The organism is Shewanella sp. YLB-07 (genome assembly GCF_009377275.1).
Genome location: NZ_VOQB01000007.1, coordinates 230686 through 288356, shown reverse-complemented (window position 1 = coordinate 288356; position 57671 = coordinate 230686). Strand labels below are relative to the sequence as shown.

Sequence of the window (57671 nt, the reverse complement as noted above, 5' to 3'; positions counted from 1 at the left end):
GACGCAGCTTAGTGAAGATCAGTTCATGTTCCTTAAGTTGTTCTCGTAAGATGTCTGTGATCAGTTGGGGCATCAACTTATGGTTCTGAGCCCCGATATGTTGCAGTTGTAGCGATTGTTGCTGGTGTTTTTCTATGCTGATGCTCGACAGCTCAACCCGGCGTAGCGTCATCTTGAGCTGCTGCACCTGCATCTCCCGGTGAACTAAGTCTTGATTGAGTTGTTCAACCTGGCCGGTCAACTCCTGGTTAACTGCCTTTATATGACTGATATCGAACGCCATGGCGCCCAAAGCAAAAATATTTCCTTCATTATCCTGAATGGGATATTTAGTGATCAGGTAAGTGATCTCACCTTGATTGGTTGGTATGGGTTGCTCAAAACTTTGTGGGGTTTCTGTGCTGGCGATGATCTTGTCATGTCTGGCAATGATCTCGGCGATGTGGGCAGGAAAAAGATCCCTGTCTTTAGCCCCGATCACCTTGTCACGTTCAAGGCCTAACACTTCACAGAACCTATCATTCACTAAGGTATAAAAGCCTTCTGTGTTCTTGATGCAGATGAGGTTTTGTGATGAATTGAGCAGGTCATTGAGTTGATTTTTATGTTTGCTCAATTGAATTTGTGCGTGTTTTTGCATCGCGAGTTGCTGTTCCAGCGCTAGGTTACCGGCATCTAAACTGGCATAGGCTATTTCAAGTTGTTGATTTCTTTTTGTAAATGCCTTGGCTAGCTTGCCTATTTCATCTTTACGTTGATTGGCGGTTAGCTCTAATTTCGCTATGTTGCCCTCTTGCAGAGACTCGACCATCTTGGAGATGGGCTTGATAAATAATCTATGCTGGAATATAAACAGCACTACAAGGGCAATCAATTGAGTTAAGAGCAAAAAAATACCAATTTTTGCCGCAATGGCATGCTCTTTATTACCCACTTCACTCAAGGGCGTTACTAAGATTATTTTCCAGTAGGTTCTTGGCATGTGAAACACTGAAACCAATACAGGCTCCTTGAGCAGAGGGTCTTGGTCTAAGACGAAGCTAGTGGTTCGTTCAGAGTTTGGCGATATTCCCCTGGCATTGGCATTGATAAGCGCCGAGAGCCTGTCTCGTTTAGATGCATCCAGGGTATTTAACAGAGTATCGAGTTGGGTTTTATCATAGGTACTGCTCGTCCCCGCTTGCTTTAGGAATTGCGCATCAATTTTCTCTACCTCAGTCAGAATCGAGGCGTATGCAGGATGATCTTGGGTGAATTTCTCGAACGGATAACTCAAGTAAGGGGATGGTTTACTTGAGTCTTGCTCTTCAGAATCATAGGGATGAGCCAAGAGGTTGTTGTTACTATCGAGTGCGAACAAGTAACCTTGGTGCAGCTCTAGTTTATTAAAAAAGGATTTTAGTGATGAAAGCGCCAGATCGACAGTAGATACCCCGATAAATTGATGTTCTAACCACATGGGGACCGAAGCGGTGATCATGGTTTCATCAGTATAAGGATCGATATAGGCATCGGACCAGTAAGTGGTGCCGACAGGATAAAAACGCGTCGGTTTGTACCAGATTTCTGAATGGTAACCCGATCCATTGGCATTATTATATCCGTAGACTAGCTCAAATTTATTTTGCTCATTACGGGCCCAGAAGTAACTGTTACGCAATTTAGATGAATCGAAAGCACCGGGCTCGGGCCATATTCCCCCCCCCGCGATCAGGGATTTTTGCCCATCGGTATCGAGGAGGGCTGGGACTATCTGCTGTAGTTGAGATGGAGAATGTGCGTAAGTGACGCCTATAGAGGCCATAGAGGCGGCGAGGGCTTCAATTTTTGATGTGGTTTGCTGCAGTTGAGCGACTATGGCCAAGCCTAAATTCTGGCTCAAGGACAGTTGGGTCTCCTGATGGTGCTTCTTCTCTATGGATAGAATAAGCCAGATACTCGACGCGATGATCAGGCCTACGATACAAAACTGAATAATAGAAAACTTAAAGGGCAAGCTGTTCAGCCAATGTGTATTGAAAGAGCGCTGGTCATCGGGTCCATTATTTCCCATTTAGGCATACTTCCTTTTTACTCTCATCATCATTGATGATTGAATTCTACCATAAATTAAAAACCACCAAGTTTAAATCAGGTCGAGGGCTAGCTTGACTGATTAGAAGCATTAAAAGGCCCTGTGCGTTAAGCATAGGGCCTTTTATTCTATTATTTAAATTACCTACCCGAGCATAACTCTTGAGTCATTAAATTTTGAGTCCTACCAGCAATTGATCTAACTGCTCCGCAGTAGCATGCAATTCATCACAACCCGATACCGAGTCATTAGCCGATTGTTCAACGTTATGGGATTGGTTGCGGATCTCCATCAAGTTTGTCGCGATCTCATTTGCCACTGCCGATTGCTCATCGGCGGATGTGGCGATGAGTACACTCATCTCATATACGCGGCCACTGTGTTCGGCAATGGCTTTTAAGTCATCACCCGTATCGAGAACGTGTTTCTTACCTTCGTTTGCCTTGTCTACGGTGCGCTTCATCACTTGAGTCAAGTCTTGTGATCCCGTCTGCAGTGCCTCGATCATCGATTTTATCTCGACAGTCGCATCTTGAGTTCGACCCGCTAAGGTTCGGACTTCATCGGCGACAACTGCAAATCCACGACCTTGCTCACCAGCACGAGCGGCTTCGATAGCAGCGTTGAGTGCGAGCAGGTTAGTTTGTTCAGAAATAGAATTAATCGTGGTAACCACGGCGTCAATTTTTGCCGCATTTTCATTTAGGGTATTCACTGCCGTGGAGGCTTCACCTATCTCATCTGATAGCATCTCGATGGCGTTAACGGTAGTGGCAATATCCTTTGAGCCTGCATCAACCTGAGCATTAGCCTCTTGGGTCTCAATAGATGACTGCTCGGCATTACGCGCCACCTCTTTAACTGCTGCCGTCATCTCTTCCATGGCCGTTGCCAGTGAGTCGAGATGCTGTCTCTGATTAGAGGCCAGAGATTGACCTTCCTGAGCATTTTGACGAAATGATTGCACCACTTGACGGATTTGCATGCTGGCCTGACTAAGCTCAGTCACTAAATTATGTTGGCGCTCGACCAAGGTATCTATACTGATCGCTAATATACTGAACTCATCTTTGACCTCGAAGAAGTTGAGTCTGGCGGTAAGATCACCATCTGCCGCTCTCTTAAGCGCCATCACATTCGTGTAGAGGGCACCACCGACGAAAGAGGCAATGTAATAGTTGGAGATAATGATGATTAAGATGAGTGTCAATAAGCTGGTTATGACATAGCCCCAAGATCCATCCATAACACGCTTGAGATCACTCACTGTCACGACAGCGACAACACCGTCTCGACCCATGGAACCTATGGCTTGAGTCTGATAATTATCGCTGACGATGCCACCACCTTGATTGGCCGCCTTAGCTTGATCCCGAGATAAATTCTGCTTATTGATAACCAGCTGTAGTCGTGTCAGTTGGCCTAGATATTCGGCTTGTTGCTCCTGAGGGATATATTGAGCACTGAGTGTCACTATTTCGTCGATGGCTCTTGTTTGTTGCTGGGCGGCATCATGCTGGCTCTGTGTTATCTGCAGCATAAATTGGCTATAAAGGATAAAAGAAAGACCTACTAAGGTGAGAATCGGAATAATAGCTAGAATGGCGAATTTAGTTTTCAGTGTCATTTTTATAAGAAACTGGTCTACCCAACGAAATTTTACTTCTTTCATAGCACTTCTCTGTTGCTGAATGTCATCACACAGGTATATCGGATGTTTCTCCAATTTCTTAACGTGTATTTAGTATTCATGGATTTGATCGTTTAATGTTTGTTCGAATTGTTGGTTAAATGCGTGTTTAGCCTCAACTCTTTTACATTTGTGAAGCGAGAAGTTCGAGTCTTATTCAGGCATTGGGTATTTAATTGTTGATGCAGAGGGATATATATTGGGGATATGAAGGATATATCTAGGTTTTATGGGTAAAAAGCGTAAATTAGCCCTAGTCAAAATCGATGAGCTCACGTAAAATTTGTCTCTTTTTCTATTTTCGTAAGATAAATAGACAGTAACACAAAGTAATGGCCTTAATGAAAAGGTCAAATGCACTGGAAGAAATGATGTCACAGTTAACAGAGATCGTAGAACAGGCCTTGTTGGCCGTCGATGGGGCGAGTGATCTTAAAGCCCTCGATGAACTTCGTGTCGAATACCTGGGTAAGAAAGGTAAAATAACCGACATGATGAAGATGATGGGTAAACTGAGCCCGGCTGAGAAACCCGCTTTCGGTCAAGCTGTGAACCAAGCCAAACAGGCCGTTCAGCAGAAATTATCTGAGCGTATCGAAGGCTTAAAAGCGTCAGAGCTAGCCACTAAACTCGCGACTGAGAGTATAGATGTGACTCTGCCCGGTCGTTCAATCGATAACGGTGGACTACACCCGGTAACGCGTACTATCGAACGTATCGAAACCTTCTTTGGTGAACTTGGCTTTAGCGTTAAGCAGGGGCCTGAAATTGAAGATGATTTCCATAACTTCGACGCACTGAACATCTCGGAGCATCATCCTGCTCGTGCCGATCACGATACTTTTTACTTTAATCCTAAAGTCATGTTGCGTACTCAAACATCTGGTGTGCAGATCCGCACCATGGAGAATGAGAAGCCGCCTCTACGCATCATCTCTCCGGGCCGCGTCTACCGTAATGATTACGATCAGACTCACACGCCTATGTTCCATCAGGTGGAAGGTTTGTTGGTTGCTGAAAACGTGAACTTTGCCGAGTTAAAAGGCATATTGCACGACTTTTTGCGTAACTTCTTCGAGGAAGACTTAGAAGTGCGTTTCCGTCCTTCATACTTCCCATTCACTGAGCCATCGGCCGAAGTGGATGTGATGGGTAAAAACGGTAAATGGTTAGAAGTGCTAGGTTGCGGCATGGTACATCCCAATGTCCTGCGCAGTGTCGGCATCGATCCTGAAAAATACTCTGGCTTTGCTTTCGGCATGGGGGTTGAGCGTCTGTCTATGTTGCGTTACGGCGTTAACGATCTACGTTCATTCTTCGAAAATGACCTACGTTTCCTCAAGCAATTTAAATAACGGAGCTGTACAGCATGAAATTTAGTGAATCCTGGCTCCGTGAGTGGGTTAACCCAAACATAAGCCGTGACGAATTGTCACATCAAATCACCATGGCCGGTCTCGAAGTCGATGGTATCGAAGGCGTGGCTGGTGAGTTTTCTGGCGTTATCGTCGGTGAAGTTGTCGAATGTGGTCAACACCCGGATGCAGACAAGCTACGTGTAACCAAAATTAATGTCGGTCAAGATGAGCTTATCGATATCGTTTGTGGTGCACCTAACTGTCGTCTAGGCCTGAAAGTCGCCGTTGCCATGGTCGGCGCTGTGCTGCCGGGTAATTTTAAAATCAAAAAGGCTAAGCTTCGCGGTGAACCCTCATTTGGTATGTTGTGCTCCTACGGTGAGCTTGGCATAGATATCGACAGCGACGGCATCCTTGAGCTCCCAACTGACGCGCCAATAGGCGTAGATATCCGTGAGTTTTTGAGTCTGGAAGATGCGATTATCGATGTCGATCTTACAGCAAACCGCGCCGATTGCCTCGGTATGTCGGGTCTGGCACGTGAGGTTGGCGTATTAAACCGTCAAGCCGTGACTGAGCCTACATGGGAAAAAGTCGTTCCTTCGATCGATGATTCGATTCAGATTGACCTTCAAGCTCCCGAGTCTTGTGCTCGTTATCTTGGCCGCGTGGTTAAGAATGTGAACGTTCTGGCTCAATCGCCATTATGGATGCAAGAGAAACTGCGTCGCAGTGGCATTCGCTCCATCGATCCCATTGTCGATATTACTAACTATGTCTTGATCGAATTTGGCCAGCCTATGCATGCCTTCGACCTGGCCAAGCTAAGCGGTGACATTCAGGTTCGCATGGCAACAGGCGATGAGAAGCTCACATTGCTTGATGGTAACGAGATCACCGTTCCAGCGGATATGTTAGTCATCAGTGACCAAGAGAAGCCTCTGGCGCTTGCAGGTGTCTTTGGTGGCGAATTTTCAGGTGTGAGCAGTGAGACTCAAGATATCTTGCTTGAATGTGCCTTCTTCGCGCCTCTGGCTATCTTAGGTAAGACACGTCGCCTCGGACTGCACACTGATTCATCTCATCGTTTCGAGCGAGGTGTGGACCCTGAGTTGCAGCATAAGGTGATGGATAGAGCGACACGTCTGGTTCTCGATATCTGTGGCGGCGAAGCCGGACCGGTTATCGAAGCTAAATCTGATGAGCTTCTGCCTAAGCCTGTATCGATCACCTTGCGTCGCAGCAAGTTAGATCGCATCTTAGGTCATCATATCTCAGACGCTGAAGTCACCGAAATCCTTGAGCGTTTGGGGTTTGCGGTCGAATTTACTGCTGAGCAATGGAATGTGGTTACCGCTACATACCGTTTCGATATGGCTATCGAAGAAGACTTGATCGAAGAAGTCGCCCGTATCTATGGCTACAACAACATACCTAACATAGCGCCTGTCGGCTCTTTGAGCATGCCTGACCATAAAGAGTCTGATATCAGCTTAAAGCGTGTGCGTAGCATGCTGGTGGCTCGTGGATTCCAGGAAGCCATTACCTACAGTTTCGTCGATCCTAAGCTTCAAGATAAGGTGCATCCGGGCTGTGAAGCTATGGTCTTGCCTAATCCTATCTCTATCGAGATGTCGGCAATGCGTCTGTCGTTATTTACTGGCCTGCTAGGTGCCGTCGGCCATAACCAGAGCCGACAGCAAAACCGCGTTCGTCTGTTCGAAACTGGCCTGCGTTTCGTGCCAGATACATCTGCCGATTCAAATGTGCGTCAAGAGCCCATGATTGGAGCTGTAATTTCTGGTAATCAGAATGACGAACATTGGTCAATGGAATCTAAAACTGCAGACTTTTTTGACCTCAAGGGCGATCTTGAAGCAATTATAGGCTTGACAGTTTCCGATGAAGAATTTACTTTTAGATCAGCAACTCATCCTGCACTTCATCCAGGGCAATGTGCTGAAATATTAAGAAATGATCGCGTAATAGGTATCATAGGTACAGTTCACCCGAGCTTAGAAAAGCCGTTTGGCCTCAATGGCAAAACAATTGTTTTCGAGCTTGAATTGAACGCTTTATTACATGCTAGTTTACCGCAAGCTCAGGCTGTATCTAAGTTCCCGGCTAATCGTCGTGATATAGCTATCGTAGTCGATGACAATATTTCCGCTGGTGATGTTGTAAAAATGATAAGAAAAGTTGGCCAAAATCAGTTGGTTGGCATAAACTTATTCGATGTATACCAAGGTAAAGGCGTTGAGTCAGGCAAAAAGAGCCTAGCGATCGCACTTACATTACAAGACAACACTCGTACACTTGAAGAAAAAGAGATAGCTGAGATGGTTGATTCAGTGGTTTCTGCACTCAAGTCCGAGTTCAACGCATTGTTGAGGGATTAAAAGTATGGCACTTACCAAAGCCGAAATGGCAGAGCATCTTTTTGAAACGCTTGGAATTAATAAGCGTGTAGCTAAGGAGATGGTTGAGACGTTTTTCGAAGAAATTCGCCAAGCGCTCGAAAGTGGTGAGCAGGTCAAGTTATCTGGCTTCGGCAACTTTGACCTTAGAGATAAGAATCAAAGACCGGGAAGAAACCCGAAGACAGGTGAAGATATCCCTATCTCAGCTCGTCGCGTCGTCACCTTCCGTCCTGGACAGAAGCTGAAAAGCCGCGTAGAAGAAGCTAACTCTAAGAGATAATCTTGAGTTAGTTTAAGGTCAAGGCCACTCAAAGGAGTGGCTTTTTCTGTTTCTTTTTCTTAGTATTCTCATCATCTCTTAGGTGTTTATTTGAACAATGGGTGCTTACTCTTTGTTTAACTAGCTATTTTCATCTTGAAGATGAAGTCATGTGTCTTTTTTATTTCTAGCTCGAGGCCAGTATCTTGTCGAGAAAGCCAAAGTATTTCGATCGCCGTTTTAAACTCGAATTATTGCACCCTAAGTATTTTTTTACCTGGGTTGGTATAGCCATCTTAGTCCTGTTTGGACTTATGCCTGCCTGGTTACGTGATCCTATTGCACGGCAACTGGCAAAATTGGTGACTAAAATAGCTAAAAAGCCTATCTCGGTGGCGAGAACGAATCTGACTATCTGTTTTCCCGAGAAGTCTTCACCAGAGATTGAGTCTCTGCTCAAGGAGAATATCGAGAACTTCGTGATGATATTGCTGGCGCAATCAGAACTTATGGTGCGCTCCACAGCCAACCTGAGACGCAGAGTCAATCTCATGGGCTTTGAGCATGTAGAGCAGGCGAGGGCAGCGGGTCAACCTGTGATCTTTGTCATGCCCCATGTATGGGGGATTGAATATGCGGGATTGAGGCTCAACCTGGACCTGCCCATGGTCAGCATGGCCAAGCCTCATAGAAATGGCCTATTTAATTGGTTCAACAATCGCATGCGCAGCTCACTCGGAGGCAACATCTACATGCGAGAGGCGGGTATACGCGCCTTGTTATCTGAGCTTAAGAATAACAACAGCTTTTTTTATCTGCCGGATGAAGACTTAGGCCCGGATAAAAGTGTGTTTGCCCCTTTCCTTGGTACGGTAAAAGCCACCTTACCCGTAGTGGGCCGCCTGGCTCAAGCCGGAAATGCTCAGGTGATGCCGGTTAAGATAGGTTACGATCAAAAAGCTCGCCGTTATGATTTGACCGTGATGCCGGCCATCGACCCCGAAGAGATGAAGGGTAAAGAGAATGAAGCCTTAGCGCTGAACAAGGTGGTTGAGCAAGTGATCTTGGCTTACCCAGAGCAGTACATGTGGTTTCTCAAGGTGCTCAAGACTCGTCCCGAAGGTGAAGCTCCTCTGTATTGATGTTCCTATCTGATAAGAAGTAGTGTAATAAAAACAGAGCGAAATATGTGTCACTTCGCTCTGTTTTCGTTCAACGGCTGTTTTTCTGTGACAATCATAATTAATATTTTATCAGCGTACGTCCAGCGTTTTCCCCTGCAAACTATCATTTACACAGTCCATAGACATAGTCATCCACGTATCTGTTGTTGATGATGGAATTTTGTTGCAAACAGCCTTCACGAATAAAACCCAGTTTTTCGAGTAGTTTAAATGAGCCGGTATTGTGGGCTGAACATGTCGCCGTCAGCTTGTTTAATTGCAGAACGTCAAAGCCGTAGTCTTTAACCAGATCCAATGCCTCAGCTGCAAATCCCTTCCCTTGAGCGCTTTGCTTGATCATATAACCGATCTCAGCAATTTTCGCTTCATGGTTAGTTATTTTGAGGCCTAAGTGCCCCAGCTTCTCCCCTGAATCGAGTGCTGATATGCTAAAAGATAGCCAACAATTACTTTTAATCGTCCAAGGCTGAGACTTAATTTCAAATGCGGCAACTGCTTCTTCGTAAGTGAAAGGCGCATAAATATGCTTCATGGTCTTGGGGCACATGAAAAACTCGATAAACAGAACTTTATCCGTTTCATCAAATGGTGAAAGCGTTATTCTTTTACTCGATAACTGCACAGATTTTCCTTGGTTCTTAAATATCTATTGGCTAAGATTCTCATAATCCTTTTGAATATACTAGTGAGTATTATCAGAGAGTTAATCGCATGTGAATATCGAGCTTGTCTGGATTTTTATTAGCTGAATTTGCCCTAAGAAGATGATCATGAACAGAACCAAACTGATTGTGTGTGATATTCGCCAGTTTGCGCCCGAGCTAAGTTGTTTCCTGAGTTGCATAACCCCTATCAAGTTGCTAACAACTAATGTGGTTTGTAATGTCAATGAAATTAGCCAGATGAATGTAAATTGGTAAGTTTCGGCAATCGATGAACTAATTAGGAAGCAGGGCTGTACTGGTAGCAAACAGCGTATTGCCGGAGATTATGTAGTTAGTTGCTTTATAAAATTTGTTGAATTGTTGAATTGTTGAATTGATGACATAAGGACATAAGCTCACCGTGCGTTATGTTAGTGTGAGCTTGCATACGATGAAATCGAGAAAAGTGTCTACAGGTGTTTTATCTACAAACTAATGAGCGTAGAATACAGTTTCGTTTCATGCAGAGGATATTGATCACCGTGTTAATTACGCCGCCTTAACGTTTCGCCCCCCTATAGCTTTCATTGCTAACCTAAGCGCCATGCTTATTCTTTGCGTTTGTTAATTCGTAATCAAATTTTTACGATCTTTTCCGCGCCAAAATTTTATCAAAAAAGCACGTATAACACGTCAGCCTAATCTCTGGTGCGAACTGCCGTGCGTAAACTGAGAGTTCAATGTTAAAAAACTTTAAAACAGATTGGTTATCTAATATTCGTGGCGATCTGCTTGCGGGTATGGTTGTGGCGTTAGCCTTAATACCTGAAGCTATCGCATTTTCAATTATTGCAGGAGTCGATCCCAAAGTTGGCTTGTATGCTTCATTCAGTATATCGGTGGTGATAGCGTTTACTGGGGGTCGAAGTGGAATGATCTCCGCAGCAACTGGAGCCATGGCATTGTTGATGATTACTCTAGTTAAAGATCACGGTTTAGAATACCTGTTAGCCACGACAGTATTAACGGGTGTATTACAGGTGTTAGCCGGGTATTTAAAATTAGGTAATTTGATGCGATTTGTCTCGCGATCGGTGGTCACAGGCTTTGTTAATGCGTTAGCCATACTCATTTTTATGGCCCAGTTACCCGAACTGACCAATGTGACCTGGCATGTGTATGCCATGACAGTGGCAGGCCTTGGTATTATCTATCTCTTTCCTTATCTGCCTATTATCGGCAAGTTAATTCCCTCTCCCTTGATTTGTATTGTTGGATTAACTATTTTCGCTATCATGTTTAATATCGATGTGCGTACAGTCGGCGATATGGGAGACTTGCCCGATACCTTACCGATATTTTTATGGCCTGATGTGCCTTTGAATTTAGCAACCTTATGGATAGTTTTACCCTACGCCACAGCTCTCGCCCTCGTTGGCTTATTAGAGTCAATGATGACAGCGACGATAGTCGATGACCTTACCGATACCAGTAGTGATAAGAATCGAGAATGTAAGGGGCAGGGCATTGCCAATGTATTCACCGGCTTTCTCGGTGGCATGGCGGGATGCGCCATGATTGGTCAATCTATGATTAATATAAAGTCTGGCGGGCGTGGACGGTTATCGAGTTTAGCTGCGGGTATGTACTTATTATTAATGGTGGTGTTTCTTGGGCCATGGCTGAAGCAAATCCCGATGGCCGCATTAGTAGCTGTGATGATTATGGTCGCAATAGGAACGTTCTCTTGGCACTCTATTACTGACATGAGAAAACACCCTCTGTCGACCAATATCGTGATGCTATCCACTGTGGTTATGGTCGTTGTCACTCATAACTTAGCCCTAGGAGTATTTGTTGGGGTATTGCTTGCATCACTATTTTTTGCTAATAAAATTAGCCGCATGATGGTGGTAAGGCATGACGATGCCCTGAGTAACCACTGCGAGTATCGCGTCATTGGCCAAGTCTTTTTTGCATCAGCGGATAAATTTATTGATTCATTTGATTTTAAAACCGTACAGGAGTCGGTAACGATTGACTTATCGACGGCTCATTTTTGGGATGTCACAGCGGTATCTGCATTAGATAAAGTGGTGATTAAGTTTCGCCGGGAAGGTAGCGACGTGACACTGATTGGTATGAACGAAGCGACACGTACGATCGTTGATAAATTTGGTGTACATGATAAACCCGAAGAAGTTGAAAGACTAATGGCAGGACACTAATAGGATGAGGCAAATGAAAAATATAGTCGCGTGTATTGATGGCTCAACATTGACGCTAGCAACCTGTGAAGCCAGTGCTTGGGTTGCACAGAAGGTTGAGGCGCCTCTTATCTTATTACATGTACTCGATAAAACAACGAGACCTGTGGTAAGTGAATTGTCAGGACAGATAGGCTTGGGGAGCCAAGAGGAACTCCTCAATGAGCTAGTGGAGCTCGATGAAATGCGCAGTAAAGTTGCCCTCGAGCATGGTAAGCAACTCCTTACCGATGCTAAGGCATTAGCGGTGTCGAGAGGCGTCGATGAGATCGGCACATTGCAACGTCACGGAAGTTTACTAGAAACGCTCATCGACCTAGAATGTGAGTTAAGGGTATTAGTGATCGGTAAATCGGGTGAAGATCATAGCACCAGTAAAACCATAGGTTCGCAACTTGAAAGCGTTGTCCGCTCCATAAAAGCACATACCTTGGTGGTCAGCGAAACATTTGTGACACCTAGATCTTACATGATTGCCTTTGACGGCAGCACAACCAGTGAGAAACTGATTGAAAAGGCAATGAACACACCGTTACTTAAAGGGCTTGAGTGTCATTTGGTGATGGTGAATGAATCAGGCAGTAAGAGTACGGCTTTTGATCAGGCGGCAATGCGGCTGCGAGGAGCTGGGGTTAAGGTCAGTGAAAAAATGCTCTCAGGGCGTGTCGATGAAGCGCTGCTTAATTATCAGCAACAGCAACAGCTGGACATGATTGTTATGGGGGCTTTTGGTCACTCAAAATTAAGGCAATTTTTTGTTGGCAGTAATACTACAGAGGTGTTAGTGAAAAGTGCGGTTCCGCTGCTTTTGATCCGCTAAGGCGTGTAGAAATGAGTGGGTAAAGGGCTGATGCTTGTCATCCTAGACTTCAAATAAGCTAACTCAAAAGTTAAAAACCGCAGTTTCATTTGCATGAAGCTGCGGCTTATCATTATTTCACTTTAGCACCTTTCAACTCTACTTACTTCACTTAACTGCACCAGAGCCAAGCACTGCGTAAGCCAAGCTTAGTCTGCAATTAGCTGATAATCATTGCGAAGAATATTGATGATCTCTTGCTTAGGATTCTCGCTGATATGAAGCTTCTCACCGATCACTTTCTCTGCGATGCCGATGTAAGTGTTGGAGATATCCATCATCACTTGGGTGGGTAGCTTGTTTTCTTGTGCCAGTGAGAAACGCTCAGGCATACGCTCCTTGTTGAGCAGTATGTCCGGGTCCGGGAAGTGGTTAAGCAGCCACTGTCTGAATCCTTCTTTCGACTTCTCTATAATATGACCTTCACGGTGCGCTGGACCATCCCAGATGCGTGAGCTGTCAGGTGTGCCCACTTCGTCCATATAGATAAGCTTCTCCTTGCCATCGGCACCTTTGACATAGCCAAATTCGAACTTGGTATCGATGAAGATCTGATCTTGCGCTGCAAGGGCATCACTGATAACGGCAAAGCCTTCTTTCAATAGCTTCTCGTACAGGTCGATATCCGATTTAGCGTGGAAGTTAAAGCCTTCTAGATGACGCTCGAGATCGGCACGTGAAATGTTAACATCATCGGCTTCTGGTACGCCTTCAAGGCCGGTAAGCACACCTTTGGTAGAGGGAGTGATTAACAGCTCAGGAAGTTTCTGGTCTTTCTCGAGGCCTTCTGGCAGTGTTATGCCACAAAACTCACGCTCACCTTTGGTATAGGCGCGCCACATCGAGCCAGTAATAAACTGTCTGGCGATCGCTTCAACCATCACGGGCTGAGCTTTTTGCACGATCCAAACAAATGGGTGAGGGACGTCCAGAATATGGCTATCGGCTAAACCTTTTTCTTTGAATAACTTAAACCAATGGTTAGAGATGGCATTGAGTGCAGCGCCTTTACCGGGCACGCCATTGAGGCCATTTTCACCTTGCCAGATACAATCGAATGCTGAGATTCGATCGCTGATCACCATGATAGCCAGTGGCGTATCTTTAGGTACATCATAACCTTTCTGTTCGATTAGACGGGCACTATCCTCAGCCGTAAGCCAATAGACACTGCGAACCTTACCTGAATGAACTGGCTTATCTGTGCGGATAGGCAGATCATCATTAACTGCTAGAACTTTGTTTGAATGATTCATAGGATATTTATTATGGTCTATGTTATTGGTTGTAGTAGGTGTACATAATCGGGTGGATTGTAACAGAACTTACATTTGCCAACACTATGGTAAAAGAAGAACAGACTGTTTTTGGCTGATTTTTTCTGGAATTATTGGCTAACCTTTACTCTGGTTATATCGATAGTTCAGAAGGTGTTAGTCAAACTTAATTTAAACTTAACATGATAGATTTAGTCCTGTTCCGCTTCTGACAACAACTTGAAAGTCAGCGTAAAAAAGCAGAGTACTGTTTCGCTTATAAAGCCTGATACTAAAATTAATCACTACCTTCATCTTTTATGTTCACCCTGCTATTACTATAGATAGATGGCGTATATGCAAATTAACCCATCAACTATCAGGAGCTGGCTAAACCCTTGAAAAGTAAATCAAGCATGTTCTACCTACAGAGCGATAAACTCAGCGTTGCTTTTTATAAAGCAGGCTCTTGGTATAGGCGTGGGCAGATTCTATCATTGGCGCTACTTTGGTCGCTAGGGGCGGCATTTTCATTCGCTACTGCTGGGACCGTAACTGAGGCGTCCAATACCAGTACGGCTAAGCCTATTATATTCGTGACCAGCGCTTATGCGCCCTATGTGATCAACACCTATGGTTTAGCCAGTGGACTATTTCCGGAAATCGTGTCTGCGGCTTTTTTCGAGATGAATCACAAAGTTGAGTTTCAATTCCAACCTTGGGTCAGGGGCGAGAAAACGGTGGGGGCCGGTAGAGCGTTTGCGACCTTTCCCTATTTAAAGAACCCCGCCAGAGAGTCGGAATTTGATTTCTCTGAACCTGTGTTGTTTTTTTTTCCAAAATTTTTCTACAACACAGAAAAGTTTCCCTATGGATTCGAGTGGGAAGCATTAACCGACTTTAAGGCCTACAGAGTCGGTGGTGTCAGAGGCTATTGGTATGAAAGCAGCTTTAAACAGGCTGGCATAGCAGCACATTATGTGACATCGGATAAACAGAACATAGAGATGCTGCTGATGCAGAGAATCGACTTCACTCTTATTGATGAGCTGGTTGGTTGGAATTTAATTCGCGAAACAGCGCCAGATAAGATAGACAAGTATGCGGTGGCCAGTAAACCTCAAAGCAGTGACGCGTTCCACCTGATGATCTCCAGAAGCTATCCGAATTCCAAGCTACTCAGGCTGACTTTTGATTTGGGCCTACTCAGAATAAAGCGAAATGGTATTTATCAGCAAATACTCGACCAGTATCAGGTGACTTCCGAATACGCAACACCTTAAGTATGTCGGGCTGCACATGCCATTGAGCTTTCGAGCTGAGGATTTTATATTCCCTGATAGAATTTGATTATTTGATCCACTTTTCCTGAGCCTTTTAATTCAGCAATCGCTTTGTCAATACTCAGTTTGGTCTTCTCAGTCACTGTGGAACTATAGGACAGGTGAATTGGGTAGGGAGGGATTATGCTCGAAAAATCGATAAGTTTAAATTTTTCGCGATCTAATCCTGCTTCGCTAATGGTATATAAAGCCCGAGTTTTCATTGCGATAAAGGCGATTCCTCTACTATTGTCAATGGCTCTTAAGGCGCTTTCATGACTTCTCACGGCTAGCGTATCTATTTCACTGGTAGCGACATACTCATCAAGGCCTGGATAGCTGAAACCATTTAGGGTTATCACCGTTTTACCAAAAAGTGCTTCGATGGAATAAAAATTAAAGTCTCTGTCGGCTTTCACGACTAAAACATGGGTGACATCAAACAGCTTCTCCTTGGAGAGATGTCGGCTTTGAATACTTATCTCAGAGTCACCTTGCCAGGCTGGAGAGCCATAACTTATCCATAAGGGATAATGATCTGTATGCATCATTCGCACGTAACGCATAAAAGGGTAAGCTTGCTCGGTGAAGGTGATATCTAAGTTTTGTACTGCCTGAGCCAGAATATCAGTCACTATACCTTTGTTAGGCTGAGCTATGATTTGAAAAGGTTCGGCTTGGGAAGAGATGGCAAGGTAAGTGAGTGATTGTGCTTGGGCACAAAAAGAGTATAAAAAAACAAATAAAATGACAAAGACGCGAAACATGACTAATTCAGTTAATCCGTTATCTGTGTTGGTATTCTATTCTCCTAAAAGGAAAATAAACAGTATAGCGTTGAAAAATGACAATTTTGTAAATTACATTTTTGCTATTAGCTTGTTATTTTAGCTCATAAAAGAGCGCACAATGCGCTCTTTCTATGACTTAATTTAAGATTTTGTCGCTGCTGTGTGTCTTTGCATCAAGTTGTTGGTGATATCATTCATGCTCAAGTCTTGATCTTCGAGCAAGACCAGCAGGTGATACATGAGGTCTGACGCTTCGTCGACCAATTCTGGCTTGTCGTGAGTGGCCGCGGCGAGGGCGGTTTCCAGACCCTCTTCGCCGACCTTTTGGGCGATACGCTTAGTGCCACGTTCGAACAGATGAGCCGTGTAACTGGACTTAGGATCGTCTCCCTTACGTGAGGCGATAAGCTTGGTCAGATTATCGATAAAAGGGTGGGCATGACCATCGGGCCAGCAGCTCTCACGTTCGAGGTGGCAGGTGGGTCCATTAGGAATAACCTGTACCAGCAAGCTGTCGTTATCACAATCTTTGTCGATAGCCACTAAATCCAGGGTGTTGCCTGACTCTTCCCCTTTAGTCCAGAGACGCTGCTTGGAGCGACTATAAAATGTCACTTGTCTGCTGGCCAGAGTCTTCTCCAGTGCCGCACGGTCCATATAACCCAGCATCAACACCTTGCCAGAGAGATGGTTTTGCACTACCGCCGGGATCAAGCCTGCTTGTTTGTCCCAATCCAGTTGATTTGCCAATGTTTCATTCATGTTTATTTGTGTCATTATTTTTCCTACTACAGACGACTGTTTAACCCTATCTAGCTATATCAATAACAGCCTAAAACAAGATATGTGAGCCGATTGATAACGAGTTAGTATCTGATGGCGATATGTTGAGCGCTTAGATAGTGCTTGAGTGCTTGAATATCTATGATGCCTTTATGAAATACGCTGGCCGCCAGCGCTGCATCGACTTTGGCTATCTCAAATACGTCCTTAAAATGCGCCATGGTACCAGCGCCGCCTGAAGCGATAAGCGGTACATCACAGAGCTCACGAACGATAGAGAGCTGTTTTAAGTCATAACCTTGACGTACACCATCTTGGTTCATCACATTGAGGACTATTTCGCCACAACCGCGTTTTTGTACTTCCTGCACCCAATCTTGGGTGAACCACTGAGTGTCCTTGGTGGCGGCTTCATCTCCGGTAAACTGTTTCACCTTATAGCTGTCGCTGGCGGCATCGTAATAGGAATCTATGCCGATGACGATACATTGCCTGCCGAACTCATCTTGCAAACGTTCAATCAAACTCGGATCGGTCAAGGCGGGTGAATTGATTGAGATCTTATCCGCGCCAAAGGCCAGTTTCTCGCGAGCCTGCTCTATGCTTCTTATTCCGCCTGCGACGCAGAAGGGGATATCTATCTGCTCCGCGACGCGGCTGACCCAAGACTTGTCGATAACCCTGCTATGGGCACTGGCGGTGATATCATAAAAGACCAGTTCATCGGCACCTTCCTCGGCATACCGAGCGGCCAATGGCACGATATCACCGACAATTTCATGATTCCTGAATTGAACGCCTTTGACCACCTTGCCATCTTTAACATCCAGACAGGGGACAATCCGTTTAGCTAACATCGCTGCCTCCAAGGGAAATTAGCACAAGGCTAAAATTAATAGAAAGCAAAGTAAAAGCCGGCGAGGTCATATTGCTTTTAGCTAACATCGCAGCCTCCAGCAGGGTTAGGCCAACATTCAATGGCTTGCTTAACGTTAAAGTTTTCGATCAAGAGGGCCTTGCCTATAATGATGCCGTCGGCGCCGCTATCTCGTACGGCGGCCACATCATCTAAGGTGGCGATACCACCAGAAGCTTGCCAGTTGATTTCTGGATAACGAGCCGCTATCTCTCGATATAATTCGTTATTAGCGCCTTTTAAGGTGCCGTCGCGGCTAATATCTGTCACCAGGGCATGTTTGAGTCCGTAGGGTTTAAACGCTTCGACTAAAGATTCCAGTGATTTGCCCCCGCCGCTCTGCCAGCCTGATACCGCCACTATCTTCTCACCGCTATCATTAATGTTGACGTCCAGTGCCAGACAGATGGCTTCTGGTCCATACTTTTCAAACCAGCTCTGTACTAACTCGGTTTCTTTTACCGCTAAGGAGCCGATAACCACCCGCTTAACGCCAATCTCTAACAGCTCTGCTACTTGCGCCTCAGAGCGAATGCCACCGCCCACTTGGATGTTGGCATCGAGTCCGGCGACAAGCTCTGAGATGAGCTCAGTCTGGCGTGTATTGGGATCTTTCGCACCAGTGAGGTCGACGATATGCAGCCATTTGGCCCCTTGCTCTTGATAAGACTTGAGCTGAGAAAGCGCAGACAGATCGAAGGTGGTCTTCTGGTTATAATCGCCCTGATAGAGGCGGACTACTTTACCTTCAATAAGATCGATTGCCGGAATGATCATGCTCTGCTCTCCTTATCGAGTTGCCAACTTGTTTGGTTAGGTGTCTGGTAAAGTGTCTGGGTATTCATAGCTAAAAAATTACTTAAGATCCGCGAGCCTACTTCGGCGCTCTTCTCCGGGTGGAACTGCACCCCCATAAAGTTATCTTTGGCGATAGCGGCGCTGAAGCGCTCGCCATATTCACATGTTGCGATAGTAAATTCGCTCAGTGGCGCCTTATAATTATGAACAAAATAGAGGTAACTTCCCTCGGGTATATCCTTAAATAAAGGATGCGATGAAGGACTTATTTGATTCCAGCCCATATGGGGCAGGGGCAAGCCCTGGCTATCTAAATCTGTGATTGAAGTCGGGATGAGTCTTAAACATTCACAAGCTGTTTTTTCATCAACTGCCTTGTCACTAGCGTCGCGCCCGCCTTGCTCTGTTGATTTCTCCGTCATCATCTGCATGCCTAAGCAAACGCCGAGCACAGGTTGATCTAGGCTCTGGATTAGCTCGACCAGTTGCTTATTGTTAAGGGACGCCATGGCGGCCCCGGCCGTGCCAACGCCGGGGAGGACTACACGGGTGGCGGCCTTGATCACTTGATGATCCTCACTCACGACCACATCCTTGGTGAGGCGCTCGAAGGCATAACGAACCGAGCTTAAGTTAGCGCAGCCCGTGTCTATGATCACGGTTGAATTCGTGTGTTGGCTCATAGCACACCTTTACTGGAGGGTAACAGGTCGCCCTCGACTTTAACGGCTTGTCGAAGGGTGCGGCCCAAGACTTTAAACAGGCTTTCTACCTTGTGGTGATCGTTGTTTCCCTGAGTCTTGAGGTGCAAGGTGCAACGCAATCCGTCTGCAAATGAACGGAAGAAGTGTGGCACCATTTCGGTGGCCATCTCGCCAACCATCTCGCGCTCAAACTCACCGCTGAATTTAATGAAAGGACGACCGGAAAGATCCAGCAGACATTCGGCGCTGGCCTCGTCCATGGGAATACTGAAGCCAAAACGGGCGATGCCACGCTTATCGCCAAGGGCTTGCCTTAAGGCATCGCCGATAGCCAGCGCCGTGTCTTCGACGCTGTGGTGATCGTCTATCTCGAGATCACCATCGACCTTGACGTCCATCTTGAAGTTACCGTGGGTAGAAATCTGTTCCAGCATGTGATCGAGAAAACCTATGCCTGTGTCTATTTTGCCTTTAGTTTGTGAGTCGAGGTCGATGCTCACATGAATATCAGTCTCCTTGGTGGTGCGCACCACAGTCGCTATTCGTTCCGTGCTCAATAGTTGCTCTGCGATATCATCCCAGTTGAGGTTTTCACGGTCGTACAAGAGGCCCTTAATCCCCATGGCCTCGGCCAGACCCATATCTGTATGACGATCGCCGATGACGGCAGATTGAGTAAAGTCGACTTTACCTAAGGTGAGATAGTCTTTGACCAAGCCAAGTTTAGGCTTACGACAGCTGCAGTTCTCATCATCAAAATGAGGGCAGATAAGCACTTCATCAAACTTGACGCCCTGACTCTGTAAAATCTGCATCATCATATCTTGGGGGGCATCGAAGTCATCTTTAGGAAAGGAGGGGGTTCCTAGGCCGTCTTGATTACTCACCATGACTAAGCGGAAGCCAGCACCTTGGAGTTTAAGAAGAGCAGGGATGACCTTGGGCTCAAATTCCAGCTTTGCCAGGCTATCGACCTGCTTGTCTGTCACCGGCTCTTCGATGATGGTGCCGTCACGGTCGATAAATAATATTTTCTGTTTCATGCTCTTTCCACCTTAAATTAAAATCTGGTCTATCTAATTTGTTTAATACTTATTTTTATTTAGCTTACCAAGATACCTAGGTTCACTAGGGACTAAGGTCATGCTGTCACGGGTGCTAACAGCTTGATTAGAAAATCGGTCTCATCTGTGTTGCTAAAGCTAAAACGGATACAAGTCGCTAAGCGTGGGTCGCCATAGGCTCTGGCGACTATGCCATTGCTAAGCAGTATCTCTTGTATCGCCGAGATATCATCAAATTGGGCTAACACGAAGTTGCCGTTTGCCGGGAGGACTTTGGCACCATAGCCTTGTAAGGCATTGCTGAGACGAGCGCCGCAGGCTTTAAGGCTAGTGACTTGCTCAGTCATAGTGTTAATTCCCTGCTCACTCAGCGCGCTGGTTGCCAGTAGAGACACGGGTAATGGCACTGGGTAAGGGGCAATAACGCGCATCACCATCTCGCAGATACTTGGGCTTGCCAACATGAAGCCACAGCGCGCGCCAGCCAAAGCGAAGGCTTTCGATAGGGTTCTGAGCACGACTAAGTTGTCATATTTGTCGATAAGGTCTGCTACGCTATAGTCTGGGCAAAACTCGATATAGGCTTCATCTACAACCACCAGAGTATCGGGCAACTGAGTGATCACTCGCTCAATCGATGCTTTGTCGATAACCGTGCCTGTGGGGTTGTTGGGGTTACAGATAAACACCAGCTTGGTATTGCCTATTCGAGCGGCGATATCTTGTGGCAGCTGATAATCACCCGTCAGGCTTAACGCATTTACGCCGACATTAAAGGTCTTGGCACTGATGGCGTACATGCCATAAGTCGGGCCGAAACAGGCAATGGAATCTTTGCCGGGAGTACAGAAGGTCCGAATCAGTAGCTCTATGGCCTCATCGGCGCCGCGGCCTGCGATGATGCACTCTTTAGCCACGCCGCTGTAGTCACTATAGGCTGAGATAAGCTCGGGTGGCTGACACTCAGGATAACGGTTGATGCCATTTAGTTTAACACCAGAGAGCGCGGCATTATTAAAAGGGGACTCGTTGGCATTGATCCAGATGTCTCCTTGACCTCCGATACGCCTCGCAGACTGATAGGGCTCTAGGGATAATAGCTCGGGACGTGCCAAACGCTGAGCGAGCTTACCTGTACTTCTACTCTCCCTTATATTCTCACTCATGATGTATCTCTCGCGGTTAAACTGTCTAATCTGATTTTTACCGCATTCTTGTGGGCATCGAGTTGCTCAGCCGCTGCCAAGGTCATTACAGTTTCGCCGAGTCCCATTAAGCCTTCGGCGCTGAGTTCCTGCACGGTGAAGCGGCGCGAGAAATCAGCCAGAGACAGGCTAGAGACTGCCCGGCTATAACCGTAGGTTGGTAAGACATGATTGGTACCGCTGGCATAATCACCAACCGACTCCGGAGTATAAGCACCGAGGAACACTGAGCCCGCAGCGCGAATAGAGGTTAACAGTTCACGGGGCGTCTGTGTCTGAATGATCAGGTGCTCGGGCCCATAGAGATTAGACACCTGAGTTGCTTGCTGCATGTCTGTAACTAACAGGGTGCGGCTGGATTCGAGAGCAAGCTGGGCTATCTCCATACGTGGCAGGGCTTCGAGTTGACGATTGATAGCGGCATTGACCTTATCGGCCAAGGTGGCGCTGTCGGTCACGAGCATGACCTGAGAGTCGGGTCCGTGTTCGGCCTGAGACAGTAGATCGGCGGCGATAAATTCAGGATTGGCCTCTTTGTCGGCAATCAATAATACTTCCGACGGACCTGCCGGCATATCGATACTCACCACACAACGACTGTCTTGAGATACCAGCCTCTTGGCTTCGGTGACGAAGCGATTACCCGGGCCGAATATCTTATCTACCGCTGGCACAGATTCAGTGCCAAAGGCTAATGCCGCAATGGCCTGGGCACCGCCGACTTGGTAAACCTCAGTGATGCCACACTCTTTTGCTGCATAAATTATGGCATCGTCGATCGGCGGTGGGCTGACCAGAACCCGCTGTTCACAGCCCGCTATTCTTGCCGGCAGGGCCAGCATCATGACGGTGGATATCAGCGGCGCAGTGCCGCCGGGAATATACAGACCCACTTTCTCGATGGCTTCAGATCTTAGCTCGCAACGTATGCCGACTTGAGTCTCAATGCTGATGGGCTCAAATTTTTGTGCCAGGTGAAAGGATTCGATATTGGCCATGGCTTGCGCGATGGCCAGCTTGATATCCCCACTGACACGAGAGCAGGCAGCGTCGATTTTATCTGTCGATAATCTAAGCTCAGTTAAGCTCACACCATCAAACTCCTGACTGTAAGATAAAAGCGCCGCATCTTTCGAGGTTCGGACCGTGTTGACGATCGCCGCTACTGTTTGCTCCAGGCTTCCATCTCCGACGAGGGGGGAACGGCTCAGGGCATTCTTACGCTCAGCTTCGCTTAAACTTTGCCAATTGAGGATCTGCATATCTTGGTTACCCCATCATCTTTTCGATTGGCATCACTAAGATAGAGGTTGCGCCAAGCTCGGTTAGCTCTTCCATGGTGTCCCAGAACAGATCTTCCGTGCTGACAGCGTGGACGGCGACGCGATTGGTGTCATCATTGAGGGGCAGTACCGTCGGGTTCTCGGCGCCGGGGAGTAGGGCAACGATCTGCTCCAGTGTCTCAGTCGGCGCGTGCAGCAAGATGTACTTGCTCTCTTTAGCACGAACGACCCCATTGATGCGCGATAAAATCTTGTCAATCAAGGCCTGTTTAGCAGGAGTTTGAGTCTCTGTAGATTGAATGATACAGGCACTCGAGCGGTAGATGACTTCGGTTTCATAAAGACCGTTAGCCTCTAGTGTGGCACCAGTTGAGACTAGGTCACAGATCCCATCGGCAAGCCCAGCTCGCGGCGCGACCTCTACCGAGCCTTTGAGCATACAATCGCTATAGGTGATGCCTTTCTTCTGCATATAGCGGCGCAGCAGGTTAGGGTAAGAAGTGGCGATACGCAGTCCTTCCAGAGACTGGGCGTTTTCATAGCTAAATTCATTAGGTACGGCAAGGGAGAGACGACAGGTACCAAAATCCAGTCCCCTAAGCTTGATACAAACTGAAGGCTTATCGAGTCTTTCACGCTCAATCTGTTCCTCTTCGAGCACGTTCTCACCTATGATGCCTAAGTCAACCACGCCGTCCATGACCAGACCCGGAATATCGTCATCACGGACGCGAAGCAGGTCGATGGGTAAGTTGTCTGAGTGAGCGATGAGGCGTTGCTCGTTGATGTTAAATTTAACACCACAGCTTCTAAGGAGTTTCATCGATTCTTTCGACAGGCGACCCGACTTTTGAATGGCGATACGTAATCTGTTTGACTCTGACATGATGTATTTCCTATTAAGTTGATTCTAATATCTTGTTTAATTCTGCTTTAGCTGATTTTTATCTTTATAAATCAGCTGACTAATAACAAAAACTCTAAAACGAAAAACCCCCGGAATTCCTTCCAGGGGTTCTTGATATTCTTGAATCAACCGCCGGAAGGAAATAGTCCTTCGGCAGTGAGCTTCCGAAGGCTACCGCATATGATGGTGACGATGAATAGTGTTCAGAAGCTGTATCATAATTTTGTCTCTTTCTTGATTGAGTCTGATGACTCTAAATTAGTTCACAAGCTTACTTGCCTGCGTTGATATTTAAACTAAACATTTTCGTAAATGATTGCAACCACTAATTGTGGCGTATGAATATTCTTCAAGCATAAGTTATAGGATTAAGTAAGCTCGTTAGGCTGAAGATAGCCTGTTTTGTATTTAGAACAGCCATTAAGACAGAATGCTATACGGATTGCTTGGTTTTTTAAGGGGTTACTCTTACCTGGAGAACTGGATCTTTTGCTAAGCTTTCGGTGTCGAGTTTCGTTGAGGATTCTCAGTAGAGACTAACTCTTGGCATTGGCCATTTATTGAAATTGACGTAACAGTACAGCCCTTCTCTCAATATGAATTTGTCGGGAGAAGGGCTGTATTTATCTGAATTAACATAAGAAGTGCTTGAATAAGAGTAAGGAGACGATACCACTCATCACAACCCAGATTAAATTAAAACGTAGGCTCACTAAGGTGCAGACGATGGCGGCCAGTACCTTAGGGTTATGCAAATTAAACTCCATATCAGAGCCTGAGCCCAAGATCTCTATCGCGATAATAGCCGGCAGTACAGTGACTGGCACAAATCTTAGGGTCTTCTTGAGTCTCTGAGGCATCTCAAATGACCCTGCCATGCAGATTACCGAGAAACGTATGATAAAGGTTGCCAGTACCATAACCAAGGTGATGAGTAAGAAGCTGTTCATGTCTAGTTGAGTGTGTAGGTGTTCCATAGTCTTATGTCTCACTGTGAGTTGCGGGAAGGGCGTTTATGGGGTTTGTTTCTTGTGCTTCGGCGGACATTTTCTCACTGGAAAGGTCCATTCTATAACCAGCGTACACACCTGTGATAGCTGCGACGACTAATCCTAAAGAGTAGGGAAGCCCTGAGAGCAAGATGCCTGTCACACTAGCCACGATGGCGGCGACGATGCACTCGCGACTCTTGACTTGGGGGATAACGATGGCAATAAATGCCGCTACCATGGCGAAATCAAGGCCGTAATGGGCTATTTCAGGGAAGGAGGATCCGACTAAAGCGCCGAGAAAGTTTGCAAATACCCAATTCATCCAGAACCCCATCATGGCGGCAAGATAGAACCAGTGCCTGCCAGCTTTTTCTTGTTTTACCTCACCTATAGTGGCTGCATAAACTTCGTCCGTGAGCCCATAGGCCATTAAGGCACGAATGTGCAGTGGATAATCTTTGATATGTTCTGACAAAGATGCGCTATAAAGCAAGTGCCTCAGGTTGATGATAAAGGTGGTGATCATGATGACTAGGATGCTTGCCGATGATTGAATCAAGCCAAGCGCTACCATTTGGGACGATCCCGCAAATACCGTCAGAGACCAGAATGTGCTCTGCCCCAGTGTCATGCCCGCATTAATACTGATGGCCCCGACAATAAAGGAAAAAGGAAAGGCGCCTATACATAGGGGGAATATCGCTTTCAAACCAGCTTTGATGAGTTTGTTCATGTTTGACCTTAAGTCATTTGGTTGTCTTGTTGCAAATATATTTGACTAAATTCCATTTATCAATAAATAGTTTCAAAAAAATCAAATAAATTTGATGTTGATCAGGTTATGGATCTTTACTAATAATAGTGAAGGCTAGTAGTTACAATCCCTGTATAAGTGGGTTTTAGTTATGATTTGGTTGTTTTTATGGGATGCTACATACTAATGCAATAAATAATCCGCAAAAACACTTGCGCAAATATAGTTGAGGATTTATGCTTGTTTCAAGTTAAATAATCAGGATTAATCATGAAGAAGATCATCACATCAGACAGAGCGCCCGAAGCCATCGGCCCATACTCACATGCTAATGCCTATGGCAACCTCATCTTCACCTCGGGTCAGTTACCCGTGTGTAAACAAAGCGGTGGTGTCGTCGAGGGTGGCATAACAGCTCAATCCCGTCAGTCACTGGAGAACCTTAAATCTGTGCTACAGGCCGGAGGAGGGGAGTTAGACACAGTATTGAAGACCACCTGTTACCTTGCGGATATAACAGACTTCGCCGCGTTCAATCAGGTTTACCAAGAGTTTTTTAAAACAGATTGTCCTGCTAGAAGCTGTTTCGCCGTGAAAGACTTACCTCTCGGTGTGAAGGTTGAGATCGAAGCGATCGCTTTTAGCAAATAGAACTTAGTACGTAACACTTAGCAAAAATCACATATTAAATAGTTGCATTAGAAAAATGAGTGCAAATAGCCTTGAGGAATAGGATTATCTCAAATGACTGTTTGCCATTACATACTGAGTATTAGGGGATTTTATGAAACATCAATGGCAGCAATATCAAGATATTCTTAACGCCGTCGTCAAGCCTGCACTTGGCTGCACCGAGCCTATTTGCGCCGCCTATGCATCAGCCGTGGCAGCGTCGATGTTGGCATCCAAGCCTGAGAGCATCTCTGTTAAGGTGTCCGATAATCTGTATAAAAACTCCATGGGGGTATTTGTACCTGGTACTGGCAAGATTGGACTCGCCATCGCAGCCGCAGTCGGTGCCATCGGCGGTAACGCCGAGGCTGGCCTTGAAGTGCTGGCATCTATTGAACCTGATCAGGTCGAGGACGCTCAGGCCTTAATTGATGCCGGCAATGTCTCTGTGAGTCGCACTAAAACTGATGAATTTATCTATTGCCATGTCAGCGTTACGAGTGGCGACGATGTGGCTAGCGTTGAGATATCCGGTGGCCATACTCAAATCATAGAGAAAAGCCTCAATGGAGAGATCGTGTTTGCTAAAGCTGTGAGCGCGACATGCTCGACGGCTGGGATCTGTGAGGGTGTAGATATCAGTATTGAAGGGATTTACGCCTACGCCACTCAAGTTAATTTTGAAGATATTCGTTTTATTCTCGAGTCTGCTGAGTTAAATACTAAACTCGCCGCCGAAGGTCTGAAAAATGAATATGGCCTGCAAGTCGGGCGAACCATAGAGAAGAGCATTCAGGCAGGTTTCATGTCGGCGGATTTCTCTAATAATATTCTTATGCAAACGGCGGCGGCATCCGATGCCAGGATGGGAGGCGCCAGTCTGCCGGCCATGAGCAACTATGGCAGTGGTAATCAGGGGATTGCGGCGACCTTACCGTTAGTCATCACGGCGAAGCATTATCAGGCAAATGACGAATTACTCGCCAGGGCTCTGATCCTGAGTCATCTTGGAGCCATTTATATTAAGTCCCATTATCCGCCCCTGTCGGCATTTTGCGGCAACACAGTGACCAGTGCTGCGGCCGCCATGGCTATGGTGTACCTTGCAGGCGGCAGTTATCAGCAGTCATGTTTCGCGATTCAAAATGTTTTGAGTGATTGCTCCGGCATGGTATGTGATGGGGCCAAATCAACCTGCGCCATGAAGGTGAAAACCTCAACTGGCAGCGCAGTTAATGCCTTTATGTTGGCTATCCAGAGCACAGCGGCTCAAGCTCAAGGCATAGTTGCAGAGGATGTGGAACACACAATACGCAATATTGGTCAGTTAGTTACCCAAGGTATGGGCTCCACAGATACTACAATCATTGATATAATGTCGGCATAATATGTAACAAGCAGACCATATACCGCCGATTTGAAAAGTATCGGTGGTTTATATTCAGGGAGACGGTGAGTGCAAGAGTTAAGTGAAACAGACTACGCCATATTGAGGGCCAGTGAAAACATCGTCGATGGTATTGCCGCCATGTATGGTGAGCATACCGAGGTATTAATTCACAGTTTAGATGCCAGCAACCCATCTATCACCAAGATAGCCAATGGCCATATCACAGGGCGCTCGGTGGGGGCCCCTATCACTAATCTGGCGCTGATGAAGCTCAATGCTGGTCAGGATATCTCTGATTCTTACCTGACTAAGAGTCCGGACGGTAAAACATTAAGATCCATTACTATCGTTATTCGTAATGCCCAGAATGATGCTATCGGCTTATTGTGTATTAATTCAAACCTTGATGCACCGTTTCAGTCCGTGATGGCCACCTTGTTCCCGGGCTTAGTACCACAGGCCGACACTAGCTTCTCTCCCGAGACATTTGCGCGCAGTAATGATGAGATGATGCAAACTTCTATCGAAAGTGTGCGCGCTCAAGTCATGGCTGACAATAGTCTTTCACCATCGAAGAAAAACCGTGAGATAGTGATACGTCTCAATGAACTCGGTATCTTCAATCTAAAAGACAGTGCTCAGATCGCGGCTAAGGGATTAGATATTTCTATACATACCATCTACCGTTATCTGAGGGAGTTAAAATCTGTATAATATGATCTAAGCTTCTTGGGCCCCGTTTTGGGGCTTTTTATTACTCAAAAATTTAATCTTTTCTCAATCTCTACTTCTCTATCGGGCTAATGATAAAATGCTCTTCATTCCCGCCGTTGATGACTATACTTTTTAAACTAGCTTGGCTCATGTCGTCACCTTAGTGTTCTGATATCCACCATCAGTGCCTTACAAGTTAGTCAATGTTATCAATAGCTGAATATCGAGGTTGATGAGACGATGGGAACTAAGCATAAAACGAGCTCAAACGCATTCAACGACATTCCTATCGGCGAGTTAAAGCCGGGCATGTATGTGGTCTCTATTTCCACTGATAATAAGAAGTTGAGCATCAAATCTGAAGGCTATATTCTCAATGATGAAGGAGTGAACAAGCTAGTTAAATCTGGAGTCAAGCGAGTCTGTGTCGATCCGGTCAAAGAGAAAAAGACTGAGCAGATTGATAAGGTGTTGCCCGAACTCAGTTCAGATAAGCCCAAGGATGAGCCTAAGGTTTCACTCGAACAAGAGATGAAGCAAGCCAATAAACTATACAAAAATGCCAAAGAATTGCAGCATAAAATGTTAGCTTCAATCATTGAGGGTAAAGTGATCGATGTCGAAGAGGTGCAGGAGATCACTAATGCCATGGTCGATTCGATATTTAGAAACCAGGATGCCTTATCTTGTATGTCGCGGCTGCGGATTAAAGATGAGTATCTGGTTGAGCACTCACTAAACGTCAGTATCTTGATGACCATTTTTGCCAAACATTTAGGTTTCGATAAATCAACAATTGAGGAGTTGGCCTTAGGCGCATTTCTCCACGATATCGGTAAAGTACTAGTGCCAGATGAGATCCTTAACAAGCCGGGGAAATTTACCCGGGTAGAATATGAGGTGATGCAAGAGCATGTGCTATTAGGGCTCAGAGTGTTGGAAGAGACTCCGGAGATCTCAGAAATAGCCATCAGCATGGTCAGAGAGCATCACGAGCGTATAGATGGTACCGGCTATCCACATGAATTAGAGGGAGATGAGATATCTGAATATGGGCTAATGATCGCCATTATTGATAGCTATGATGCTATGACTGCGGAGCGTGTCTATAAACAGGGTATGCATCCGATCACTGCGTTCAAAAATCTGATTATGGAGTCACCCGCTTGTTATGATGAGGCGCTGGTTGAGCAATTTATTCAATGCTTGGGCGTCTATCCTGTGGGGACGCTAGTCTGTCTTAATAGTGGTAAAATTGGCTTAATCAGTAGGCTGAATAAAAGTAAGCCATTGAATCCTTGTGTTCGTATTTTTTACAATGCTAGATTGAAACAAGCCGTTGCCATGGAGGAGATAGACTTGAGCAAGTCAAAATACAAAGACCAGATTGATCGTTGCATCAAGCCAGAGGAGTTTAGTTTGAATTTAGTGGGCTTCTTTAAGGCGGCTTTTATCGACTAATATCATTGGTATAATACCAATCGGTATAACCAAAGAATACAATGCGCTTCGATACCCATATAATGGTCTCGAAGGGCCTAGCTTTCCAACATATCACTTCAAGGTTTTCTTTCTTCATTCTCACTTAAATTTATGTTCTTAGCCTTGATGCCTTGTCATAAACAAGGATAATGCCTGATTAATGATGATTTCTAATTTTATAGCCCAATAAGTGAACGCCTTGAGCAGCAGACTGACAATCGACAGTGAGCAAGCCTTCGATGCCGATGGCGTGCTAGCCAGGCATATTAAGGGTTACAGTGCTCGAACCGTGCAAAAGCAGATGGCCTCGGCGGTCAGCTGTGCTATTAATGGAAAAAGTAATCTGGTTGTCGAAGCGGGAACCGGTGTGGGTAAAACCTATGCTTATTTAATTCCTGCTTTGTTAAGCGGTAAACAGATTATCGTCAGTACAGGCAGTAAAAATCTGCAGGAACAGCTGTTTTACAAAGATCTTCCCGCCTTGCTCGACATGTTAACCCTTGCTCCGAAACTGGCGCTCCTTAAAGGTCGCAGTAACTATTTGTGCCAACTGTTATTAGATAAGCAGCTGGAGGCATGTGAATCACATGAGCCTAAGGTATTAGACGACCTGCTACGAATCAATCAGTGGGCGGGACAGACCGGCGATGGCGATCTCGGGGGCTTGACCTCAGTTTCAGAAAATTCAGATGCTTTGCAGCTCATTGCCAGTCAACGGGATAAATGTACCGGAAACAAGTGCGCTCACTATGAAAGCTGTTTTACCCGTAAGGCTAGAGTCCGTGCCATGGACGCTAAGATTATAGTGGTGAACCATCACCTGTTCTTCGCCGATAGGATCCTCAAAGAAACTGGCTTTGCTGAGTTATTGCCCGATTCAGATGTCGTGATCTTCGATGAAGCACATCTGTTACCCGATATTGCAGTGACCTATTTTGGTCAGCAAATTTCAACTCGAAGCTTAGATAGTTTATTGGGACAGATCCTAGCAGTCTATCGAACTGAGCTGAGAGACTCGGCTCAGATTGAGCAGTTAACCTCTCGTTGTATCAGCCGGTTAAATGGCTGGCATCAACAAATGTATGATGTTTTTGAGACCGATTGGCGTCTGTTGATGGGCAATAAAAACATAGCATCGGCCTCCTGGGCAATCATTGAAGAGTTGAAGGCGTTGGAGAGCCTGTTATTCGCGCACATAGGCCGCAGTGAAGCGCTCGATGAATGCACTGAAAAATTGGTGGCTTTCTCGAGTAAGATGGGCGTGTTTTTTCAGTGTGAAAATAATCAAGCCGCTTACAGTATTGACTATGGTTTCAGGTACCTGACGCTGAGTATTGCGCCAATCAATGTCGCCAGGGAATGCGAGAAATTATTTGATGCTCAGACAAGCTGGATATTTACGTCGGCGACGCTACAGATTAACCGAGACTTGAGTCTGTTTACCAAGGGACTGGGCATAGACAAGAGTCTGCAAATAATTTTAGACAGCCCCTTCGATTATCGTTCCAATGCCTTGCTGTGTGTGCCGCGTCATCTGTCTAAGGTGAGCAATCATGAGGCGGCGGCGAGGGAGTTAGTCGATGTCTCTGTAAAGGCCATCAATGCGGCGAAAGGCCGTACCTTCATCCTGTTTACCAGCCATCGTATGATGAACGCCGTGGCCGCTCTGCTTCAAAGCCGTGTTCATTATCCCTTGTTAGTTCAGGGCCAAGGCAGTAAACAAAGTCTGATGAAGAAGTTCAGGCAACTTGGTAACGCCGTATTGTTGGGAACTGGCGCATTTTGGGAAGGTGTGGATGTGCGTGGCAGACTGCTCAGTTGTGTCATCATAGACAAACTGCCATTCGTGTCACCCAATGATACCTTGTACAGAGCCAGAGCCGAGAATGTCTCCCGGGATGGACGAGACCCTTTCACCAGTATCTCTCTGCCTCAGGCGGTTATTTCATTGAATCAAGGCGTCGGTCGTCTGATCCGAGATGAAAGAGACAAGGGAGTATTGATCTTGTGTGATAACCGTATCGTCAACCGCGAGTATGGTGAGGCATTTTTGAACTCCCTTCCTCCCATGAGTCGTACTCGAGACATGGACAAGGTGGTGGATTTTTTACAACAAATTAAATAGCTTGCCCGGGTAAAATATGAGCTGAAAGTGTCATTTTTTATCTCATTCAGTACGTTAAATTTTTACATTAATTCCTCTCTTATGCTCACTTTCTATGCTTTACATTCTCTTCGGTGATCTGAGTATCAGCCTCGAGTGTCTGGCTCCTGCCCAAAATTTAGTTTTATTTACTATGCTTTTAGTTACCGATATACATCATGGATCCTTTCATCTCTGCATTAGAAAGGATGTCATATCACTATCAGCATGCTGAAAATGCATTGTTATAGGTCTCTGGATGACTGAAATACAAACACTATCACAGATTGAATTCACTATAGTTGAACAACTTCAATTCCCTCTCGGTAACGGTGAAGAGGCCATGTTTAAAGGCTGTCGGAGCATTGGCCTGGGAGTGAGTAATGTTGACCAACCTCAAGTTTAGAACACAGTTACTAATCAGTTACGCGGTGATCCTGTCATTTATGTTGGTTATCGCTATGGTCGTTTTCTTTAGTGTTAAGTCTCTGGAAGATGATCTAAATTGGGTCAATCATACTCATGTTGTATTAAATAAAGCGGCAAAAATTGAAGCCATAGCCATAGACATGGAAACAGGGATGAGGGGCTATCTGCTGGCGGGTAAGAGCGAGTTTCTCGCCCCTTATGAGAAAGGAGACAAGATTTTCTATGAGCAGCTTGATTCACTCATGTCCGATGTCGGTGATAACCCAGAGCAGGTGAGTCAGCTTAAAGAAATATCAGCCATTATAGATGAGTGGCACAGTGAAGTGACTAAGCCTGTGATTGCTCTAAGAGCTGAGATAGGCGATGGCAAGTCGATGAATGATATGGCTGATGTTATCAAGGAGGCACGCGGCAAACAGTTTTTTGATAAATTCAGAGTTCAGATAAGTACTTTTATAGAGCGTGAAAAAGAATTATTGGAGAAGAGTCATCGCAAACTTGAGAGCAGTACCAATGCCGCAGATCTTAAGCAACTTGAGAAGTTAGAAGTCCATTCCTATCGCGCGATTACCAAGGCGCAAGTTGTTCTGGCATCAGCGGTTGATATGGAGACAGGTATGCGTGGTTTCCTGTTGTCGGGACAAGAGCACTTTCTCGATCCCTATAAAGAGGGAAGTGTTCGTTTTCATCAGCTGATTAAAGAGTTATCTGTTTTTATTGCCAGCAATCCGCAGCAAGTCTCATTGCTAGTCGAAAGCAAGAACATCATAGATAACTGGATAGGTGAGGTGGTAGAGCCACTCATTGAGTTACGTCGTGAGATTGGTGACGCAAAAACCATGGATGATATGGCGGAGCTTGTGGGGGAGGCGAAGGGTAAGGTTTATTTCGATAAGTTCCGCGTACAAATACAAAAGTTTAAAGATAAAGAGCTCACGCTGTTAGCACTGCGGAAAGAATCCCTGGCAGATACTGAATCTTTGGTCACTAACATTACGATCTACGGCACATTACTAGCCATCTTTGTAGGATTGGGCGTGGCGTTTAGATTAACAAAGCACATAGTGAACCAATTAGGCGGAGAGCCTGCATATATCGCAGAAATAGCCAGAAATGTGTCTAATGGCGATCTGAGTGCCAAACTGGAGGGAGGCGATAACGCTCAAGGTATCTTTGCCGAAATGATGCGGATGGTAGTGACACTAAAAGATAAAACTAATCTGGCACAAAAGATTGCGGTTGGGGAGTTAGATCAAGTTGCCAAGCTAGCTTCCGATAAAGATATGTTGGGTATTGCACTACAGGAGATGCTGAACAATTTAAACAGTGTTGCCGATCAGGCCGATGCGATAGCTGGCGGTGATTTTACTAAGGAGGTGGCGATCAAGAGTGATAAGGACAGATTAGGTACAGCACTGCATGAGATGAAGAGTCAGATAAAGGAGCGTAACACTTCTTTGTCTCGCAGCTTGAATCTTAACCAAGGCATAGTCAACACAGCCATCGATGGCATCATCTCCATTAAGGATGATGGCAGCATAATATCGGTTAATTCCGCCACTGAGAGGATGTTTAAGTATTCCGCCGAGTCACTGATAGGCAAGAATATCAAGATGTTGATGCCTGACCCCTTTCATTCAGAGCATGACGCTTACCTAAGTCGGTATAAATCCACGGGAGTGAAGACTATTATCGGTCAGGGGCGTGAAGTTGTTGCCCTGTGCAGCGATGGCAGTACATTTCCTATCTTTCTCTCGGTGGGCGAAGTGAAGCAAGGTGAAGAGGTGATGTACACCGGATTTATCCGTGATATTAGTGCTCAGAAAAAATTTGAGATGGAGATCTTAAAGAGTGAATCTCTTAATAAGGGACTGATCAATACTTCCCTGGACGCCATCATTTCAATCAGCCCCGAAGGCATCATACTGTCCTGCAATCAGGCAACCGAGATTATGTTCCAATATTTGAGTAAGGAACTGGTTGGCAAAAAAATTAACATCTTGATGCCGAGCCCCTATACCGAAGAGCACGATACTTACCTTAGCAATTACCTGAGCACGGGCGTGAAAAAAGTCATAGGTAAAGGCAGGGAACTTGTTGGTTTGAGAAGGGATGGCAATCAGTTTCCTATTTTTCTGTCTGTGGGGGAGGTTCAGCTTGAAACTGGTGTGGTATTTACCGGTTTCATTCGCGATATCAGTGAGCAGAAAAAATTCGAGCGAGACATGATCAAGAGTGAAACACTCAATCGAGGCATGGTAAACACTTGCTTAGATGCCATTTTGTCCATATCCAGTAAAGGGGTGATCATAGCTTGCAATAGCGCCGCTGAAACACAGTTTCAATATAGTGCGGATGAACTGATGGGGAAGAAGATCAATACTTTGATGCCCAGCCCTTTTACCGAGGAGCATGATGGCTACCTGCATAACTATCTGACCACTGGGGTCAAGAAAGTGATAGGTAAGGGCAGAGAGGTCATTGGCTTGAAGAAAGATGGCAGCACTTTTCCCATGTACTTGACAGTGGGGGAAGTGAAGCAAGGAGATGAAATAGTCTTTACCGGTTTTGTTCGCGATATCACCCAAGCGAAACAATATGAACAGGATCTAAAAAAGACCAATGAAGATCTGCTGAAGCAAAATGAGTTGAAGAATCGAGTATCCATTATTAATGAGTTGACTCAGGGGGCTTCAGAACTTAACACCATGGCCAATGATATTATCTCGGCGTTAGCCGAAATGATGCAAGCAGGGCATGGGGTGCTCTATACCTATGGGGGCGAAGATGATGGCTTGAGTCTCTCCGGGAGCTATGCATTCAAGAAGCGAAAGGTAATATTGCCAAATATTCCCATAGGTGAGGGGCTTGTAGGCCAGTGCGGTAAAGAGAAGAAAACCATCTTATTGACTCAAGTCCCCGGGGATTATATTCAAATTAATTCAGGGCTGGGTGAGAGCACTCCGATGAATGTACTTGTGGTACCCGTCTTATTCGAAGATGATCTGATGGGGGTGATTGAGCTGGCTACATTTCAAACATTCAGTGATGAACAGATCGAGGTCATCGAACTCATCTGCAGTAACCTGGGTATTGTTATCAATAACCTCAGAAGTCAGGAGCGGACACAGACATTACTGCTTGAAACCCAAATGCAAGCGGAAGAGTTACAGGCACAGCAAGAGGAACTGAAAAGTTCAAATGAGAGCCTACTGGAACAGACTCAACTGCTTAAAACCTCCGAAGAGGAGCTCAGACAGCAGAGTGAAGAGCTCAAGGTGTCCAACGAAGAGCTGGTAGAGAAGCAAGTGTTTCTCAAACGCCAAAAAGATGAGATAGAGGTGGCTAAGGTCGACCTCACCATCAAGGCCAATGAACTGGCGCTGGCCAGTAAATATAAGTCAGAATTTCTGGCCAACATGAGTCATGAACTCAGGACGCCTCTCAATAGTTTACTCCTGTTAGCCAAAGGGTTGGCCGATAACAAGAGTCAGCACTTAGATGAGGTTGAAGTCGAAGATGCTAAGATTATTTTCGATGGGGGCAACAATCTCCTCTGCCTCATTAATGACATCATGGACCTCTCTAAGGTTGAAGCGGGCAAGCTCACCATACATATCGAAGAGGTGAACTTGAGTGTGCTTAGCCGTAACCTGAAGCAGGTATTTGATCCTATTGCCAGGAGTCGCAACCTGAAGTTCATCATTAATCTGGATGAAAAATTGCCACAGAGCATTACCAGTGACGGCCAGAGGGTCGAGCAGGTGTTGAGAAATCTACTGTCGAATGCGCTGAAATTTACCGAGACAGGGACTGTTTCTCTCAATATTGGCTACGCTAAAGCCGATACCCAGTTTTCTCATAGCAGTTTGGATGCAAATAAGGCGTTGTCAATTGCCGTGGTCGATACTGGTATCGGCATACCTTCTGACAAGCTCCAGGCCATTTTTGAGGCGTTTCAGCAACAAGATGGCTCTACTAGCAGGAAATATGGCGGAACCGGTCTGGGTCTCACCATCGCCAGGGAGCTGACGCGTCTGTTAGGTGGAGAGATCCAGCTCGAGAGCTCTCCCAATCAGGGCAGCACCTTCACCCTATATTTACCCAGTAAGTTTGACTTAGGTGGCATAGACCCTAAATCTCAGGGTCACAATGAAGCCATTCTGTCTGAGGTTAAATATTCAACAGTGACAGATGAGTCCGGTTCTCAATCAAAGGTCACTTATTCCTCTGCAGGGGATCCAGCCAAGCATGATCCTGTCATGCGGCTTCATCCTGAGTTCATTCCTGATGATAGAAATAACTTACATGAGGGGGATCGCTCTTTGCTTATCATCGATGATGATAAAATCTTTGCCAAGATATTGCGGGATCATGCCCGGGAAAGTGGCTATAAATGTCTGGTTGCCGGTGACGGACGCACGGGGATCTACCTGGCTCAGGAGTATCAACCCGATGGCATCATTCTCGATATCATGTTACCCGATATCGATGGCCACAAGGTACTGGAACAACTCAAGTTCAGTCTCAAGACTCGCCATATACCGGTGGAGATCATCTCGGCGCACAGTGACGATAAAAATGCTGCCTTAGTTCAGGGAGCTATCGGCCTACAAACTAAGCCTGTTAGTCAGGAGCAACTCTTGACGGTATTCGACGAGATAAAGACATTTTCAGCCACCGAGCTGCGTCATGTGCTGGTGGTAGAAGATGATATCGCCAATCAAACCTCTATTATCAGACTGTTGGAGAACAGTGATATCGACATCAAGTGTGTCGATAACGGTAGCCAAGGTGTAGAGGAGATCATGTCGGGTAAATATGACTGCGTCATCTTAGATCTGGGCTTACCGGATTTTAGCGGTTTCGAAGTGCTAAAGCGGATCGATGCCAGTGACCTTGCCCGAGTACCGCCGGTGATTATTTATACGGGCAAAGAGATCACCGATGAGGAGCAAGATGAGCTGAACAGGTACTCATCGACCATAGTCATCAAGGGAGTGGGCTCTGCCGAGCGGTTACTCGACGATATTTCACTGTTTTTACATGATATCGAGTCTCGTTTTTGTGACAGTAGTCGAAAGACCATACATATGCTCCACGATGAAGACTCCATGCTTAAGGGCCGCAAGGTATTGCTGGTCGATGATGACATGAGAAACACCTACGCCTTGTCGAAAAAGCTGATCGAGATAGGCTTCGATGTCGAGATGGCCCATAACGGTAGGGAAGCGGTGGAACAGTTAGAGCAAAATAAAAATTTCGAATTGGTGCTGATGGATACCATGATGCCAGAGATGGATGGTTATGAGGCGACGCGAAAAATAAGGGAAATGAGCGATTACAAGCAAATCCCAATTATAGCGTTAACCGCTAAAACGATGGCCGAGGACAGGGAGAAATCTTTGCAAGCTGGCGCATCCGAGTATCTGACTAAACCTATAGATTTAGAGAAGTTGTTATCTATCATGCGTATCTGGCTATTTAAGCAATAGTGTGGGGATATCTGAACTATGCTTTTAGATATTGATTGAAGGACAGGGACTCTACTGAAGACTTAGCTGAGTTCAAGTAGATTAACGTACAGGTGTGGACTTTCATGGCTGAAATTCAAACTCGATCATTTTTCAAATTCACCATAGCGAAGAAATTGATGCTAGCGGCTGTGCTTAATTTGTCTTTGATGGCCATGGTCGGTTCCTATTCCATGGTCATGATTGGGCTTATAGGCGCAGAGATAGAGGAAGTTTCCAACATAGACCTACCACGAGTACGCAGCCTGACTCAAATTGAAACTCATCTGTTAGAGCTGGAGATCTATTTTGAGAAAGCCCTACGCTTGGCCGAAGAGATGCAGCTGGATAGCCGTGTAGGCGCCGAAGCAAGTCTGTTGATTGCAACTAAAGATTTTAATCATGTAGATATTCAATACCGCGAGTTGTCGGCCAAGATCAATGATGAAATAGATGAGATAGCGGAGGAAGTGAAACATGACATAAAGGCGGCTTCGGCGCAGACTGATGTTGATGCTTTTAAAACAATACTGAGTGGATTAATCAAAATAAAACAGGAGCACCAGCAATTTGAACAAGACTCTTTCACTATCTTGACCACCATAGAATCGGGGGAGTGGGATCACACCATCAGTCAGGCCGTCATAGAAGCCGTTGAGCAAGAGGGGGCGGATCTTGATCATGAACTCATAGCCTTGCGCGAGAAGGTGGAACACCTTATACAAGCCTTACTATCTGATGCCGAAGAAAATGGTAAAGAGGGCTTTAAGGGGATCATTATCTTTGTGCTTATCTCCTTGGTCTTGAGTGTGGTGATCTCTTTTGTCATGGCCAGGTTGATTATTAAGCCCGTTACAGAGATTAAAGCCGTGACCGATGGACTCACCACTGGCGATCTGACACAAAAAGTCTCCTGGAGCAGCGCGGATGAAATTGGTGATTTGTCGGTGTCGATCAATACCATGATAGCGACCCTGAATGATGTTGCTGATCAGGCCGATGCCATAGCCAGTGGTGACTTCTCCAAGGAGATAGTGACTAAGAGTACTAAAGACAGATTAGGCATAGCACTGCATGAGATGAAAGGGCAGATCAAGGAAAGAACCGCGTCCTTGTCAAACAGTCTCAATATTAATCAGGGCATAGTCAACACATCCGTCGATGGCATCGTCTCCCTTCAAGATGATGGCACCATCATCTCGGTCAATGCTGCGACCGAGATGATGTTTAAGTATTCAGCCGAGTCACTCATCGGTAAGAATATCAAGATAATGATGCCTGAACTTTTTCATTCTGAACATGACGATTATTTAAGCCGAGATAAAACGGTAGGACTCAAGGATGCTGTAGGTAAGGGGCGTGAGGCTGTCGCCCTGCGTAGCGATGGCAGTACATTCCCGTTATTTCTGTCGGTGGGCCTGGTTAAACAAGGCAAAGAGGTGATGTATACCATTTTTATTCGCGATATCACTCAAGAGAAACAATATGAACAGGATCTAAAAAAGACCAATGAAGATCTGTTGAAGCAAAATGAGATGAAGAACCAAGTGTCTGTTATCAATGAGTTGACTCAAGGGGCATCAAAGATTAGGGCCATGGCCGATAATATCATCTCTGCGCTAGCCGAAATGATGCAAGCCGGGCATGGAGTCCTCTACACCTGTGGGGATGAAGATGATGGTTTAAGTTTGTCGGGAAGTTATGCATTTAAGAAGCGAAAGGCAATATTGCCAAATATTCCCATAGGAGAGGGACTCGTTGGCCAGTGTGCTAAAGAGAAGAAAACCATCTTATTGACTCAAGTCCCCGGTGATTATATTCAAATTAACTCAGGGCTGGGTGAAAGCTCGCCCTTGAACGTGCTTGTGGTACCCGTATTATTCGAAGACGAGTTGATGGGGGTGATTGAACTGGCATCATTTCAAACATTCAGTGATGAACAGATCGAGGTTATCGAACTCATCTGCAGTAATCTGGGTATTGTTATCAATAACCTCAGAAGTCAGGAGCGGACACAGACATTACTGCTTGAAACCCAAATGCAAGCGGAAGAGTTGCAGGCGCAGCAAGAGGAACTGAAAAGCTCAAATGAGAGCCTACTTGAACAGACTCAACTGCTTAAAACCTCCGAAGAGGAGCTTAAACAGCAGAGTGAGGAGCTCAAGGTATCCAACGAAGAGTTGGAAGAGAAGCAAGTGTTTCTTAAACGTCAAAAAGATGAGATAGAGGCGGCTAAGGTTGACCTCACCATCAAGGCCAATGAACTGGCGCTGGCCAGTAAATATAAGTCAGAATTTCTGGCCAACATGAGTCATGAACTCAGGACGCCTCTCAATAGTTTACTCTTGTTAGCCAAAGGGTTGGCCGACAACAAGAGTCAACATCTGGATGAGGTTGAAGTCGAAGATGCTAAGGTGATTTTCGATGGGGGCAACAATCTCCTCTGCCTCATTAATGACATCATGGATCTCTCTAAGGTTGAAGCAGGCAAGCTCACCATACATATCGAAGAGGTGAACTTGAGTGTGCTTAGCCGTAACCTGAAGCAGGTATTTGACCCTATTGCCAGGAGTCGTAACCTTGAATTCATCATTAATCTGGATGACAAATTGCCACTGAGTATTACCAGTGACGGTCAGAGGGTCGAGCAGGTACTGAGAAACCTGCTGTCGAATGCGCTCAAGTTCACAGAGACCGGCTCTGTCTCTCTCAATATTGGCTTCGTTAAATCCGAAACCCTCTTTTCCCATAGCAGCTTAGATGCTAACGAGGCAGTGTCACTTGCCGTGGTCGATACTGGTATCGGCATACCTACAGACAAGCTCCAGGCCATTTTTGAAGCATTTCAGCAACAAGACGGGTCTACCAGCAGAAAGTATGGCGGAACCGGTTTAGGTCTCACCATCGCCAGGGAGCTGACGCGTCTGTTAGGCGGAGAGATCCAGCTCGAGAGCTCTCCCGATCAGGGCAGCACCTTTACCTTATACTTGCCCAGTAAGTTTGACTCGGATGGTATAGACCCTAAGTCCGAGGGACACAATGAAGCCATTCTCTCTGAGGTTAAATATACAACAGTGGCGGATGAATCTAGCTCCTCATCAAGCGTCACCCAATCCCCCACTAGGAATCCCGTAAAACATGATCCTGCGATGCAGATCCATCCCGAGTTCATCCCCGATGACAGAAATAGTTTACATGAGGGGGACCGTTCTTTACTTATCATCGACGATGATAGAATTTTTGCCAAAATATTGCGGGATCATGCCCGGGAAAATGGCTACAAATGTCTGGTTGCCGGTGATGGACGTACGGGGATCTACCTGGCACAGGAGTACCAACCCGATGGCATTATTCTTGATATCATGCTACCCGATATCGATGGCCACAAGGTACTGGAACAACTTAAGTTCAGTCTCAAGACACGCCATATACCGGTGGAGATCATCTCGGCCCACAGTGACGATAAAAACGCTGCCTTAGTTCAGGGAGCTATCGGCCTACAAACTAAGCCTGTCAGTCAGGAGCAACTTTTAACCGTATTTGACGAGATAAGGGCATTTTCAGCCACCGAGCTGCGTCATGTGTTAGTGGTAGAAGATGATATCGCCAATCAAACGTCAATCATCAGACTGTTGGAGAATAGTGATATCGACATCAAGTGTGTCGATAACGGCAGTCAGGGAGTCGACGAGATCATGTCGGGTAAATATGACTGCGTCATCTTAGATCTAGGCTTACCGGATTTTAGTGGTTTTGAAGTGCTAAAGCGGATCGATGCCAGTGAGCTTGCTCGAGTACCGCCGGTGATCATCTATACGGGTAAAGAGATCACCGATGAGGAGCAAGATGAACTGAACAAGTATTCATCCACTATCGTCATCAAGGGGGTAGGTTCTGCCGAGCGGTTACTCGACGATATTTCACTGTTTTTACATGATATCGAGTCTCGCTTTTGTGTCAGTAGCCAAAAGACCATACATATGCTCCACGATGAAGACTCCATGCTTAAGGGCCGTAAGGTTTTGCTGGCCGATGATGACATGAGAAATACCTACGCCCTGTCGAAAAAATTGATCGAGATAGGCTTCGATGTCGAGATGGCCCATAACGGTAAGGAAGCGGTGGAGCAGCTAGAGCAAGATAAAAATTTCGAATTGGTGTTGATGGATACCATGATGCCTGAGATGGATGGTTATGAGGCGACGCGAAAAATACGGGAAATGAGCGATTACAAGCATATCCCTATCATAGCGTTAACCGCTAAGGCAATGCCCGAGGATAGAGAGAAATCTCTCCAAGCTGGCGCTTCGGAATATCTGACTAAGCCGATCGATTTCGATAAATTACTGTCGATTATGCGGATTTGGCTGTTTAGAAACTAGATTTTGGGGATGTTATCTTGATTATGAAACCCGAAGATATAATTGAGTTTGAAGTCAATCAACTGCTTGAGGCGATACATTTCCGTTATGGCTATGATTTTCGTGATTATTCCAGAGCCTCTCTGGAACGAAGGATTTTAAATCGAGTTCAGCTATCGGATCTTGACTCTGTGTCCGACATGGTGCCTAAAATTTTACATGATCCGGATTTTTTCGATCTCTTTTTACGGGACATGTCGGTGACTGTGACCGAGATGTTTCGTGAACCTCTGGTGTTCAAGAAGGTACGTCAAAAAGTTTTTACTCAGCTCAAAACCTACGCAAGAGTCAACATCTGGCATGCAGGTTGCGCGACGGGAGAGGAGGTCTATTCCATGGCTATCATGCTCAAGGAGGAGGGGCTGCTGGAGCGTACCCGGATTTATGCCACCGATTACAATAATCATTCTCTGGAGATTGCCGAGAAGGGGATTTATCCCGCCGAAAAAATAAAACTATTCACGCAAAATTATCTGGCATCCGGCGGCAAGGCCTCATTTGCCGATTATTATCAGGCAAAATTTAACTCGGCTAAGATGGCAGAGTCGCTCAAAGAACATATCACCTTTGCCAACCATAATTTAATGAAAGATCAGGCCTTTGCCGAGATGCACCTGATCGTGTGTCGCAACGTGCTCATCTATTTTAACCCCAGGTTACAAGATAGGGTTCTCAGCCTGTTTAAAGAGAGTCTGATCCCCAGAGGCTTTCTCTTGCTAGGGGATAAGGAGACTCTGGAGTTCAGTCAGGTAAAGTCCTCATTCGAGGAGTTTGCTACTAAGGAGCGGATATTCAGGCGGCTCATTCATGTATGAGGCCATGGTCATAGGGGCTTCTGCCGGTGGGTTACATGCATTGACGGCTATCTTGCCGCAACTTCCCTGTGATTATCCTTTGGGGGTTCTTATCGTTCAGCACAGATGCAGGCAAGCAGATAATTTTTTGGTGGAGTATTTAAATGACAGATCAGCTGTGGTAGTCAAGGAGGCTGAGCCTGGTGAGGCTATACAGCCTGCTCATGTGTATATTGCGCCCGCCGGTTATCATCTGCTGGTGGAGCGGGATAAAACTTTGAACTTGAGCATAGATCCACCAGTGAATTATTCTATCCCTTCAATCGATGTATTGTTTCAATCGGCGGCGGCCTGCTACAAGAATCATCTGATTGGGCTTATACTTACAGGAGCTAATTCTGATGGAAGTCTGGGTTTGAAAATGATCAAAAATTATGGCGGTTTCGCCATAGTACAAGATCCTCAAACTGCCGAGGTCGATGTGATGCCAAAAGCTGCTATAGACATGGTCGTTGTCGATAGGAAAATCCCCTTAGATAAGTTGGGGCATTATCTTGCTAAGTGTGATTTTAAGCCTGAGTTTAGTGTGGCTAAGGACCATTTACATGAATGAGTCCTGTCCTAAAATTCTGATCGTCGATGACGAGCCCAATAACCTGCGTGTTTATGAGCGTATTTTAGCCCCCCTAAACTTAGACTTTACGAAAGCCATGTCCGGTCATCAGGCGTTGGCGGTGGCTCATAAACATGATTTCTTTTTGATCTTGATGGACGTGCAGATGCCCGGCATGGATGGTTTCGAAGCGGCTTCACTTATCTTAGAGCACCCGAAAACCTGCCATATCCCCGTTATCTTCATTACCGCATTTGCCCGTGATGAGGCCTTCGAGTTTAAGGGGTATATCAGCGGCGCGGTAGATTATCTGGTGAAACCGATTAATGATGAGATTTTGAAGAGTAAAGTGGGGGTGTTTCTAGAGCTCTATAAAGAACGCCTTAGATTAGATAAGGCTTATGAGACGAAGAAGAAGGCCGAAGAGGAGCTGAGAGTACACAAGGAAAACCTCGAAGAGTTAGTCAAAGACAGGACCAAGGAGCTACAGGAGTCCATGGAGCACTTGATATCGGCGCAAGATAAGCTAGTCAAAGCTGAAAAAATGGCGTCCTTAGGTCGATTGGTGGCCGGGGTGGCTCATGAGCTCAATACGCCGATTGGAATTTGTGTTACAGCATCTTCCTTTATGCAAGGGGAGACGGGGAGATTGAGTCATGAGTTTAATGAGGGACACTTGTCACATGAAGAGATGTCCGGATTTTTCGATGCCGCTGTTCAGTCATCTGAGATGATTTTATCGAATCTGAACAGAGCGTCTAAGCTGATAAAAGACTTTAAACTCGTGGCAGTCGATGTGTCATCAGAAGAGCTAACCACATTTAATCTTATGTCCCATGTCGATGACAGCATTACTGAAATATTGCCTGAGTTAGATTTAATCCATCATCAAGTGAGTATCGAAGGTGATAAAGACTTGAGGGTGACTACATACGCAGAAACCTTGAAATTAGTACTCAAAAATTTACTGCTTAATGCCATCACTCATGCCTTTGAGCATGATACGAATGGAAAGATCATGATTCACATTGCCCGAACAGAGGACAGGGTGATAGTTCGTTTTAAAGATGATGGCAAAGGCATGTCTGCGGAAACCGTGTCTATGGTCTTTGAACCTTTTTATACGACTCGTAGAGGCTCTGGGGGCAGTGGGCTTGGTTTATACATAGTGTTTAATCTGATCACTCAAGTGTTAAAAGGCGATGTGCATTGTAAGAGCCAGCTGGGCGAAGGTACTGAGTTTAAGATCACCTTTCCGATTGAGAGAGATACCGATTTATTTGGTAATTAAAGCCATTACTTTGATCGTTTTATGCCCTCATTGTCATTGAGGGCATACATTATTTGTAAAATATTATTTTAGTGTAACTTCATTCGAGGTCTGACTACCCTCATCAATTTTTCGGCTAGCCACAGAGCGATAGTTTTAAACGTCCCATGTATGGCTTTTTGATGCATGCGGTAAAGAGAGATATATACCAAGCGGGCGATCTTGCCCTCGATAAACATACTGTTCTTGGTTAAATTCCCCATCAGGCTGCCGACTGTGCTGAAACGAGACAGATTGACCAGGGAGCCATGATCCACATAAATGTATGATTCCAGTGACTCTCCCTTGAGTTCATGTAGGATGTTTTTCTCGACGCACTGTGCCATCTGGTGAGCGGATTGTGCTCTTGGTGGCACGAAGCTACCATCGGCCTGTTGGCAGGCACAGCAATCACCGATCACATAGATATCATCATTGATGGTGCTGAGTAAGTTAGCCTTAACCATGATCTGGTTGGCTCGGTTTAACTCAAATATCTCGATATTTTTGATAAAATCAGGGGCCTTCACCCCAGCGGCCCACAACATCAGGTTGGCTTCGATGAGTTCACCTTCGGCTGTGACAAACCCTGCGGTACTCGCTTCACTTATGCGGGTATTTTCCATCACATTGACCCCAAGCTTACTTAGCTCACGCCTTGCTGACGTGGCTATGCGTTCGGGGAGTGCGGGAAGGATGCGCGGACCCGCTTCAATCAGATGAATATTGAGTTTTTCTTTGGTCATCTTGCTCAGGCCATAGATTTTCAATAGTTCAGTAACATGATAGAGCTCAGCCGACAGCTCAACACCAGTCGCGCCGCCTCCGACGATAGCGATATTGAGCTCATTGATGGACTCAGATTGATGCACGCGAGTAAAGCTGTCTAACAGGGCATGATGAAACCGATTGGCCTGTTGATGAGAGTCGAGGAAGAAGCAATGTTCTCTCACTCCAGGAGTATTGAAGTCATTGCTGACACTGCCGATGGCGATGACTAATTTGTCATATTGAATTTGACGCTCAGGTAACAGCACTTTACCCCTGTCGTCTGTGATTGGGGCGACCTTAATCAACTTATTATCGGCATCGAGATCGCAAAACGTCCCAAGTTGAAACTGATAGCCATGTTTTGCCGCATGGGCAGAGTAAACCACTCCATCGAGATCAGAATCCAGAGAGCCTGTGGCCACTTCATGAAGTAAGGGTTTCCAGATATGGGTTCTGTTTTTATCGACGAGCACTATTTGGGCGCTGTTTTTCTTGCCAAGCCTGTGGCCTAATTGAGTCGCTAGCTCTAACCCTCCGGCCCCACCACCGACAATGACAATTTTTGGACATGATGACTTCATTATGCGTTCCTTAATTACAGCACTGTTAACCTTGCTATCGATAGCTTGATTTTTCACAGAATGGATTTTTCTTCGAGACACTAATTTATTAAGTACTGATCTATAGCCTAATTATGTTGTCGTATATCACACCTTAAGTCATGGTTATAAACTCTGTTGTTTTAGGTTTATCCAGTGTTATCTGCTTAATTGGTGTCGTGATATCTTCAGCAAGGTGAGAGACTGGGAGTTCAATTTACGATTTTTGAGTAATAAAGCTACTAAATAGATGAGTTTCATGGCATGTTTTTTATTCATCCCAACGGATCTTCAGGTATGAGTGCGATCATTTGACTTCGATTTAAAAGCCTTGCAGGTATTTGTTATGACTGCGCAAACAGGCAACATGACTGAAACGGCTAAGCGCCTGGGCCTGACTCAATCTTCGGTGTCACAGACCTTGTCGGTGCTTGAGAAGGGGGTGAATGCCAAGCTGCTGGATCGCAGCATACGTCCCGTAGGCCTGACTATTGCCGGGCGATATTTTTTCGACCAATCCTCTCATCTCTTATCTCAAGCGGAGCAGACTCAAAGAGTGATCGCTCAAGGCAGTTTCGAGCAGCTGCATCTGGTGCGTATTGCCTTAGTGGACTCATTGGCCACAGCTTTGGGGAAACCCTTAATAGAGGTGGTGAAACGACGCACAGAGAACTGGACATTAACCACGGGTCGCTCAAACATGCATGCCGATGCCTTGCTGTCTCGGCAACTCGATATCATCATCTCGGATGATGCCCTCGAAGATAACGACGATATCTGTCGATATCCGATTCTTTCAGAGCCATTCGTGCTGGTGGTTCCTGCAAATTTTCAAGTGTGTGGGGCGAATCAACCTTCGCTGCAACAAGTTAAACAGCTTGAGAAAGAACTCGATTTTGTCCGTTATACCCAAGACTCACTCATTGGCATCTGCATCGAACGTTATCTTAAGCGTCTCGCTATAGAGCCAAGTTTGCGGCTGCAACTGGACAATACTTTTGCTGTCTTGTCTATGGTCGCTGCTGGTATCGGTTGGACGATAACCACTCCCTTATGTCTATATCAGAGTGGCATAGGCCTGGATCAGGTTAAATGTCTGCCTCTCCCAGGGAAAGCGCCTCTACATCGTCAATTGACTCTAGTGTGCCGCCGGCATGAGTTGGGGGATCTGCCTCAGAAAATGGCCGAGGACAGCTGTGACATCATGCGGCAGAGTTTCTTGCCTGAATTAGAAGAAGATCTGCCCTGGCTGGTCGCAGGGATCAACATAGGTTAGTGAGAATAGGCTGATATTTGAGGTAAGTAGTAGATAAAATTTGAGAAGGAATTCGCCCTAGTATTAAGAATTTTAATACTAGGGCGTTAGTACAAATGATTGTTGTTGTCCAATTGGCTGGAGGCCATTAGGTTCGATGAAGCGTTAATTTACCACGAGTTAACACGCGTCTATCGGGCCATTTCGCAAACCAAGATAAAGGGAAGTGTCATGTCACAAGAATCAAAGCAAGAGACAGTAACCAGTACCCAAAGTACCGGCATCGAGAATAACGCCGTTTCCGATGAATACTTGAGTAAGAGGCAGCTGAAAAAAGGGGTCGCGGGCTGGATAGTGCTCGCTAGCCTTGGGGTCTCTTATGTTATTTCAGGAGATTTCGCTGGCTGGAATTTTGGCTTAGCCTTGGGCGGTTTTGGCGGCATGTTTATCGCGACCTTAGTGATGGGTTTGATGTACATCTGTCTGGTATTGAGTCTGGCTGAGATGTCTTCTTCTCTGCCCACGGCAGGAGGTGGCTACAGCTTTGCCCGCCGGGCCATGGGTCCCTGGGGAGGCTTCTTGACCGGCACCGCGATTTTGCTGGAATATGCCATCGCCCCAGCCGCTATCGCTGTGTTTATCGGCAGTTATGTTAATGAACTCATAGGTATCGACGGCCCCATTGTCTACGCTGCTTTCTATCTGACCTTTGTCGGGTTGCATCTGTGGGGAGCGACTCAGGCATTGCGGATCATGATGGGAATAACCTTACTTGCGGTTATCGCGATAGGGGTCTTTGCCTTTTCTATGGTGTCTCATTTCTCCGTGGACAACTTGTTTGATATCGCGGCTAACCCAGATGTTGCTGGTTCGAGCCGTTTTCTACCCGAAGGCTACATGGGGATCTGGGCGGCGTTGCCATTTGCTATGTGGTTGTTTCTCGCAGTGGAAGGTGTGCCATTAGCGGCCGAGGAGGCTACGAATCCGGCGAAAGACATGCCCAGAGGTATCATAGCTTCTATGCTGGTGTTAATCGTATTTGCTGCCGTGGTGCTATTACTGGTACCCGGCGGGGCAGGTGCTGAGGCGATGAAAGCACATGGTGCGCCTCTGGTTGGCGCTCTCCAATCTGTCTATGGATTAGATTCTTTCGCGGCAAAGTTTGTCAATGTCGTCGGTTTATTTGGCCTGATAGCCAGTTTTTTCTCTATCATCTACGCCTACTCCCGTCAGGTGTTTGCACTCTCCCGCGCCGGCTATATTCCTCGCTTCCTGTCGCTGTCGGGTCAGCGTAAAGTGCCTGTGTGGGCCTTGATTGTTCCCGGCATCTTGGGCTTCTTGCTGTCCTTATCCGGTGAGGGGGACCTGATGATCACTATGGCGGTATTTGGCGCCACTATCTCCTATGCCATGATGAGCCTGTCTCATATCATTCTTCGTAAGAAAGAGCCCAATCTCGAACGTCCCTATAGGACTCCCGGTGGCATCATTACCTCTGGAATTGCACTTGTGCTCTCTCTTGTCGCCCTGGCATCGACCTTTATTGTCAGCCTGCAAGCCGCGGCTTGGTCAGCACTCTTCTATTTGATCATGGTGACCTATTTCGTGCTCTATAGCCGACATAGACTGGTGGCCTCGGCTCCCGAGGAAGAGTTCGACATCATTTCATCTGCCGAATCCGAGCTTAACTAAATCTACAGCTAGAGTGACTGCAGCTCATTGTTCTTATACTAATATTTAGTTATCAGTTAGGCGATGAAGTCAGTCATTAAGGGGTGAGTCAGTGTGATTGGCTCATTAGCCTGTTGGCCTGCTAATAATAAAAGGAAGCATGACTATGCAAACAAGAATGCAAGCGAGAGAAGTAAAGAATGTGGCCGATGCCATGGCCATCATCGAAGAGCGAGGCTTGAGTCATGTAAAAGTCGGTGTATTTGATAATGATGGTGTGATGCGCGGCAAATATATGTCTAAGTCTAAGTTCTTCGCTTCATTAGAGAAGGGCTTCGCTTTTTGTGATGTGGTGCTTGGCTGGGACATGAAAGATCAACTCTATGACAATGCCAAATACACAGGTTGGCACACCGGCTACCCGGATGCGGCAGTGAGGATTTTGCCCCATACCTGTCGCGATGTGGTCGATGAGCAAGGTATGTTGCTGTTTATTGCCGAATTTGCCCAAGAGGCTGAAGTCGTCTGCCCCCGTGGCACCCTGAGGCGGGTGATTGAGAAAGCAGACAAAATGGGTTTTAAGGCGTTCGGAGCGCTGGAATATGAGTTTTTTCTCTTCAATGAAACGCCGCATTCAATTCGTGAGAAACACTACCGTAATTTAGAAACCGTGACACCAGATTGGTTTGGTTACTCGATGATTCGTAATTCGGTGCATTCGGACTTATATGAGGCCATTCTCTCCATGGGTGAAACCATGGACTTTCCCATCGAAGGAATACATTCCGAGACGGGTCCTGGTGTTATCGAGGCCGCCATCGCAGTGGACGGCGTCGAGGCTGCGGCCGATAAAGGCGCGCTATTTAAGACTTATATGAAGGTGTTGGCACAGAAACGCGGCTTGATGGCCACTTTTATGGCGAAATGGTCAGGTGATTATCCCGGGCAGAGTGGTCATATTCACCTCTCACTGCAGCATAAAAACGGTCAGTCGGCATTTTTCGACCCCAGTCAGCCCCACAATATGAGCAAGAACCAGCGTCATTTCCTCGCTGGACAACAGCAGCTGATGCCGGAATTTCTGTGCATGATAGCCCCAACCATCAACAGCTATTCCCGTATGGTACCCGGTTTTTGGGCACCCACCGACGCAACTTGGGGGGTGGAGAACCGTACCACGGCATTAAGAGTCATCCCGGGCAGTGCCAAGTCCCAGCGAATCGAATATCGATTGGGCGCCGCAGACGCTAATCCTTATCTCGCTCTAGCCGCTGCGCTGGCCAGCGGTTTATACGGCATAGAGCATCAACTAGAACCTCAGGCTCAGGTCAAAGGTAACGCCTATGAACAGGAACATGATGTGTCCTTGGCATTGCCTGCCACCCTGTGGGATGCCGCGCAGCGATTTAAGCAATCCAAGGCGGCGAAAGAGTGTTTCGGTGAGCAGTTTGTCGAGCACTTTGCCATCAGCCGGGAGTGGGAAGAGCGAGAGTTCAGGAAGCATGTTAGCGACTGGGAGATGGAGAGGTATTTCGAGATTATCTAGTCGTCTATGAGCATATGTATGTACATTTTTAGTGGGAGTTCAGTGCTAAATGAATATGTCGCAGCAAGTGAAAATATCAGATGAAACCAGCAAGGTCGTTATTCAGCAGACCATCTCGCCTATCGATGCCAGTGTCTATGTGACTCGACACTTGGCCGACACGGAGCAGGTGTCTGCCTGTGTGAAGCGGGCAAGCCAGGCTTTTAAAGGCGCAGATACAGGCTGGAAACAGACTTCGCTGGAGAGACGAAAAGCCCTGTGTCAGTCGGCTATCGATATCTTAGTGAGCCATAAAGAGGAGATAGCTCAAGAGCTGAGTTGGATGATGGGGCGTCCGGTCCGCTATGGCGCTGGCGAGCTCGCCGGCGTCGCCGAGCGTAGCGAGTACATGATAGGCGTATGTGAGCAAGCGTTGGCGGATATCGAATGTGAAGATAAACCTGGTTTTACTCGCTATATAAAGCGAGAAGCATTAGGTGTTGTGCTGGTGATTGCGCCCTGGAATTACCCTTATCTCACCGCCATCAACGCTATTATTCCTGCGCTGCTGGCGGGTAATTGTGTGATCCTCAAACATTCGGCTCAGACCCCATTGTGCGCGGAGCGTCTGTTTCAGGCGTTTGAACAAGCCGGGCTCCCCGAAGGCGTGTTTCAGTATCTGCATATGAGTCATGAAAATACAGCAAGCCTTATCGCCGATAACAGAATCAGTTATGTGGCCTTCACCGGCTCGGTATTTGGCGGAGAGATGGTGGAGAAGGCCGCTCTGGGGCGTTTTATCGGTGTGGGGCTCGAGCTTGGGGGGAAAGATCCCGCCTATGTGCGCCAAGACGCCGATATCGACAAGGCGGTCGAGGCCTTAGTCGATGGCGCCTTCTTCAATTCGGGTCAGTCATGCTGCGGCATCGAACGTATCTATGTGCACCACAGTGTTTATCAGGAGTTTGTCACTAAGGCCGTGGCGTTAACCAAGCAATACAAGTTAGGACGCGCCGATGATAAGCGTGTGACCTTAGGGCCTTTGGTGAGGCGAGAGGCGGCCGACTTTGTGCGCGGGCAAATCCAGGAGGCTTTGGCCCAAGGCGCCGTCGCTCATATCGATGAATCTCAGTTTGAATGGAGCCAAGCGGGGAGCGCTTATCTGGCGCCGCAAATTTTAACCCATGTGGATCATCAAATGCGGTTGATGACAGAGGAGTCCTTCGGTCCCGTAGTTGGGATCATGAGTGTCTCAGGCGATGATGAAGCTCTGGAGCTGATGAACGACAGTGACTTTGGCTTAACGGCGAGTATTTTCACCCAGGACATTGAGAAGGGGATCGAACTCGGTGAGTGTGTTGAGACCGGCACCTTCTTCTTAAATCGCTGCGATTACTTAGATCCTGCGTTGGCCTGGACTGGCGTGAAGCAGTCGGGCCGAGGCTGCACCTTATCACAGCTTGGATTTGAGTCATTTACTCGACCTAAGTCGTTTCATATCAAGCACGGTTAGTGCTGAGTTCTGCGCAGGTGTCGCGATGTTGAACTCATGTGTTTAATACATAAGAATTAAGGAAGCTGTCTATGTTATTGCAAGCCAATTGGAATTACCCCACAGATATCACGGTGGGCGAGGGCTGTATCAAACAGGTTGCTACTTGTTGCCTCGAGCTTGAGATGACCCAGGTGTTACTGGTGACAGACCCGGGATTAGCCAAGCTGCCCATGGTGCAAGAAATACTCGACATTTGTGTCGGTGCGGGTCTGGTTATCGAGGTCTTTTGCGATATTCAGGCTAACCCGACGGGGGGGAATATTCGCAGTGGCGTCGATGTGCTCAACAGTGGCAAGTTTGATGGTGTGGTGGCGCTGGGCGGCGGTTCGAGTTTAGATGCGGCCAAAGCCATCGCCTTGATGGCAAAGCAAAGCATTACCTTGTGGGAGGCTGAAGATGTAGGCGATAACTGGCGTCAAATTAATGGGAGTTTGATGTTACCTGTGGTGGCAGTGCCTACAACCGCAGGCACAGGCTCCGAAGTCGGTCGGGCCTCGGTGATCACTGATACGGATGGAGAACGGCATGTGAAACGCATTATTTTTCATCCCAATATGATGCCTGCCAAAGTATTACTGGACCCTAGGCTGACAATAGGCTTACCCGCCCATATTACCGCCGCCACTGGCATCGATGCCTTATCTCATAATCTGGAAGCCTATTGTGCCCCCTTTTACCACCCTATGGCGGAGGGCATCGCCATCGAGGCTATCAGCTTGATTAAAGACTTCTTACCCAGGGCCGTGGCCAATGGTGAAGACATAGAGGCCAGGACGCAGATGCTGGTCGCATCCTGCATGGGCGCCACCAGTTTTCAGCGTGGCCTGGGGGGAATGCATGCCTTAGCGCACTCTCTCGGCGCCTTATACAACAAGCATCATGGCTTGTTAAATGCGATCTTGATGCCCTATGTCTTATTAAGAAATAGAACCGAGATTGATACTCGTATCACCAGACTCGCCGGTTATTTAGGCTTAAAGGATCCAAGCTTCGATAGTTTCCTCTCTTGGGTACTCGAGCTTAGACAAGCATTGTCTATACCAAATAGTTTGAGTGATATAGGCATTAATCTGGATGATGTTGTGCTCGTGGGGGAGATGGCTGCAAAGGATGCTGCGGCAGGAGGAAACCCCATACCCTTAACTCCGGTGCAATACTCTATTTTATTCAGTGACGCGGTTAAAGGTCAGCTCTGCTCTTGAAAGAGGCGAAAAACACCTCTTGGAGGACACAATATGATAATTGGAATTTTGCAATGTGATGATGTGACTGAAGAGTTGCAGGTGCGCCATGGCAATTATCCTCGGATGTTTACTCAGTTGTTTGAGGCGGTAGAGGAAGATATTCAATTTAAGGTGTATCGTGTGATTGAGGGAGAATATCCTCAGTCTATCCATGAATGCGATGCCTATATCACCACCGGCAGTCGTTTCGGGGTCAATGATGTCCATGAGTGGATTAAAGCACTCGAGGACTTCGTTATCGAGTTATACCAATCTAATAAAAAATTGGTCGGGATCTGTTTCGGCCATCAGATGATAGTTAAGGCATTAGGCGGTGTGGTGGAAAAGTCAGTGAAAGGTTGGGGAGTCGGCGTCAGCACCACAAGGGTGCAGCAACAACAGCAATGGATGGGTCAAGGTCAAAATGAAATATCTCTGGTGGTGAGTCATCAAGACCAAGTGATGCAGTTGCCGACTGACTCACAGGTCTTAGCATCGAGTGAGTTTTGTCCCTTCTACATGATACAGATTAATGAGCATTTTTTAGGAATACAGGGTCATCCGGAATTCAGTAAGCGTTATTCATATGATCTTATGCAGGCTCGGCGAGGCAGAATCCCCCATGAGCGTATCGAAGCAGGCATAGAGTCACTGGACTTGAGGGTTGACGATAAATTAGTGACCCGCTGGTTGATCAACTTCTTAAAGTAATCCTTATCCATACGGTTTGCTTGATTTCTGGCCGTTAAATCTATGTTTAGCCGTTTAATTCCCCCTTAGCCGCCGACAAGTGAATATCACATAGGTTATAATGTTCAATTTGCACGTCGTCTTGCTGAGCTTATCTAGGCTCTTCGAGGCGTGATTTTAGCCTTTTTGTTTGTGGTAAGAGATGACAGATATACAGAAAACCTCCGATGAGCTCACCATACTTTCACTAGACACCTGCACCGAATCTTGTTCGGCGTCTTTGGTGAGCAACGGCAAGACATATCATGAATTGGCGATAGTGCCTCGTGAACACAGCCAGCGTATCTTGCCTATGATAGACAGTGTCTTATCTCAAGCAAATATCAAGATTGCCGATGTGGATCTTATTGCCTATGGTCGCGGTCCGGGCAGCTTCACCGGGATCCGTATCTGCACCAGCATGACTCAAGGTCTGGCCTTAGGACAAGATATTCCGGTGATTGGCTTATCTAGTCTACAGACCATGGCACAAGCCGTATATGACGATCAAGGTGGCGAGCAGATCGTCGCTGCCATCGACGCCAGAATGGGTGAAGTCTATTGGTGCCAATTCGTGATTAAAGAGGGTATCGCGGAGGCTGTTAGCTCTGAGGTGGTGATTGCCCCGGATTTAGTGACCTTAGCACCGGATACCCAAGGCGCTATCCTGGCCACTGGTACGGGATTCGATACCTATCCTCAGCTACTCGAACTATCGAATGAATTAGTGCCTGCGGATAACATCAAGTTTCCCGATGCTAAATCGATGTTAGCGCTGGCAAAACAGGGTTATACTCGAGGACTATCGACCTCTGTCGATGAACTGGCACCTGTGTATGTACGCGATACGGTTACCTGGAAAAAATTACCGGGACGTGAGTAGCTTATACCAGTATTTAAGGTAAGCTTAATCTGTTAAAAGCCATTACGGAAATATTTGTGGCCTTAGGAAAGGAGTCGATTTAATGCAGATACAAACCAACCATTTTAACGTGCTCAAGTCCGGGTCATCGAGTATTGCGCCGGCATCCTTAGATGCCATAACCCTGAACACCAGTGATCGGGTTGAGAGCTCATCTCGAGTCGAGCAGATTGATAAGGTTCGCCCCTCATTCCAGAAAGAGGAGAGTAGAGAGAGTGCAGCAGAGGGGGCATCGAATGAGCTTCTCCTTGCTACCCAAGTTCAGTCTCCTACACCCGAACAGTTGGCGTTTCGTCTAGGCGCCAAGCTTGAATATGAGCAGCAGACCCAAGCCAGTGAAGGCGCGGTTGCTCAATACCTGACCAACCAACATGCGGCCGAAAGAGAAGCCATCCAACAGATGGTTGGAATTGATACCTATGCTTAATCAGTCAGGCGCACTCGAGACTCAGATAAACCTGCCTGTCACTGGTGCTCCCAGTCGGGGACGTTTCTTAGTCGAACTCTTAATCGCTTTGCTCATCACACGTTTACCTTTTATCAGTGTCCCTTTTAAATGGCTCGAAAGTTATTTTCATGAGCTTTCACACGGCTTGGCCACCTTATTGACCGGTGGCGCTGTGAGCCATATTCAGCTTTTCCCCAATGGTGCTGGCTTGTGTTTCAGCCAAGGTGGTTGGCCTGTGGCTATCGGCTTCAGCGGTTATTTCGGTGCCGCTCTTTGGGGGTATTTAATCTTTATTCTGGCGACTTGGCCCAAGGGCATAAGAGTGAGCTTCGCCCTATTGGGCGGCGCGGTTGTATTGACGACCTTGTTGTGGGGGAGGGATCTGCTGACTATCTCCATTTTAGCCAGTCTTGCCGTGCTCTTCCTGCTGCCGCTAAAATTAAATAAAAACCGCTTCATGGGCTGTGGCTTAAGGATCATGGCACTGATGATCATGTTAAATGCCCTAGCCAGCCCTACTGTCTTGCTCGGCCTCAATGGCAAAGGTGATGCTGCCATGTTGGCGACTGCCACGTGGATCCCAGCCTGGATCTGGGTGTTTATCTGGCTGGCCTTCAGCGCCTTGATGATCTTCCTTTGCTGGCAACGTGTCGATAGGGCAGCATCTAAGACCAGTTCCATTAAGTAAGTGATCATTCGATTGAGTCCACTCATTATCTTTTTGTTACATTTCTCCTCCACTTTCAGCCAGTAAGCCTCCCTATGGTCGGCTAAACCCACTTGGTTTTTGAGTTCGCTGCTGATAGGTTAGTCGAGTCCGATTTATGATTAACTTATATACAGGGAAGCAATAATGAGAAATAACATGTTTGTGGCTGGCGTGCTCGTCAGTGCCACGCTGAGTTTCAACGCCTTAGCCCATTCTGATGGTCATGGGGTGAGCAGTTTACAGCAAGCGGTGAATAGCGATTTTAGACAAGATAAGAATGCCAGCCGAGATGACTTTCGTCACCCTTTAGAGACCTTAGTGTTCTTTGACATCAATCCAAGCGATAAGGTGATCGAACTGTGGCCCGGTGGCGGCTGGTATGCCGAGATCTTAGCGCCATACTTGGCTGTTGATGGCCAATATGTTGCGGGGAACTTCGATACACAGCCTATTGATGAGAAGAAACGTGAAGGTTATAAAGCCAAGTCCGGTAAGAAGTTTGAAACTTGGCTACAAGATAATCGTCAACAGCTAGGTAAAGCGACGACTGTGACGTTCGATCCGCCGACACATTATGTTTTGGGTGGTGATGCCAGTGTCGATGTTGTACTGACATTTAGAAACTTACATAACTGGGCGATGAAAGATCAGCTAGAGCCAGTATTCGAGTCGGCTTATAAAGTGTTAAAATCCGGTGGAACCTTTGGCATAGTCGAGCACAGAGCCAAGGCGGGAATGGACGCTAAAACGGGTTATATGGATGAGGCGAAAGTGATCGCATTAGCCGAGAAAGTGGGCTTCACTTTAGTCGCTAAATCCGAGATTAATGCCAACATTAAAGACACCAAAGATTACCCTAAAGGTGTATGGACCTTGCCGCCTAGGTTAGCCTTAGATGATCTTGATAAAGAAAAGTATCTGGCCATAGGTGAGAGCGATCGCATGACACTAAAATTTACTAAAAACAGTCAATAAATAACTGACATCTTAGGTTAAGTATGGCACTGTTGCGCCCCCTGAAAATGGGGCGTGTTAACTAACAAGATCACAATGAGGTCCTATGCTGCATACTCGAGATGAAAAAAATGAGGTCCAGATACAGTTACCCCATATACGTTTATCCGGACGTCGTTGGGGAAGCGCTGATAAGCCCTTATTATTAGCCCTGCATGGCTGGTTGGATAATGCCAACAGTTTCGAGCCTTTGGCCGAGTTCTTACCTCAATACCAGATCTTGGCGATTGACTGGCCTGG

At 46.4% G+C, this 57671-nt stretch carries 45 protein-coding genes (2 of these 45 only partly in view); 29 read left to right on the top strand and 16 right to left on the bottom strand.

Annotated features, from left to right (window positions below; translation table 11 throughout):
- Window positions 1-2053: the 5' portion of a PAS domain-containing protein gene (locus tag FS373_RS17255; protein ID WP_152829950.1), read on the bottom strand. Its footprint begins 569 nt before the window's first position; only the first 2053 of its 2622 coding nucleotides appear in the window; its start codon is at window positions 2051-2053; its stop codon lies off the left edge, out of view.
- Window positions 2054-2243: 190 nt separating this feature from the next.
- Window positions 2244-3746, bottom strand: a complete 1503-nt coding sequence (locus FS373_RS17250; RefSeq protein WP_144046834.1) for a methyl-accepting chemotaxis protein — start codon at window positions 3744-3746, stop codon at window positions 2244-2246.
- Window positions 3747-4135: 389 nt separating this feature from the next.
- On the opposite strand from FS373_RS17250, the gene pheS reads away from it, so the two are divergent.
- The 4 genes from pheS to lpxM all read left to right on the top strand — a co-directional run bounded on the left by pheS (window position 4136) and on the right by lpxM (window position 8943).
- Window positions 4136-5119 (top strand): phenylalanine--tRNA ligase subunit alpha, encoded by a 984-nt coding sequence (gene pheS / locus FS373_RS17245; protein ID WP_144048997.1) that lies wholly within the window; start codon window positions 4136-4138, stop codon window positions 5117-5119.
- Between the two features lie 14 nt (window positions 5120-5133).
- The gene (pheT, locus tag FS373_RS17240) at window positions 5134-7521 is read left to right on the top strand and encodes a phenylalanine--tRNA ligase subunit beta (RefSeq protein WP_144046833.1); all 2388 of its coding nucleotides are present in this window, start codon (window positions 5134-5136) and stop codon (window positions 7519-7521) included.
- Window positions 7522-7525: 4 nt separating this feature from the next.
- Window positions 7526-7822, top strand: coding sequence for an integration host factor subunit alpha (ihfA, locus tag FS373_RS17235; RefSeq protein ID WP_013051789.1), 297 nt, complete (start codon window positions 7526-7528; stop codon window positions 7820-7822).
- 185 nt (window positions 7823-8007) lie between these two features.
- Entirely contained in the window at window positions 8008-8943 is a 936-nt protein-coding gene (lpxM, locus tag FS373_RS17230; RefSeq protein WP_144046832.1) for a lauroyl-Kdo(2)-lipid IV(A) myristoyltransferase, read from the top strand.
- A gap of 145 nt (window positions 8944-9088) precedes the next feature.
- Here lpxM and FS373_RS17225 read toward each other — a convergent pair whose 3' ends face one another.
- A complete protein-coding gene (locus tag FS373_RS17225; protein WP_144046831.1) occupies window positions 9089-9607 on the bottom strand; it encodes a GNAT family N-acetyltransferase in 519 nt (172 codons plus the stop codon).
- 762 nt (window positions 9608-10369) lie between these two features.
- Here FS373_RS17225 and FS373_RS17220 point away from each other — a divergent pair.
- Together FS373_RS17220 and FS373_RS17215 are read left to right on the top strand one after the other, a co-directional pair.
- Window positions 10370-11857 (top strand): SulP family inorganic anion transporter, encoded by a 1488-nt coding sequence (locus FS373_RS17220; RefSeq protein WP_144046830.1) that lies wholly within the window; start codon window positions 10370-10372, stop codon window positions 11855-11857.
- A 13-nt stretch (window positions 11858-11870) separates the two neighbouring features.
- Window positions 11871-12716 carry a universal stress protein gene (locus FS373_RS17215; RefSeq protein WP_144046829.1) on the top strand — a complete coding sequence of 282 codons (846 nt, stop codon included), beginning with the start codon at window positions 11871-11873 and terminating at the stop codon, window positions 12714-12716.
- A gap of 188 nt (window positions 12717-12904) precedes the next feature.
- On the opposite strand, the gene FS373_RS17210 is transcribed toward FS373_RS17215, so the two are convergent.
- On the bottom strand, window positions 12905-14011 hold the full coding sequence (locus FS373_RS17210; RefSeq protein WP_152829949.1) for a phosphoribosylaminoimidazolesuccinocarboxamide synthase: 1107 nt from the start codon (window positions 14009-14011) through the stop codon (window positions 12905-12907).
- Between the two features lie 398 nt (window positions 14012-14409).
- Between FS373_RS17210 and FS373_RS17205 the strand changes: the two genes are divergently transcribed.
- Window positions 14410-15294, top strand: coding sequence for a substrate-binding periplasmic protein (locus tag FS373_RS17205; protein WP_227992910.1), 885 nt, complete (start codon window positions 14410-14412; stop codon window positions 15292-15294).
- A gap of 44 nt (window positions 15295-15338) precedes the next feature.
- Here the strand turns inward: FS373_RS17205 and FS373_RS17200 are convergent, their stop codons facing one another.
- From FS373_RS17200 to FS373_RS17150, 11 genes are all read right to left on the bottom strand, one after another.
- Window positions 15339-16100, bottom strand: coding sequence for a hypothetical protein (locus FS373_RS17200; RefSeq protein ID WP_152829948.1), 762 nt, complete (start codon window positions 16098-16100; stop codon window positions 15339-15341).
- 165 nt (window positions 16101-16265) lie between these two features.
- A complete protein-coding gene (gene hisIE / locus FS373_RS17195) occupies window positions 16266-16901 on the bottom strand; it encodes a bifunctional phosphoribosyl-AMP cyclohydrolase/phosphoribosyl-ATP diphosphatase HisIE (RefSeq protein ID WP_152829947.1) in 636 nt (211 codons plus the stop codon).
- Window positions 16902-16990: 89 nt separating this feature from the next.
- On the bottom strand, window positions 16991-17764 hold the full coding sequence (gene hisF / locus FS373_RS17190) for an imidazole glycerol phosphate synthase subunit HisF (protein ID WP_152829946.1): 774 nt from the start codon (window positions 17762-17764) through the stop codon (window positions 16991-16993).
- 77 nt (window positions 17765-17841) lie between these two features.
- Entirely contained in the window at window positions 17842-18600 is a 759-nt protein-coding gene (hisA, locus tag FS373_RS17185; RefSeq protein WP_152829945.1) for a 1-(5-phosphoribosyl)-5-[(5-phosphoribosylamino)methylideneamino]imidazole-4-carboxamide isomerase, read from the bottom strand.
- Window positions 18597-19304 carry an imidazole glycerol phosphate synthase subunit HisH gene (gene hisH, locus FS373_RS17180; protein WP_144046823.1) on the bottom strand — a complete coding sequence of 236 codons (708 nt, stop codon included), beginning with the start codon at window positions 19302-19304 and terminating at the stop codon, window positions 18597-18599. The genes hisA and hisH overlap by 4 nt, the downstream gene beginning before the upstream one ends.
- Entirely contained in the window at window positions 19301-20368 is a 1068-nt protein-coding gene (gene hisB / locus FS373_RS17175; protein WP_152829944.1) for a bifunctional histidinol-phosphatase/imidazoleglycerol-phosphate dehydratase HisB, read from the bottom strand. Before hisB ends, hisH begins: the two co-directional genes overlap by 4 nt.
- A gap of 98 nt (window positions 20369-20466) precedes the next feature.
- Window positions 20467-21555: a histidinol-phosphate transaminase gene (gene hisC, locus FS373_RS17170; RefSeq protein WP_152829943.1), complete on the bottom strand. Its 1089-nt coding sequence runs from the start codon at window positions 21553-21555 to the stop codon at window positions 20467-20469.
- Window positions 21552-22856, bottom strand: a complete 1305-nt coding sequence (gene hisD / locus FS373_RS17165; RefSeq protein WP_144046821.1) for a histidinol dehydrogenase — start codon at window positions 22854-22856, stop codon at window positions 21552-21554. The genes hisC and hisD overlap by 4 nt, the downstream gene beginning before the upstream one ends.
- 7 nt (window positions 22857-22863) lie before the next feature.
- Complete coding sequence (gene hisG, locus FS373_RS17160) at window positions 22864-23763, bottom strand: ATP phosphoribosyltransferase (protein WP_152829942.1); 900 nt, start codon at window positions 23761-23763, stop codon at window positions 22864-22866.
- A gap of 653 nt (window positions 23764-24416) precedes the next feature.
- Window positions 24417-24761, bottom strand: a complete 345-nt coding sequence (locus FS373_RS17155; RefSeq protein ID WP_144046820.1) for an AzlD domain-containing protein — start codon at window positions 24759-24761, stop codon at window positions 24417-24419.
- Between the two features lie 4 nt (window positions 24762-24765).
- Window positions 24766-25509 carry an AzlC family ABC transporter permease gene (locus FS373_RS17150; protein WP_144046819.1) on the bottom strand — a complete coding sequence of 248 codons (744 nt, stop codon included), beginning with the start codon at window positions 25507-25509 and terminating at the stop codon, window positions 24766-24768.
- A gap of 291 nt (window positions 25510-25800) precedes the next feature.
- On the opposite strand from FS373_RS17150, the gene FS373_RS17145 reads away from it, so the two are divergent.
- From FS373_RS17145 to FS373_RS17100, 11 genes are all read left to right on the top strand, one after another.
- Complete coding sequence (locus tag FS373_RS17145) at window positions 25801-26181, top strand: RidA family protein (protein WP_144046818.1); 381 nt, start codon at window positions 25801-25803, stop codon at window positions 26179-26181.
- A gap of 133 nt (window positions 26182-26314) precedes the next feature.
- Window positions 26315-27589, top strand: coding sequence for a serine dehydratase subunit alpha family protein (locus FS373_RS17140; protein ID WP_144046817.1), 1275 nt, complete (start codon window positions 26315-26317; stop codon window positions 27587-27589).
- A gap of 69 nt (window positions 27590-27658) precedes the next feature.
- Window positions 27659-28306 (top strand): helix-turn-helix transcriptional regulator, encoded by a 648-nt coding sequence (locus tag FS373_RS17135; RefSeq protein ID WP_322619522.1) that lies wholly within the window; start codon window positions 27659-27661, stop codon window positions 28304-28306.
- A 240-nt stretch (window positions 28307-28546) separates the two neighbouring features.
- A complete protein-coding gene (locus tag FS373_RS17130; protein WP_152829941.1) occupies window positions 28547-29767 on the top strand; it encodes an HD-GYP domain-containing protein in 1221 nt (406 codons plus the stop codon).
- A 211-nt stretch (window positions 29768-29978) separates the two neighbouring features.
- Window positions 29979-31913 (top strand): ATP-dependent DNA helicase, encoded by a 1935-nt coding sequence (locus FS373_RS17125; RefSeq protein ID WP_322619521.1) that lies wholly within the window; start codon window positions 29979-29981, stop codon window positions 31911-31913.
- A 277-nt stretch (window positions 31914-32190) separates the two neighbouring features.
- A complete protein-coding gene (locus FS373_RS32060) occupies window positions 32191-32337 on the top strand; it encodes a hypothetical protein (RefSeq protein WP_227992907.1) in 147 nt (48 codons plus the stop codon).
- Complete coding sequence (locus tag FS373_RS17120) at window positions 32315-37855, top strand: PAS domain S-box protein (protein WP_152829939.1); 5541 nt, start codon at window positions 32315-32317, stop codon at window positions 37853-37855. The genes FS373_RS32060 and FS373_RS17120 overlap by 23 nt, the downstream gene beginning before the upstream one ends.
- Before the next feature lie 104 nt (window positions 37856-37959).
- A complete protein-coding gene (locus FS373_RS17115) occupies window positions 37960-42255 on the top strand; it encodes a response regulator (RefSeq protein WP_152829938.1) in 4296 nt (1431 codons plus the stop codon).
- Between the two features lie 23 nt (window positions 42256-42278).
- On the top strand, window positions 42279-43109 hold the full coding sequence (locus FS373_RS17110; protein WP_152829937.1) for a CheR family methyltransferase: 831 nt from the start codon (window positions 42279-42281) through the stop codon (window positions 43107-43109).
- Entirely contained in the window at window positions 43102-43701 is a 600-nt protein-coding gene (locus FS373_RS17105) for a chemotaxis protein CheB (protein ID WP_144046810.1), read from the top strand. Before FS373_RS17110 ends, FS373_RS17105 begins: the two co-directional genes overlap by 8 nt.
- Window positions 43694-44992, top strand: a complete 1299-nt coding sequence (locus tag FS373_RS17100; protein ID WP_152829936.1) for a hybrid sensor histidine kinase/response regulator — start codon at window positions 43694-43696, stop codon at window positions 44990-44992. The genes FS373_RS17105 and FS373_RS17100 overlap by 8 nt, the downstream gene beginning before the upstream one ends.
- Before the next feature lie 68 nt (window positions 44993-45060).
- Here the strand turns inward: FS373_RS17100 and FS373_RS17095 are convergent, their stop codons facing one another.
- On the bottom strand, window positions 45061-46362 hold the full coding sequence (locus FS373_RS17095) for an NAD(P)/FAD-dependent oxidoreductase (RefSeq protein ID WP_144046809.1): 1302 nt from the start codon (window positions 46360-46362) through the stop codon (window positions 45061-45063).
- A 319-nt stretch (window positions 46363-46681) separates the two neighbouring features.
- Here FS373_RS17095 and FS373_RS17090 point away from each other — a divergent pair, with 319 nt between their 5' ends.
- The 11 genes from FS373_RS17090 to FS373_RS17040 all read left to right on the top strand — a co-directional run.
- Window positions 46682-47656, top strand: a complete 975-nt coding sequence (locus tag FS373_RS17090; protein ID WP_144046808.1) for a LysR family transcriptional regulator — start codon at window positions 46682-46684, stop codon at window positions 47654-47656.
- 210 nt (window positions 47657-47866) lie between these two features.
- Complete coding sequence (eat, locus tag FS373_RS17085) at window positions 47867-49327, top strand: ethanolamine permease (protein ID WP_152829934.1); 1461 nt, start codon at window positions 47867-47869, stop codon at window positions 49325-49327.
- Window positions 49328-49484: 157 nt separating this feature from the next.
- The gene (locus FS373_RS17080; RefSeq protein WP_144048995.1) at window positions 49485-50852 is read left to right on the top strand and encodes a glutamine synthetase family protein; all 1368 of its coding nucleotides are present in this window, start codon (window positions 49485-49487) and stop codon (window positions 50850-50852) included.
- A 49-nt stretch (window positions 50853-50901) separates the two neighbouring features.
- Window positions 50902-52344, top strand: a complete 1443-nt coding sequence (locus FS373_RS17075; RefSeq protein ID WP_227992900.1) for an aldehyde dehydrogenase family protein — start codon at window positions 50902-50904, stop codon at window positions 52342-52344.
- A 71-nt stretch (window positions 52345-52415) separates the two neighbouring features.
- A complete protein-coding gene (locus FS373_RS17070; RefSeq protein ID WP_152829933.1) occupies window positions 52416-53588 on the top strand; it encodes an iron-containing alcohol dehydrogenase in 1173 nt (390 codons plus the stop codon).
- A gap of 33 nt (window positions 53589-53621) precedes the next feature.
- Window positions 53622-54320 (top strand): glutamine amidotransferase-related protein, encoded by a 699-nt coding sequence (locus FS373_RS17065; protein ID WP_144046807.1) that lies wholly within the window; start codon window positions 53622-53624, stop codon window positions 54318-54320.
- A 181-nt stretch (window positions 54321-54501) separates the two neighbouring features.
- Window positions 54502-55221, top strand: a complete 720-nt coding sequence (gene tsaB / locus FS373_RS17060; protein ID WP_144046806.1) for a tRNA (adenosine(37)-N6)-threonylcarbamoyltransferase complex dimerization subunit type 1 TsaB — start codon at window positions 54502-54504, stop codon at window positions 55219-55221.
- An 82-nt stretch (window positions 55222-55303) separates the two neighbouring features.
- Window positions 55304-55687, top strand: coding sequence for a hypothetical protein (locus FS373_RS17055; protein ID WP_144046805.1), 384 nt, complete (start codon window positions 55304-55306; stop codon window positions 55685-55687).
- On the top strand, window positions 55680-56396 hold the full coding sequence (locus FS373_RS17050) for a M50 family metallopeptidase (RefSeq protein ID WP_144046804.1): 717 nt from the start codon (window positions 55680-55682) through the stop codon (window positions 56394-56396). Before FS373_RS17055 ends, FS373_RS17050 begins: the two co-directional genes overlap by 8 nt.
- Window positions 56397-56561: 165 nt before the next feature.
- Window positions 56562-57392, top strand: a complete 831-nt coding sequence (locus FS373_RS17045) for a class I SAM-dependent methyltransferase (protein ID WP_152829932.1) — start codon at window positions 56562-56564, stop codon at window positions 57390-57392.
- 85 nt (window positions 57393-57477) lie between these two features.
- Window positions 57478-57671, top strand: partial view of an alpha/beta fold hydrolase gene (locus tag FS373_RS17040; protein WP_152829931.1) — the 5' portion only. Its footprint extends 691 nt past the window's final position; the window shows 194 of its 885 coding nt (coding positions 1-194); the start codon lies at window positions 57478-57480; its stop codon lies off the right edge, out of view.

What these genes read in the sequence shown, in the direction of transcription:
- FS373_RS17200 (WP_152829948.1), bottom strand. Translation starts at nt 16,100, where the DNA reads ATGTTTCGCGTCTTTGTCATTTTATTTGTTTTTTTATACTCTTTTTGT.
- hisG (WP_152829942.1), bottom strand. Translation starts at nt 23,763, where the DNA reads ATGTCAGAGTCAAACAGATTACGTATCGCCATTCAAAAGTCGGGTCGC.
- FS373_RS17045 (WP_152829932.1), top strand. Translation starts at nt 56,562, where the DNA reads ATGAGAAATAACATGTTTGTGGCTGGCGTGCTCGTCAGTGCCACGCTG.
- FS373_RS17150 (WP_144046819.1), bottom strand. Translation starts at nt 25,509, where the DNA reads ATGAACAAACTCATCAAAGCTGGTTTGAAAGCGATATTCCCCCTATGT.
- FS373_RS17215 (WP_144046829.1), top strand. Translation starts at nt 11,871, where the DNA reads ATGAAAAATATAGTCGCGTGTATTGATGGCTCAACATTGACGCTAGCA.
- pheS (WP_144048997.1), top strand. Translation starts at nt 4,136, where the DNA reads ATGTCACAGTTAACAGAGATCGTAGAACAGGCCTTGTTGGCCGTCGAT.
- FS373_RS17120 (WP_152829939.1), top strand. Translation starts at nt 32,315, where the DNA reads ATGTTGACCAACCTCAAGTTTAGAACACAGTTACTAATCAGTTACGCG.
- tsaB (WP_144046806.1), top strand. Translation starts at nt 54,502, where the DNA reads ATGACAGATATACAGAAAACCTCCGATGAGCTCACCATACTTTCACTA.
- hisA (WP_152829945.1), bottom strand. Translation starts at nt 18,600, where the DNA reads ATGATCATTCCGGCAATCGATCTTATTGAAGGTAAAGTAGTCCGCCTC.
- pheT (WP_144046833.1), top strand. Translation starts at nt 5,134, where the DNA reads ATGAAATTTAGTGAATCCTGGCTCCGTGAGTGGGTTAACCCAAACATA.
- hisB (WP_152829944.1), bottom strand. Translation starts at nt 20,368, where the DNA reads ATGAAACAGAAAATATTATTTATCGACCGTGACGGCACCATCATCGAA.
- ihfA (WP_013051789.1), top strand. Translation starts at nt 7,526, where the DNA reads ATGGCACTTACCAAAGCCGAAATGGCAGAGCATCTTTTTGAAACGCTT.
- FS373_RS32060 (WP_227992907.1), top strand. Translation starts at nt 32,191, where the DNA reads ATGACTGAAATACAAACACTATCACAGATTGAATTCACTATAGTTGAA.
- FS373_RS17220 (WP_144046830.1), top strand. Translation starts at nt 10,370, where the DNA reads ATGTTAAAAAACTTTAAAACAGATTGGTTATCTAATATTCGTGGCGAT.
- hisF (WP_152829946.1), bottom strand. Translation starts at nt 17,764, where the DNA reads ATGTTAGCTAAACGGATTGTCCCCTGTCTGGATGTTAAAGATGGCAAG.
- FS373_RS17210 (WP_152829949.1), bottom strand. Translation starts at nt 14,011, where the DNA reads ATGAATCATTCAAACAAAGTTCTAGCAGTTAATGATGATCTGCCTATC.
- FS373_RS17055 (WP_144046805.1), top strand. Translation starts at nt 55,304, where the DNA reads ATGCAGATACAAACCAACCATTTTAACGTGCTCAAGTCCGGGTCATCG.
- FS373_RS17095 (WP_144046809.1), bottom strand. Translation starts at nt 46,362, where the DNA reads ATGAAGTCATCATGTCCAAAAATTGTCATTGTCGGTGGTGGGGCCGGA.
- FS373_RS17075 (WP_227992900.1), top strand. Translation starts at nt 50,902, where the DNA reads ATGAATATGTCGCAGCAAGTGAAAATATCAGATGAAACCAGCAAGGTC.
- hisH (WP_144046823.1), bottom strand. Translation starts at nt 19,304, where the DNA reads ATGAGCCAACACACGAATTCAACCGTGATCATAGACACGGGCTGCGCT.
- FS373_RS17080 (WP_144048995.1), top strand. Translation starts at nt 49,485, where the DNA reads ATGCAAGCGAGAGAAGTAAAGAATGTGGCCGATGCCATGGCCATCATC.
- hisC (WP_152829943.1), bottom strand. Translation starts at nt 21,555, where the DNA reads ATGAGTGAGAATATAAGGGAGAGTAGAAGTACAGGTAAGCTCGCTCAG.
- hisIE (WP_152829947.1), bottom strand. Translation starts at nt 16,901, where the DNA reads ATGACACAAATAAACATGAATGAAACATTGGCAAATCAACTGGATTGG.
- FS373_RS17100 (WP_152829936.1), top strand. Translation starts at nt 43,694, where the DNA reads ATGAATGAGTCCTGTCCTAAAATTCTGATCGTCGATGACGAGCCCAAT.
- hisD (WP_144046821.1), bottom strand. Translation starts at nt 22,856, where the DNA reads ATGCAGATCCTCAATTGGCAAAGTTTAAGCGAAGCTGAGCGTAAGAAT.
- FS373_RS17065 (WP_144046807.1), top strand. Translation starts at nt 53,622, where the DNA reads ATGATAATTGGAATTTTGCAATGTGATGATGTGACTGAAGAGTTGCAG.
- FS373_RS17105 (WP_144046810.1), top strand. Translation starts at nt 43,102, where the DNA reads ATGTATGAGGCCATGGTCATAGGGGCTTCTGCCGGTGGGTTACATGCA.
- FS373_RS17250 (WP_144046834.1), bottom strand. Translation starts at nt 3,746, where the DNA reads ATGAAAGAAGTAAAATTTCGTTGGGTAGACCAGTTTCTTATAAAAATG.
- FS373_RS17140 (WP_144046817.1), top strand. Translation starts at nt 26,315, where the DNA reads ATGAAACATCAATGGCAGCAATATCAAGATATTCTTAACGCCGTCGTC.
- FS373_RS17130 (WP_152829941.1), top strand. Translation starts at nt 28,547, where the DNA reads ATGGGAACTAAGCATAAAACGAGCTCAAACGCATTCAACGACATTCCT.
- eat (WP_152829934.1), top strand. Translation starts at nt 47,867, where the DNA reads ATGTCACAAGAATCAAAGCAAGAGACAGTAACCAGTACCCAAAGTACC.
- FS373_RS17115 (WP_152829938.1), top strand. Translation starts at nt 37,960, where the DNA reads ATGGCTGAAATTCAAACTCGATCATTTTTCAAATTCACCATAGCGAAG.
- FS373_RS17050 (WP_144046804.1), top strand. Translation starts at nt 55,680, where the DNA reads ATGCTTAATCAGTCAGGCGCACTCGAGACTCAGATAAACCTGCCTGTC.
- FS373_RS17145 (WP_144046818.1), top strand. Translation starts at nt 25,801, where the DNA reads ATGAAGAAGATCATCACATCAGACAGAGCGCCCGAAGCCATCGGCCCA.
- FS373_RS17155 (WP_144046820.1), bottom strand. Translation starts at nt 24,761, where the DNA reads ATGGAACACCTACACACTCAACTAGACATGAACAGCTTCTTACTCATC.
- FS373_RS17070 (WP_152829933.1), top strand. Translation starts at nt 52,416, where the DNA reads ATGTTATTGCAAGCCAATTGGAATTACCCCACAGATATCACGGTGGGC.
- FS373_RS17110 (WP_152829937.1), top strand. Translation starts at nt 42,279, where the DNA reads ATGAAACCCGAAGATATAATTGAGTTTGAAGTCAATCAACTGCTTGAG.